Source organism: Pseudomonas sp. SR18 (assembly GCF_023701505.1).
Taxonomy (GTDB): domain Bacteria; phylum Pseudomonadota; class Gammaproteobacteria; order Pseudomonadales; family Pseudomonadaceae; genus Aquipseudomonas; species Aquipseudomonas cyclaminis.
The window spans coordinates 57,672-114,463 of the sequence record NZ_JAMQAU010000017.1; the positions used below are offsets into that span (position 1 = coordinate 57,672).

General features: G+C 61.6%; 53 protein-coding genes (2 of these 53 cut by a window edge). 16 read left to right on the forward strand and 37 right to left on the reverse strand.

Annotated features, from left to right (window positions below):
* Window positions 1-331, reverse strand: partial view of an urease accessory protein UreE gene (gene ureE, locus NDJ82_RS22210; protein WP_099583645.1) — the 5' portion only. It extends 170 nt beyond the left edge of the window; the window shows 331 of its 501 coding nt (coding positions 1-331); its start codon is at window positions 329-331; the stop codon falls past the left edge of the window.
* Window positions 332-607: 276 nt separating this feature from the next.
* On the opposite strand from ureE, the gene NDJ82_RS22215 reads away from it, so the two are divergent.
* A complete protein-coding gene (locus NDJ82_RS22215) occupies window positions 608-1,105 on the forward strand; it encodes a C40 family peptidase (protein WP_250926292.1) in 498 nt (165 codons plus the stop codon).
* A gap of 5 nt (window positions 1,106-1,110) precedes the next feature.
* On the opposite strand, the gene NDJ82_RS22220 is transcribed toward NDJ82_RS22215, so the two are convergent.
* Both NDJ82_RS22220 and NDJ82_RS22225 read right to left on the reverse strand, forming a co-directional pair.
* A complete protein-coding gene (locus NDJ82_RS22220; RefSeq protein ID WP_250926293.1) occupies window positions 1,111-1,743 on the reverse strand; it encodes a TetR family transcriptional regulator in 633 nt (210 codons plus the stop codon).
* 151 nt (window positions 1,744-1,894) lie between these two features.
* Window positions 1,895-2,266, reverse strand: a complete 372-nt coding sequence (locus NDJ82_RS22225; protein WP_099583642.1) for a hypothetical protein — start codon at window positions 2,264-2,266, stop codon at window positions 1,895-1,897.
* Between the two features lie 346 nt (window positions 2,267-2,612).
* Here NDJ82_RS22225 and NDJ82_RS22230 point away from each other — a divergent pair, with 346 nt between their 5' ends.
* The 3 genes from NDJ82_RS22230 (at window position 2,613) to NDJ82_RS22240 (ending at window position 5,928) form a co-directional block, all read left to right on the forward strand.
* Entirely contained in the window at window positions 2,613-4,682 is a 2,070-nt protein-coding gene (locus tag NDJ82_RS22230; RefSeq protein WP_099583641.1) for an AsmA family protein, read from the forward strand.
* 178 nt (window positions 4,683-4,860) lie between these two features.
* Complete coding sequence (locus tag NDJ82_RS22235; RefSeq protein WP_244643607.1) at window positions 4,861-5,520, forward strand: hypothetical protein; 660 nt, start codon at window positions 4,861-4,863, stop codon at window positions 5,518-5,520.
* Between the two features lie 51 nt (window positions 5,521-5,571).
* Entirely contained in the window at window positions 5,572-5,928 is a 357-nt protein-coding gene (locus tag NDJ82_RS22240; protein WP_250926294.1) for a hypothetical protein, read from the forward strand.
* A gap of 64 nt (window positions 5,929-5,992) precedes the next feature.
* Here NDJ82_RS22240 and NDJ82_RS22245 read toward each other — a convergent pair whose 3' ends face one another.
* Window positions 5,993-6,523 carry a ferritin-like domain-containing protein gene (locus NDJ82_RS22245; protein WP_099583639.1) on the reverse strand — a complete coding sequence of 177 codons (531 nt, stop codon included), beginning with the start codon at window positions 6,521-6,523 and terminating at the stop codon, window positions 5,993-5,995.
* A gap of 176 nt (window positions 6,524-6,699) precedes the next feature.
* Between NDJ82_RS22245 and NDJ82_RS22250 the strand changes: the two genes are divergently transcribed.
* Window positions 6,700-7,590: an esterase/lipase family protein gene (locus NDJ82_RS22250; protein ID WP_250926295.1), complete on the forward strand. Its 891-nt coding sequence runs from the start codon at window positions 6,700-6,702 to the stop codon at window positions 7,588-7,590.
* Here NDJ82_RS22250 and NDJ82_RS22255 read toward each other — a convergent pair.
* Window positions 7,587-8,465 carry a DMT family transporter gene (locus NDJ82_RS22255; RefSeq protein ID WP_250926296.1) on the reverse strand — a complete coding sequence of 293 codons (879 nt, stop codon included), beginning with the start codon at window positions 8,463-8,465 and terminating at the stop codon, window positions 7,587-7,589. The two genes, NDJ82_RS22250 and NDJ82_RS22255, sit on opposite strands and share 4 nt — an antisense overlap.
* Window positions 8,466-8,562: 97 nt before the next feature.
* Between NDJ82_RS22255 and NDJ82_RS22260 the strand changes: the two genes are divergently transcribed.
* The 3 genes from NDJ82_RS22260 to NDJ82_RS22270 all read left to right on the forward strand — a co-directional run bounded on the left by NDJ82_RS22260 (window position 8,563) and on the right by NDJ82_RS22270 (window position 10,872).
* Window positions 8,563-9,351: an AraC family transcriptional regulator gene (locus NDJ82_RS22260; protein WP_250926297.1), complete on the forward strand. Its 789-nt coding sequence runs from the start codon at window positions 8,563-8,565 to the stop codon at window positions 9,349-9,351.
* Between the two features lie 70 nt (window positions 9,352-9,421).
* On the forward strand, window positions 9,422-9,721 hold the full coding sequence (locus NDJ82_RS22265) for a PsiF family protein (RefSeq protein WP_250926298.1): 300 nt from the start codon (window positions 9,422-9,424) through the stop codon (window positions 9,719-9,721).
* Window positions 9,722-9,858: 137 nt separating this feature from the next.
* Complete coding sequence (locus NDJ82_RS22270) at window positions 9,859-10,872, forward strand: AI-2E family transporter (protein ID WP_049710256.1); 1,014 nt, start codon at window positions 9,859-9,861, stop codon at window positions 10,870-10,872.
* A 66-nt stretch (window positions 10,873-10,938) separates the two neighbouring features.
* On the opposite strand, the gene NDJ82_RS22275 is transcribed toward NDJ82_RS22270, so the two are convergent.
* Window positions 10,939-12,207: an Hsp70 family protein gene (locus tag NDJ82_RS22275; protein WP_099583635.1), complete on the reverse strand. Its 1,269-nt coding sequence runs from the start codon at window positions 12,205-12,207 to the stop codon at window positions 10,939-10,941.
* A gap of 166 nt (window positions 12,208-12,373) precedes the next feature.
* Between NDJ82_RS22275 and NDJ82_RS22280 the strand changes: the two genes are divergently transcribed.
* Both NDJ82_RS22280 and NDJ82_RS22285 read left to right on the forward strand, forming a co-directional pair.
* Window positions 12,374-19,030 (forward strand): dermonecrotic toxin domain-containing protein, encoded by a 6,657-nt coding sequence (locus tag NDJ82_RS22280; RefSeq protein WP_250926299.1) that lies wholly within the window; start codon window positions 12,374-12,376, stop codon window positions 19,028-19,030.
* Window positions 19,031-19,260: 230 nt separating this feature from the next.
* A complete protein-coding gene (locus NDJ82_RS22285) occupies window positions 19,261-20,199 on the forward strand; it encodes a DnaJ C-terminal domain-containing protein (RefSeq protein WP_099583634.1) in 939 nt (312 codons plus the stop codon).
* Between the two features lie 45 nt (window positions 20,200-20,244).
* Here the strand turns inward: NDJ82_RS22285 and ureC are convergent, their stop codons facing one another.
* From ureC to NDJ82_RS22375, 18 genes are all read right to left on the reverse strand, one after another.
* Complete coding sequence (ureC, locus tag NDJ82_RS22290; RefSeq protein ID WP_099583633.1) at window positions 20,245-21,945, reverse strand: urease subunit alpha; 1,701 nt, start codon at window positions 21,943-21,945, stop codon at window positions 20,245-20,247.
* A 134-nt stretch (window positions 21,946-22,079) separates the two neighbouring features.
* On the reverse strand, window positions 22,080-22,385 hold the full coding sequence (locus NDJ82_RS22295; RefSeq protein WP_065947146.1) for an urease subunit beta: 306 nt from the start codon (window positions 22,383-22,385) through the stop codon (window positions 22,080-22,082).
* Entirely contained in the window at window positions 22,382-22,915 is a 534-nt protein-coding gene (locus NDJ82_RS22300) for a GNAT family N-acetyltransferase (RefSeq protein ID WP_099583631.1), read from the reverse strand. Before NDJ82_RS22300 ends, NDJ82_RS22295 begins: the two co-directional genes overlap by 4 nt.
* A gap of 5 nt (window positions 22,916-22,920) precedes the next feature.
* Complete coding sequence (locus tag NDJ82_RS22305; RefSeq protein WP_099583630.1) at window positions 22,921-23,433, reverse strand: GNAT family N-acetyltransferase; 513 nt, start codon at window positions 23,431-23,433, stop codon at window positions 22,921-22,923.
* A gap of 9 nt (window positions 23,434-23,442) precedes the next feature.
* Entirely contained in the window at window positions 23,443-23,745 is a 303-nt protein-coding gene (locus tag NDJ82_RS22310; RefSeq protein ID WP_010213535.1) for an urease subunit gamma, read from the reverse strand.
* 145 nt (window positions 23,746-23,890) lie between these two features.
* Window positions 23,891-24,730, reverse strand: coding sequence for an urease accessory protein UreD (locus tag NDJ82_RS22315; RefSeq protein ID WP_250926300.1), 840 nt, complete (start codon window positions 24,728-24,730; stop codon window positions 23,891-23,893).
* 31 nt (window positions 24,731-24,761) lie between these two features.
* The gene (gene urtE, locus NDJ82_RS22320) at window positions 24,762-25,460 is read right to left on the reverse strand and encodes an urea ABC transporter ATP-binding subunit UrtE (protein ID WP_099583628.1); all 699 of its coding nucleotides are present in this window, start codon (window positions 25,458-25,460) and stop codon (window positions 24,762-24,764) included.
* A gap of 63 nt (window positions 25,461-25,523) precedes the next feature.
* Window positions 25,524-26,357, reverse strand: coding sequence for an urea ABC transporter ATP-binding protein UrtD (gene urtD / locus NDJ82_RS22325; RefSeq protein ID WP_099583627.1), 834 nt, complete (start codon window positions 26,355-26,357; stop codon window positions 25,524-25,526).
* On the reverse strand, window positions 26,354-27,421 hold the full coding sequence (gene urtC, locus NDJ82_RS22330; RefSeq protein ID WP_112193181.1) for an urea ABC transporter permease subunit UrtC: 1,068 nt from the start codon (window positions 27,419-27,421) through the stop codon (window positions 26,354-26,356). Before urtC ends, urtD begins: the two co-directional genes overlap by 4 nt.
* A complete protein-coding gene (gene urtB / locus NDJ82_RS22335; protein WP_158878509.1) occupies window positions 27,421-28,923 on the reverse strand; it encodes an urea ABC transporter permease subunit UrtB in 1,503 nt (500 codons plus the stop codon). The genes urtC and urtB overlap by 1 nt, the downstream gene beginning before the upstream one ends.
* A gap of 140 nt (window positions 28,924-29,063) precedes the next feature.
* Window positions 29,064-30,329 carry an urea ABC transporter substrate-binding protein gene (gene urtA / locus NDJ82_RS22340; RefSeq protein ID WP_099583624.1) on the reverse strand — a complete coding sequence of 422 codons (1,266 nt, stop codon included), beginning with the start codon at window positions 30,327-30,329 and terminating at the stop codon, window positions 29,064-29,066.
* Between the two features lie 200 nt (window positions 30,330-30,529).
* Window positions 30,530-31,912, reverse strand: a complete 1,383-nt coding sequence (locus NDJ82_RS22345; RefSeq protein WP_250926301.1) for a PepSY-associated TM helix domain-containing protein — start codon at window positions 31,910-31,912, stop codon at window positions 30,530-30,532.
* Between the two features lie 117 nt (window positions 31,913-32,029).
* The gene (locus NDJ82_RS22350) at window positions 32,030-34,072 is read right to left on the reverse strand and encodes a TonB-dependent copper receptor (RefSeq protein ID WP_250926302.1); all 2,043 of its coding nucleotides are present in this window, start codon (window positions 34,070-34,072) and stop codon (window positions 32,030-32,032) included.
* 93 nt (window positions 34,073-34,165) lie between these two features.
* A complete protein-coding gene (locus NDJ82_RS22355; protein WP_250926303.1) occupies window positions 34,166-34,579 on the reverse strand; it encodes a DUF2946 domain-containing protein in 414 nt (137 codons plus the stop codon).
* Between the two features lie 11 nt (window positions 34,580-34,590).
* Window positions 34,591-35,073, reverse strand: coding sequence for a copper chaperone PCu(A)C (locus NDJ82_RS22360; protein ID WP_099583620.1), 483 nt, complete (start codon window positions 35,071-35,073; stop codon window positions 34,591-34,593).
* Between the two features lie 47 nt (window positions 35,074-35,120).
* Entirely contained in the window at window positions 35,121-35,516 is a 396-nt protein-coding gene (locus NDJ82_RS22365; RefSeq protein ID WP_099583619.1) for a DUF2946 domain-containing protein, read from the reverse strand.
* Window positions 35,517-35,613: 97 nt separating this feature from the next.
* Window positions 35,614-35,901 (reverse strand): addiction module antidote protein, encoded by a 288-nt coding sequence (locus NDJ82_RS22370; protein ID WP_158878513.1) that lies wholly within the window; start codon window positions 35,899-35,901, stop codon window positions 35,614-35,616.
* 3 nt (window positions 35,902-35,904) lie between these two features.
* Window positions 35,905-36,207 (reverse strand): type II toxin-antitoxin system RelE/ParE family toxin, encoded by a 303-nt coding sequence (locus NDJ82_RS22375; RefSeq protein WP_099583617.1) that lies wholly within the window; start codon window positions 36,205-36,207, stop codon window positions 35,905-35,907.
* Between the two features lie 188 nt (window positions 36,208-36,395).
* Here NDJ82_RS22375 and NDJ82_RS27745 point away from each other — a divergent pair, with 188 nt between their 5' ends.
* Window positions 36,396-36,569: a DUF6124 family protein gene (locus NDJ82_RS27745; RefSeq protein ID WP_371929518.1), complete on the forward strand. Its 174-nt coding sequence runs from the start codon at window positions 36,396-36,398 to the stop codon at window positions 36,567-36,569.
* Window positions 36,570-36,688: 119 nt separating this feature from the next.
* Here the strand turns inward: NDJ82_RS27745 and NDJ82_RS22380 are convergent, their stop codons facing one another.
* Together NDJ82_RS22380 and cbiE are read right to left on the reverse strand one after the other, a co-directional pair.
* Window positions 36,689-37,408, reverse strand: coding sequence for a cobalt-precorrin-6A reductase (locus tag NDJ82_RS22380; RefSeq protein ID WP_250926304.1), 720 nt, complete (start codon window positions 37,406-37,408; stop codon window positions 36,689-36,691).
* Complete coding sequence (gene cbiE, locus NDJ82_RS22385) at window positions 37,405-38,610, reverse strand: precorrin-6y C5,15-methyltransferase (decarboxylating) subunit CbiE (RefSeq protein ID WP_250926305.1); 1,206 nt, start codon at window positions 38,608-38,610, stop codon at window positions 37,405-37,407. Before cbiE ends, NDJ82_RS22380 begins: the two co-directional genes overlap by 4 nt.
* A 38-nt stretch (window positions 38,611-38,648) precedes the next feature.
* Here cbiE and cobG point away from each other — a divergent pair, with 38 nt between their 5' ends.
* The 5 genes from cobG (at window position 38,649) to NDJ82_RS22410 (ending at window position 44,001) form a co-directional block, all read left to right on the forward strand.
* Window positions 38,649-39,995: a precorrin-3B synthase gene (gene cobG, locus NDJ82_RS22390; RefSeq protein ID WP_250926306.1), complete on the forward strand. Its 1,347-nt coding sequence runs from the start codon at window positions 38,649-38,651 to the stop codon at window positions 39,993-39,995.
* Window positions 39,988-40,614, forward strand: a complete 627-nt coding sequence (locus NDJ82_RS22395; RefSeq protein ID WP_099583613.1) for a precorrin-8X methylmutase — start codon at window positions 39,988-39,990, stop codon at window positions 40,612-40,614. The genes cobG and NDJ82_RS22395 overlap by 8 nt, the downstream gene beginning before the upstream one ends.
* Window positions 40,614-41,345, forward strand: a complete 732-nt coding sequence (locus NDJ82_RS22400; protein WP_099583612.1) for a precorrin-2 C(20)-methyltransferase — start codon at window positions 40,614-40,616, stop codon at window positions 41,343-41,345. The genes NDJ82_RS22395 and NDJ82_RS22400 overlap by 1 nt, the downstream gene beginning before the upstream one ends.
* Window positions 41,345-42,982, forward strand: coding sequence for a precorrin-3B C(17)-methyltransferase (gene cobJ / locus NDJ82_RS22405; RefSeq protein WP_250926307.1), 1,638 nt, complete (start codon window positions 41,345-41,347; stop codon window positions 42,980-42,982). The genes NDJ82_RS22400 and cobJ overlap by 1 nt, the downstream gene beginning before the upstream one ends.
* Before the next feature lie 236 nt (window positions 42,983-43,218).
* Window positions 43,219-44,001: a hypothetical protein gene (locus NDJ82_RS22410; protein WP_112193205.1), complete on the forward strand. Its 783-nt coding sequence runs from the start codon at window positions 43,219-43,221 to the stop codon at window positions 43,999-44,001.
* Here NDJ82_RS22410 and tspR read toward each other — a convergent pair.
* The 11 genes from tspR to aroQ form a co-directional block, all read right to left on the reverse strand.
* On the reverse strand, window positions 43,998-44,594 hold the full coding sequence (tspR, locus tag NDJ82_RS22415; RefSeq protein WP_003217330.1) for a type III secretion system genes modulator TspR: 597 nt from the start codon (window positions 44,592-44,594) through the stop codon (window positions 43,998-44,000). The two genes, NDJ82_RS22410 and tspR, sit on opposite strands and share 4 nt — an antisense overlap.
* Window positions 44,595-44,650: 56 nt before the next feature.
* Window positions 44,651-47,422, reverse strand: coding sequence for a hybrid sensor histidine kinase/response regulator (locus tag NDJ82_RS22420; RefSeq protein WP_099583609.1), 2,772 nt, complete (start codon window positions 47,420-47,422; stop codon window positions 44,651-44,653).
* Window positions 47,423-47,525: 103 nt separating this feature from the next.
* Window positions 47,526-48,818 (reverse strand): phosphoribosylamine--glycine ligase, encoded by a 1,293-nt coding sequence (gene purD / locus NDJ82_RS22425; protein WP_250926308.1) that lies wholly within the window; start codon window positions 48,816-48,818, stop codon window positions 47,526-47,528.
* Window positions 48,819-49,034: 216 nt separating this feature from the next.
* The gene (purH, locus tag NDJ82_RS22430) at window positions 49,035-50,642 is read right to left on the reverse strand and encodes a bifunctional phosphoribosylaminoimidazolecarboxamide formyltransferase/IMP cyclohydrolase (protein WP_099583607.1); all 1,608 of its coding nucleotides are present in this window, start codon (window positions 50,640-50,642) and stop codon (window positions 49,035-49,037) included.
* A gap of 81 nt (window positions 50,643-50,723) precedes the next feature.
* Complete coding sequence (gene fis / locus NDJ82_RS22435) at window positions 50,724-51,044, reverse strand: DNA-binding transcriptional regulator Fis (protein WP_032890623.1); 321 nt, start codon at window positions 51,042-51,044, stop codon at window positions 50,724-50,726.
* Complete coding sequence (gene dusB / locus NDJ82_RS22440) at window positions 51,041-52,054, reverse strand: tRNA dihydrouridine synthase DusB (protein WP_112193211.1); 1,014 nt, start codon at window positions 52,052-52,054, stop codon at window positions 51,041-51,043. Before dusB ends, fis begins: the two co-directional genes overlap by 4 nt.
* Window positions 52,055-52,239: 185 nt before the next feature.
* Complete coding sequence (locus NDJ82_RS22445) at window positions 52,240-53,472, reverse strand: DUF3426 domain-containing protein (RefSeq protein ID WP_099583604.1); 1,233 nt, start codon at window positions 53,470-53,472, stop codon at window positions 52,240-52,242.
* Between the two features lie 30 nt (window positions 53,473-53,502).
* Complete coding sequence (gene prmA / locus NDJ82_RS22450) at window positions 53,503-54,381, reverse strand: 50S ribosomal protein L11 methyltransferase (protein ID WP_250926309.1); 879 nt, start codon at window positions 54,379-54,381, stop codon at window positions 53,503-53,505.
* A gap of 276 nt (window positions 54,382-54,657) precedes the next feature.
* Window positions 54,658-56,019: an acetyl-CoA carboxylase biotin carboxylase subunit gene (accC, locus tag NDJ82_RS22455; RefSeq protein WP_112193217.1), complete on the reverse strand. Its 1,362-nt coding sequence runs from the start codon at window positions 56,017-56,019 to the stop codon at window positions 54,658-54,660.
* A gap of 17 nt (window positions 56,020-56,036) precedes the next feature.
* Window positions 56,037-56,501, reverse strand: a complete 465-nt coding sequence (gene accB, locus NDJ82_RS22460; protein WP_112193219.1) for an acetyl-CoA carboxylase biotin carboxyl carrier protein — start codon at window positions 56,499-56,501, stop codon at window positions 56,037-56,039.
* 24 nt (window positions 56,502-56,525) lie between these two features.
* Window positions 56,526-56,792 carry the 3' portion of a type II 3-dehydroquinate dehydratase gene (aroQ, locus tag NDJ82_RS22465; RefSeq protein WP_099583600.1) on the reverse strand. 189 nt of this gene lie beyond the right edge of the window, so only the last 267 of its 456 coding nucleotides appear in the window; its start codon lies off the right edge, out of view; it ends in the stop codon at window positions 56,526-56,528.

Here is a 56,792-nt window from a genome sequence, read left to right on the forward strand (position 1 = left end):
CATCAAGCAGGCGCAGCCAGCCATCACCAACCTGCAACGCCACGTGGCGGTTACCGAGGTGATAGGCGGCGCGGGTCAGTTCAAACGCGTTGGCGCAGGTGACGTGCAGCAGTTGTTCAGGCCGCGCGCAGACACGTACGACACGTCCGTCTTCCGCCTGTAGGCATTCGCCATCGTGCAACGGTGGCTGGCCACGCTCCAGAAACAAGCCGACGTCTTCACCGTCGGCACTGAAACAGCGCAAGCGGCTCTTGCTGCGTGCTTCGAAGTTCAGCAGCAACTCAGCGGCCCAGAGGGCTTGGGGGGCGATTCGGCGGTGGATCACCAGCATCAGGAAGCTTCCAGCTATGAGCGATGAAACAGCTAGAGCAAGGGGCTTGCCAACCCGGAGGGTGAGTAGGAATTGCTTGTAGGACGGCCCTTTGATGCCACTAAACAGGGCGTTTAAAGAGTCGAGAGCTGACCCAAAATGGTGCGCGCTATTGCTGGTCGCACCTGTTGTGAGCGTTTCGGATTTGTCCTACGTGATATGGGGATTCGGCGTTCATCGCGTTACGTAAGGAATCATTAGGCTTTGCGCCCTGTTTAATTCCCTGCGACGTTCATCATGTTCAAATCATTATGTTGTTTAGTCATTGTCAGCCTGTCTTTTGTTGTGTCATCCGCTTCGGCCAACTTTCAGCCTCGTCCTGCCTTCGCGTCGTCACTTAAAAGCGAAGCAATCGAGAACGTGATCGACCGCGCGCATGAGTTGCTGGGCACGCCCTACAAATGGGGCGGCACTTCCGCGAAGCAAGGGTTCGATTGCAGCAGTTTCCTGGTTTACCTGTTCAAGACCGAAGCCAATATCCAGATCCCGCGCACGACCGCGGCGATGCACCGATCGACGGCCGCTACCATCCAGCGCAGTGCGCTCAAGCCCGGCGATGCGGTGTTCTTCAAGGGTAATGTGCGCGGCCAGGTCAGCCATGTGGGTCTCTATATAGGCCAGGGCAAATTCATTCATTCGCCGCGCACCGGCAAGACCGTGCGTATCGATTCGCTGAGCAACAGCTACTGGAACAAGAACTACACCACCGCCAAGCGTTTCCATTCGGCGGGTTGATCGGCTTACTCGGTGCTGCCCAGGCCCTGCCAGTGCTTGAGGCCGATAAAGATAAAGCGCAGTTGCTGGGTGATTTTCGCCTGTGGCGTGAGATGGGCCGGCAAGGCATGCGCCGGTGGGTCGATGATGTCGGGGAGGGTGGCGAACACGCTTTTGACGATCAGGTCGGCCATCACGTGCAGGCCCTCGCTGTCCAGGTGCTGCAACTTGGGCATCAGGGTCAGGTCGGCCGCCAGGTCATGGGTGATGTCTTCGCGCAAAGCGCTGATGGCTTGGCGCACGGCGAGGCAGCCGCCATATTGCTCGCGGGCCAGGAACAGGAATTGCGAACGGTTGGCCGTGACCACATCGAGAAAGATCCGCACCGAGGCGTCGATGATGCCGCCCATCACGAACTCGTTGTGGCGCACCAGGCGAATGGTCGCGCGAAAGGTCTGGCCGACTTCACTCACCAGGACGAGCCCAAGCTGGTCCATATCGGCAAAATGGCGATAGAAACCGGTGGGCACAATGCCGGCCGTCTTGGCCACTTCCCGCAGACTCAGGCTGCCAAACCCACGGCCACACTCCATCAGATGGCGGGCAGCGTCCATCAGGGCAAGGCGGGTCTGTTGCTTCTGTTCGGCGCGGGGCAGCATGGGCGGGGGCTTTGTCGGCAAGTACAGCGACGCACTCTAGCAAAACAGCTCTGTTGGCGTCGAACTTGGCGGGGCAGGCGAGCGTGACAGGTTCTACAAAAGGTCAAAAGCCCGATCAGGTGATCGGGCTTTTTTCTGGGCTACCATAGGGTTAGCTCTGTGCTTGATTTTGTTCTTTCAGGCGATCCGAACCATCTTCGGCAACACCTTCAGCGTAGGCGCGCTTGCTGATTTGATCGGCACCATCTTCAACCAGACCATTCTCATGCAGGCGATCGCTGCCGTTTTCGGTCAGGCCTTCGGCGTGAGCGCGTTTGCTGATCTGATCCGAACCGTTTTCTGCAACAGCGCCTTTGGCGTAGTCACGGGCATCTTCTTCTTGCGAACCGCTACGGGCCAGGGTCTGGCTGAAGTGCACGGCGTCGGCTTTGACTTGAGGGGTGACTTGTTCAGCGGCTGGCAGGGCAAAAGCGCTGGAGGCCAGGATGGACAACAGGACGGTAGCGAGTACTTGGCGTTTCATGATGGTTGCTCCTTGGGAGGGCGATAAAGTGGGTACAGGACTAATGCTACTCTCGATATGTCGATATAAAAGTTCATAAACACAATGGTAATAATCAACAGAATTGATTGTTCCTTGCGGAGGCTCTAGACCGGACCTCTCAAGCACGCGGTTTTGCACCGTGGTGGGTATTTTCGACACGAACCTGGGTAACAATGGTGCGCCGTCGATGATCGGATTTGTCTGGTTGATCAGGAAAATGGCTTTTTGAGACTAAATCGGCCACTGGGTTAAACCCCCGGACGGTTTACCAGTCGTACCCTTATTGAGCTGTAGTTCAGCTAGTCGTGTTGAGGAGTCCTGTGCAATGACGCGCACTCGTAAAATCGTCGCCTGGAGCTGCGCCAGCTTCGTTCTGTTAATCGCCGTAGCGGTCCTGGTCCTGGTGTTTTTTGACTGGAACCGCATCAAGCCGCCCCTCAATGCCAAAGTTTCCGAAGAACTGCATCGCCCGTTTGCCATCAATGGCAACCTCGCCGTGGTGTGGCAGCGCGAGCCCGATGAAGGCGGTTGGCGTGCCTGGGTGCCATGGCCCCACGTGATCGCCGAAGACCTGACCTTGGGCAACCCCGATTGGTCGAAAAAACCGCAGATGGTCACGCTGAAAAAAGTCGAGCTGCGTATTTCGCCCCTGGCGCTGCTGGTGCAGCACGTGGTGATTCCGCGTATCGACCTCACCGAACCGAGCGCCGCGTTGCAGCGCCTGGCCGATGGCCGGGCCAATTGGACCTTCACGTTCGACCCTAAGGACCCGAATGCCGAACCCTCCAACTGGGTGGTGGACATCGGCGCCATCGGTTTCGATAAAGGCCACGTGACCCTCGACGACCAGACCCTCAAGACCCAGCTCGACGTGATCATCGACCCCCTGGGCAAACCGATCCCGTTTGGTGAAATCGTCGGTGATGCCGATGCCAGGAAGGCCCTGGAAAAAGGCTCCGCGCCCCAGGACTATGCGTTCGCCCTCAAGGTCAAAGGCCAGTACCACGGCCAGAAGCTGGATGGCACCGGCAAAATCGGCGGCCTGCTGGCCCTGCAGGACGCGGCCAAGCCGTTCCCGCTGCAGGCCCAGGTCAAGATCGCCGACACCAGCATCGCCCTGGCCGGGACCTTGACCGACCCGCTCAACCTCGGCGCCCTCGACCTGCGCCTGAAACTGTCCGGCAGCAGCCTGGGCAACCTGTACCCGCTGACCGGCGTCACCCTGCCGGACTCGCCGGCCTACGCCACCGACGGCCACTTGATCGCCAAGCTGCACGAGGCCAGCGGCGCGTCCTTTCGTTACGAAAACTTCAACGGCAAGATCGGCAACAGCGATATCCACGGCAACCTCGGCTACGTCGCCAGCCAGCCACGGCCCAAGCTCAGCGGCGCGCTGGTGTCCAACCAGTTGCTGATGACTGACTTGGCCCCCTTGATTGGCGCCGACTCCAACGCCAAGCAAAAGGCCCGTGGCGGCGAAAGCAAGCAGCCGGCGACCAAAGTGCTGCCAGTGGAAGAGTTCCGCACCGAACGCTGGCGCGACATGGACGCCGACGTGGAATTCACCGGCAAACGCATTGTGCACAGTGCCGAGTTGCCCTTCACTGACCTCTACACCCACGTTGTGCTCAATGACGGCGAGCTAAGCCTGGAACCCCTGCGTTTCGGCGTTGCCGGCGGCAAGCTCGATGCGCAGATCCGCCTGAATGGGCGCATCACGCCGATGGAAGGTCGCGCCAGGCTGACCGCACGTAACTTCAAGCTCAAGCAACTGTTCCCGACCTTCGAGCCGATGAAAACCAGCTTCGGTGAACTCAACGGCGATGCCGATATTGCTGGGCGCGGCAACTCCGTGGCGGCGCTGTTGGGCAGTTCCAACGGTGACCTGAAGATGCTGATCAACGACGGCGCCATCAGCCGTGGCCTGATGGAAATTGCCGGGCTCAACGTCGGCAACTATGTGGTGGGCCGTTTGTTCGGCGACAAGGAAGTGAAGATCAACTGTGCGGCGGCGGACTTCGGCATCAAGACCGGCCTGGCGACCACGCGGCTGTTTGTGTTCGATACCGAGAACGCCATCATCTACGTCGACGGCACCGCGAACATGGCCACCGAACAGTTGGACCTGACCGTCACGCCGGAATCCAAAGGCTTCCGCCTCTTCTCCCTGCGCTCGCCGCTTTACGTGAACGGGCCGTTCATCAAGCCCAATGCCGGCGTGAAGGCTATTCCACTGGCCTTGCGCGGCGCCGGCATGGTGGCACTGGGTGTGATCGCCGGTCCTGCCGCCGGGTTGCTTGCGCTGGTCGCCCCAAGTGGCGGCGAGCCCAACGAATGTGCACCGCTGTTGCAGCAGATGAAAGAAGGCAAGGCGCCAAAGACGGTGAAAGGCTGATCGTCGAAATTGTCGGAAAAGGCGACCGTTGGGTCGCCTTTTTTATGGCCGTGCCGTAAGCATGATCCTGGTTTTGTGTAGCCCATTTCTGAAGTGCTGAAACCGCCTCTGATTCCCCTTACGCCTCCTGGCTTGCCTTCCTATAGTCGGCCGCGACTGTTAATAGGAGATGTAATCCATGCAGGGACCCTACGCATTTATCAATGAGCGACCCCAGCCTTATCCATTGCTCAAACTCAGTCTTTCTCTAGGCTTTCATACACAAGCGAAGTTCGACATCGTCAACCAACATATCCGCAATGTCGTGGTATTGCCTGGGCAGTTGGTGATCATTCCAGATGCGCGTACGGCATCTTGTACCGCTGAAGAAGCACAGCTGATGCGCTCCGCGCAGAACATAAAACAGGCGTTGATGGCGCACTCTGCAAGCGATCAGTTTCTGATCAAAAACTACGATCAGCTACAGGCAATCATGTCCCATGCCTCACTCGCCATCGGGAGCGCCAGCAGCACCTGGAGCAAGCACTTGGCGCAAATCGAAAAGACCCTCAGGGAAATTGATGATTTGCATAAACAGTACTTGAGGCGCGGGACCATGGAGGCGAGGAATGAGTTTCTGGTCAAGCGCAGGGCGCTGTTCGCGACGCTGGATCTTCAGCTCTCTGGTATGGCGCGTTTGGGGACGGGGTTGAAAAATGACGGCTCTATTAAAAAGATAACAGAGGCGTGTTCCAGCGGGCGCGAGCAGGAATGTACGCGGGCGAAGTTTGTCGAGGGAGGAAAACTTGCGTTCGGGTGGGGTAATCGGAGGTGCAACCGCAGGGCCGCTGGGAAATGAGTATGGAGAGCAGGTTGGTACGAGTCTTTATGAGGCTTTCAGGGGGAGCAAATGACACTTGAGTCCATGGGTATGATATCGGCCATTATTATGATGCTGTGTTTCCCCATATGCATTTATGCCATCTATACAAAACTCGAAAAAGCCGAAGAGCACTTAAAGTTCAGCTCATTCATCGTGACGTTTAAATACAGATTCGGATTCGGGCTGTTTGGTGGGAGGCTTAAGCGTCTTTTCGTTATCGCCATTGTTATCCTCATGCCAAAGGTTTTTCAATGGCGCCACTTGGTGTTCGTTGAGGATGTAAGGCGAATCCCGAAGAGCCTGAAACTCTGGATGGTCATTCCCTTTTTGCTGACTATCTCTTCCATCGTTGGAATGGCCGTATCTTGGTTTCTGACAGGGTGACGTCATCGCAGAAGCAGTGGGGGGGAACTGAGCAATCAGTTCCCCCCTTTTTCTGCGCCGCTATTTACAGACTTTCAAGAATATCCGCCATATCGTCCGCATGCTCTTCTTCCTGGGCGAGGATCTCCTCAAATAGGCGGCGCGTGGTCGGGTCTTTGTCGCCGATGTATTGGATGATCTCGCGGTAGCTGTCCACCGCGATGCGCTCGGCCACCAGGTCTTCGTAGACCATTTCCTTCAAGGTATTGCCGGCCACGTATTGCGCATGGGAGTTCTTCGACAGCAGGTCGGGGTTGAACTCCGGCTCGCCGCCCAGTTGCACGATGCGTTCGGCGAGTTTGTCGGCGTGCTCGGCTTCCTGGGTGGCGTGCTCCAGGAATTCGTCTGCGGCGACGGCGGCTTTTACGCCGCTGGCCATGAAGTAGTGGCGCTTGTAGCGCAGCACGCAGACCAATTCGGTGGCCAGCGACTCGTTGAGCAGGCGGATGATTTCTTCGCGATCGGCGTCGTAGCCTTCGGTCACGGCGCCGTTTTCGACGTTCTGGCGGGCGCGGCTGCGCAGGGTCGCAACGTCGGTCAAATGTGCTTCAGTCATCTCAATCTCCTGGTGCTAATCCGGTTTTGCGCCACGCTCTGCTGGCGTGATCGCTCCAAGTTGTGAGTCCCAGGCAACGCAAAAAGTTTTATCGGATTCATCCCCGGCGTCATCAGCCCGACTTGAGGTTGCGCTAGGCTGCACGGCAGGACTTCAGTTTCGAGGACGTTCGCGTCATGCCGCAGTCGTTAGCCACGCGTTACCCCCTGGTGCTGGTGCCCGGCATGCTCGGGTTTGTGCGCCTCGGGTTCTTCCCGTATTGGTACGGCATTGTTCCGACCTTGCGCGCGGGCGGGGCGCAGGTGTTCCCGGTGCAGGTGGCGCCGCTGGACTCCAGCGAAGTGCGCGGCGAGCAGTTGCTGGTGCAGATCGAACGTATTCGCCGTGAGACCGGCCTGGATAAGGTCAACCTGATCGGCCATAGCCAAGGCTCGCTGACCGCGCGTTATGCAGCGGCCAAGCGCCCGGAATGGGTGGCGTCGGTGACCTCGGTGGCCGGGCCCAACCATGGTTCCGAGCTGGCAGACCATATCCACCGCCATTACCCGGCCGACGGCGCCAAGGGCCGGATCATGAGCGCGCTGTTTCACCTGGTCGCCTGGGTGATGGGCGTGCTGGAAACCGGCTATCGCGGGCCGCGCTTCAAGCCGGACTTGCAGGCATCGCACCATTCCCTGACCAGTGAAGGGGTAGCACTGTTCAATCGCCAGTATCCCCAAGGCTTGCCCGAGACGTGGGGCGGGCAGGGCGCGGAGGTGGTCAACGGCGTGCGCTATTACTCGTGGTCCGGCACGTTGCAGCCGGGTATCACCGACCGTGGTCGCAACCTGTTCGACGGTACGAGTCGCAGCTGTCGCTTGTTCGCCCGCAGCTTTGTGCGGGAAAAGGGCCAGTGCGACGGCATGGTCGGGCGCTACAGCTCGCACTTGGGCACGGTAATCGGCGATGACTTTGCCCTGGACCACTTTGATATCGTCAACCAGTCACTGGGGCTGGTGGGCAAGGGCGCCGAGCCGATCCGATTGTTTGTGGAGCATGCCCGGCGCTTGAAAGCCGCGGGTGTTTAAGCCCGGCGGCGCACCGGCGTGGTCCAGCGCTCCGACAAGATCACCCCGCCCAGGGTCAGCAAACCACCCACCAGGTGATACATCGCCAACTGCTCCTTCAGCACCACCGCCGCAATCAACGCAGTAATCAACGGCAGCAGGTTGAAAAACAGCGTGGTACGACTTGGCCCCAAGGTCTTCACCGAATGCATCCACGCCAATGGCGCGAGCATCGATGCCAGCAAGCAGGCGTACAGCACCAGCGGGATATTCGCCCAGCCAAGGCCGGCTTTGGCCGAGAACAGGAACAGCGGAAACAACACCAGCACGGCCACCAGTATCTGCAAATACAGCAACACCAGCGGCGGCAGGCGCAGCTGCCATTTTTTCAGCAGTGTGCTGTAGACCGCGTAGGCCAATGTGGCGACCAGCATCATGGCGTCGCCCAGGTTGACGCCGTGCTGCAACAGCGCGCCCAGGCTGCCGGACGACACCACCACGACCACGCCGGCAAACGACAGCACCGCGCCGGTGAGCGCGCCGAAGGTCAGGCGCTGGCCGAGGCTGATGATCGCCGCCGTCAGCGCCATCAATGGCATCAGCGACAGGATGATGCCCATGTTGGTGGCGGTGGTCAGGGACGCGGCGTAATACGCCAGGCTTTGGTATACGGCCATGCCCAGCACGCCGAGGATGACGATCTTGCCCAGGTTCGGGCGAATCTGCGCCCAATGGGCGATCACTGGCTTAAGCATAAATGGCGTGAACAGCAGCGCCGCCAGCAGCCAGCGATAAAAGCCGATCTCCGACGGGAAGATCGCACCCACGGCCAGTTTGTTGACCACGGTGTTGCCGGCCCAGATAAAAATGGCCAGCAGGGGATACGCGTATTGCATCGAAAGAAACCAAGTGTGTTGATGAGGCGGGATTATCCCTTGTCTGGATCGAAGCCTATACTTCGATCCAGACAAATCACCTTTGCATCCAGACAATATGGCCAGACATACCGTACGCCTTGCGGATTTTCGCAGCCTGCCGAGCCCGGTGTACTTCCGGTATTCCGACTTCGCCCCCGACACCGAATGCACGCCGCATAAGCATTTCTGGGGATCGCTGGATTACTCCGCCAGCGGTGTGATGCGCATGGAAGTGGCGGGCAACCGGTTTATGTCGCCGCCGCAGTACGCGGTGTGGATCCCACCCAATACTGAGCACAGTTCCTACACCGCCCAGGCGATTGTCTATCACTCCGTGGGCCTGGCCCCCGCGCTCTGCGAGCAACTGCCGCCCCAGCCTTGCACCCTGGCCATCAGCGATATTCTCAAGGCGATCCTGCGCGACTTCGCCCGGCGTGATGTGAATATCCCGCACACCGAAGCCGACATCCGCCTGGCCCAGGTACTGGTGGATCAACTACGGCAGGCACCGATCCACGACGGTTTCCTGCCCTACGCCCGTCATTCAGGGTTGCTCGGCGTACTGGAAGGCATGCAGGCCGACCCTGGCGACAACCGCCCGCTGGCGCAATGGGCTGAGCAGGTGCACGTGAGCGAACGCACCCTGGCGCGCCAGTTTGTGCGCGAGTTGGGCATGAGCTTCGGTGAATGGCGCCAGCGCCTGCGCTACCTCGCGGCCATTGAAGCCCTCGACAGCGAGCGCAGCGTGCAACAGGTGGCGTTCGACCTCGGCTACAGCACCGCCTCGGCATTTATCGCGATGTTCCAGCGCCACGCCGGCTGCACGCCGGAGCAGTATCGCCGGACGAATATTCGCCGTGGATGAAGATGTAACAGGCTTTGACTACACTGCGCATAGGCCGCGCCCCTCGGCGTGGTAACCGGGAGAAAACTCCATGAAGATGCTGCGTATTCCGTTGTTGATGATGGGCCTGTTGCTGTGTTCCCAAGGCTTTGCCGCCACCGCCCAGCAAAACAAGATGACCACCTGCAATGCCGAAGCCACCACCAAGACGCTCAAGGGCGACGACCGCAAGGCCTTCATGAAAACCTGCCTGTCGGCCCCGGCGGCCAATGACGCCAAGGCCCTGACGCCGCAGCAGCAGAAGATGAAGGATTGCAATGCGTCGGCGAAAACCAAAGCGCTGACCGGCGATGCGCGCAAGACGTTCATGAGCACCTGCCTCAAAGGTTGATCACGATTTCGCAGGCGCCGACGATCAAATGTGGGAGCCCCTCCCACACTTGATCGCATTCACCACCTATCCACTCGCTTGATTCCTTCAAGGCTGGCAGACTGCCCATCCTTTAACGTCGTTCGTTTTGAGGCTGTATGCCAACGTTTTCTCAGCGTCATGTCTTGTTGCTGGCCAGCTACATCATCATCTTCGGCGGATTGCTCCTCGTATTGCCGCTGAAATTGCTGCCCAGCTTGCTGGCCGGCCTGTTGGTCTATGAACTGGTCAACATGCTCACCCCCCAACTGCAACGGCTGATCGAAGGCCGTCGCGCCCGCTGGCTGGCGGTGGCGTTGCTTGGCACCCTGATCGTCAGCGTGCTGGCCCTGATCTTCGCCGGCGCCATCAGCTTCCTGCTCCACGAAGCAGAAAACCCCGGAGCGTCCCTCGACAAATTCATGGGCGTGGTCGACCGCGCACGCGGCCAACTGCCGCCGTTCCTCGACGCCTACCTGCCGGCCAGCGCCGCCGAATTTCGCGTGGCCATCGGCGAGTGGCTGAGCAAGCACCTGAGCGAACTGCAACTGGTCGGCAAAGACGCCGCGCACATGTTCGTCACCCTGCTGATCGGCATGGTGCTCGGCGCGATCATCGCCCTGCAGCGCGTGCCCGACCTGACCAAACGCAAACCCCTGGCCGCTGCACTGTTCGACCGCCTGCACCTGCTGGTCCAGGCCTTTCGCAACATCGTCTTCGCCCAGATCAAGATCGCTGCGCTCAACACCGCCTTCACCGCCGTGTTCCTCGCCGTGGTGCTGCCGCTGTGCGGCATTCACCTGCCGCTGACCAAAACCCTGATCGTACTGACCTTCCTGCTCGGCCTGTTGCCAGTGATCGGCAACCTGATGTCCAACACCCTGATCACCATCGTCGCGCTGTCGCTGTCGATCTGGGTGGCGGTGGCGGCGTTGGGCTATCTGATCGTGATCCACAAGGTCGAGTACTTCCTCAACGCGCGGATCGTCGGTGGGCAAATCAGCGCCAAATCGTGGGAATTGCTGCTGGCGATGCTGGTGTTCGAAGCCGCATTCGGGCTGCCGGGCGTGGTGGCGGGGCCGATTTACTATGCGTACCTGAAGAGTGAGCTGAAGCTCGGCGGGATGGTCTGATGTAACTGTGGGAGGGGGCTTGCCCCTCCCACATTGGATTTGCAGCATCAGTGAAATCAGGTCCTATCAGATGCCGTAGCGCTTACTCGCCTCAATCGCCAACCCGCTACCAATGCTGCCAAAGATATTCCCTTCTACATGCCGCGCATTCGGCAGCATCGCCGAGATGCTGTGGCGCAGGGCCGGGATGCCGCTGGAACCGCCGGTGAAGAACACCGTGTCGACCTGCGCTACATCCACCGAAGCATCGGTCAGCAACTGAGTCACGCTGTTACGCACGCGCTCCAGCAGCCCGTCGATGGCCGACTCGAACAGTGCGCGGCTCAGGTCCACGCTCAACCCAGGCTCAACCCGATCCAGCGCCACGTGGCGGCTGTCTTCATGGGTGAGTTGGATCTTGGTCTCTTCCACTTCCATGGCCAGCCAGTGCCCGGCGCGCTGTTCGATCAGCTTGAACAGGCGGTCGATGCCGCCGGTGTCTTCGATGTCGTAGCGCATGCTGCCCAGGGCCAGCTGGGATTTTTGTGAGTACACCGAGTTGATGGTGTGCCAGGTGGCCAGGTTCATGTGGTGGCTGGTAGGCATGTAGGCGCCGCTTTTCATGCGGCTGCCGTAGCCGAACAGCGGCATCATGCCGGCCAGCGAGAGCTGTTTGTCGAAGTCGGTACCGCCGATGTGCACGCCGCCGGTGGCGAGGATGTCGTCCTGGCGGTTGTCGTTGTGGCGGCGGTCCGGGGAAAGGCGTACCAGCGAGAAGTCGGACGTACCACCGCCGATGTCGACGATCAGTACCAGCTCTTCTTTCTCGATGGTGGACTCATAGTCGAAGGCCGCGGCGATCGGTTCGTATTGGAACGAGATGTCCTTGAAGCCGATCTTGCGCGCCACGTCCACCAAGGTGTTTTCCGCTTCCTGGTCGGCCATCGGGTCGTCATCGACAAAAAACACCGGGCGGCCCAGCACCACTTCTTCGAACTCGCGGCCGGCGGTGGCTTCGGCGCGGCTCTTGAGCTGGCCGATAAACAGCGCCAGCAGGTCGGTAAACGGCATCGCCGTGCCCAATACGCTGGTGTCGTGCTTGATCAGCTTGGAACCCAGCAGGCTCTTGAGCGAGCGCATCAGGCGGCCTTCGTAGTTCTCCAGGTATTCGTGCAGCGCCAGGCGACCGTATACCGGGCGGCGCTCCTCGAAGTTGAAAAAGACCACTGACGGCAATGTGATCTTGTCGTCCTCCAGCGCGATCAGCGTCTCCTCGCCGGGGCGGATCCAGCCGACGGTGGAGTTGGACGTGCCGAAGTCGATGCCGCAGGCACGGGCTGGGGATGCGTTTTTCATGTCTCACAGGTTCCGGGCAAAAAACGGCCGCGCAGTGTATGCCACTGGCGCGCGGATGCGTAGACCGGTGATCCGTAAATCCACCGGCATTCGCGCTACATAGCTACGTCTTGAACCTGCCGGGGTTTGGCTAGGCTGCGGTTTTACCGCTCACGGATGAACCGCTATGCCTGATGCAACCTTTACCGCCGACCTGCGCGGCGTGCACTACGACTTCCTCAAACAACGCGTGCCAAGCTGGTTCCTGGATGGCACGCCCCAGCGCCAAGAAGAGCTGGGCCAGCACGAGATGGACATTCCTTCCTGGTACCTGGCCGCGACTCACCAAGACAAAACCACCCTGGCCGAGCAGCACACACGTTTTCGCGAAACCCTCAATTCAATCGAAGAGCATCTTGGCCAGATCGACGACATCCTGGCGTTCGCCGAGCAGCCGCTCAAGGACGCAATCAAAAAGCAGTTCAACCTGGAGTTGGATGTACGCAATGTGTTCCTTGTGCGCAAATACGCCTACAAAGGTGCTCGCGACGATTTCTACGGGGCCTTTGTGCTTGAGCAGCAAAACGACCCCAGCCTGACCTACACCTACCGTGGTACATCCCTGCTGGAAGCGGCCCTGGCCAATTTCGAGGCCGATGAAGAACAGCCATCGCCGTGCAACGATTGCCAACTCATTACCCGCTGGAATCCCGATAACCCCCACATCATTGCGACATTCGCCGCCGTCAGCGCCGACGCGGTGGCGATCAAGCCCCATGAATTTGCCAAGCTGTGCCGCTCCCTGGACCTCGGCGCGCAATACCAGAAGCACATCAAGGCGGTGGTCGAACCCGACGCCGCCCAAGAGCGCGAGGCGCTGGAGCAATTGCTTGAGGAGCATCAACGCCAGCAACTGGCGCTGAGCATCGAGATCGCCCGGTTGCAGTTAAACGGCGCGTTGAGCGCCGATGCCTACCAGATGCTCAAACAGGTGGTGGCCGGTTCCGGCACGCCGAAGCTGACGGGCAAGCCGGTCACCTACGCCGCGCTCAAGGTACTGGACAGTGTGCTGGTGGGGCCGCTGCTGATCGGGCCAGACCGTGAACGTTCGGACCGTACCGAGCGCCTGGTGGTTTACCTACCCGGCGACCCGCAACAGCCGGTCAAGGAGTACGCCTCGAGTGGCGAGTTCATGGTCGACCTGCGCATGCGCTTGCACAGCGCATCCTATCGACGCTTTTTCAGCCGCTTTGTGCCAGTGCGCGAGCAAGGCGGTTTTTTCGCGCGTTTCAACCGGTTGTACCAGCCTGCCGATAATGGCAACGGCGGGACGGATTATCCGCTGCGTACGCCGTTGGTGCATTTGCCCATGGACGGCTTCCTGCTCAGTGGTGACCTCTGGCAGCTCAGTCGCCAGGCACATATCAGCAAGATCTTGAGTGATGCGCGGGCCGTGGCCGTACCCACCGAGGACGAGGGCCGTAAGGCGCGGCTGGAGCGTCTGGAAAGCTTTTTCGACGCCGCTGTCAGCGTGTTCAACCTGGCGGCCTTCGTGGTGCCAGGGTTGGGGCCGATCATGTTGGCCGTGGGCGCGTCGCAGATGTGCTACGAAGTCTTTGAAGGGATAGAGGCCTATGGGCAAGGCGAGCCGCGGCAAATGTGGGCGCATTTTGCATCGGTGGCGTTGAACGTGGCGTTTATTGCCACCGGCGCCAAGGTGTTGCCAGCCGTCAAATGGCAAAGCGCGGTGGAGCATCTCAAACCTGTGACGATGCCGTCCGGCAAGCAGGTGCTGTGGAACCCTGACCTGGCGCCCTACGAATCGCCTGTCAAACCGGCGCCCGAGGCCAAGGCCAGCGCGCTGGGCCTGTACGAGCATGACGGGCAGCAACTGGTGGCATTCGAGGACGCCCATTATCAGGTCAAGCAAGACCCCCTCACCGGCGATTACCGCATCCAGCACCCGACCCGCTCCGGCGCTTATACCCCAGAGCTGGAGCACAACCACAACGGGGTATGGAGCCATGAGCTGGAAGAACCGCTGACCTGGGATGAACCGACCTTGCTCAAGCGCCTCGGGCTTGGCGATCAGGCGGACCCGTTGCGCATCAGCGGTGTCGACGCCGACGTGCTGCGCCAGGCCGCAGTCCATCACGAGCCGTTGCCGTGGTTACTGGAAGACACGCTCAAACGCTTCGAACTGCACCAGCAGCTCACCACCTTTGCCGAGCGCATCAGAAGCAGTGACCCCTTGGTGTACTCGAAAGCCGAACCCAAGCTGCAATTTGACCTGCTTCAACGCTTCGGCCTGTTGCCTGACAACGTGGCGCTGAAAGTCATCGGCCCCCGGGGCGAGGTGCTCTGGGAGACACCCGATGCCCCGGCTTCAGCCAGCAAGCGCGTGATGGTGGTGACCGAAAGCGCCATGGCCCGGGGCGGTTTGCTACGGGAGTTGTTGTATACGTTGCAGGGTGTCGACCCGCTGCTCAAGGCGTTTCCCGGCAGCCCCGAGGAGTCGCTGGAGGTGCGCGCCGGCAAGCTGCGCCACTATCTCGGCGATGCCGTTGACAGCCTCAAGGGGCCGTTGCTGGAGCAACGCTACCAAGCGCTGAACCCGGCGCCCGATGCCGATGTACAACGTCTGCTGGATACCTACCCGGCCTTGCCTGCACCGGTCGCTGAGCGTGTGCTGCAAGGGGCGACGACCGATCAGTTGCAGGCCTTTCGCAGCACCCGTCGCTTGCCCGAGCCCCTGGCCACGCAAGCCCGATGGTGTGCCCAGGAAACCCGGGTGGCCCGTGCCTACGAAGGGTTGCACCTGGACACCCAGACGCACCTCGATAGCCAGCGCCTGGCCTTGCGCACCCTGGAAACCCTGCCGGGCTGGCACCGCGGTTCGCGCATCGAGCTGCGTCAGTATTCGGCTGAAGGCACGGTGCTGGATGCCATCGGCTCGCCTGACTTTGCGCATAAACGCACACTGGTGCTGCTGGAAAGCGGCGACTTCCAAGCCTCCATGCCCGGCGATTTCTACAGCGCTATCTGGAAACAATTGGCGCTCGCTGAACGCCAGCGCCTGGGCTTGAGCAGTGCCGTTGAGCTCAAGCAGGCGATCCAACGCAGCCCGTTACCGCGAGAACCGTTGCGCACGGTGCTGGAGGAGAATCCGTTGCGCAAGCCTGACTACGACCCGATGGCCAGGCTGTTGGGCGGCGCGCCTGGGGTGCGCCAGTTGTTAAGGACGGCGGGGAATGTGCTTCGCTTCCCGGCGGAGCGGGTACGGCGGTTGTTTCCGACCTTCAGCGACGAGCAGGTCACGGCGTTCATCGAATCGCTGGGTGAAGACGTGCGGGGCGAGTTGAGCCGCCGTGAGTTGGAGTACCGCACCCTGAAGAAAACCTTGAAGGTCTGGGCGCAAGCAAGAGGGCCGCAGGCCCTGAACCCTCATAGCGTTGAGTGGCGTGTGAGCGAAGAGATCAAACGATGCTGGCGCCGTGAGACCGGGAGCCAGTTGCACATTCGCGTGCCCAGGGACAGCTTCTATCGGGTGGATATACCCGCCATAAAAGCAAGCTTCGACCATGTCCGGGAATTGGTGTTGTCGAATGTTACATGGGGTGGAGATTCCACTGCGTTGTTCCTCGAAAACTTTACCGAGTTGAACAGCTTGAGCATCACCGGGGCCGAAATGACCGAGCTGCCTGCGGTGATTGGCGACATGAAGCAGCTCACGTCGTTGAAGCTGAACGCCAATGGCTTGCAGTTGACCGAACACAGCGCTGGACTGTTAAGCGATCTCAATGCGCTGCAAGTGCTCGACCTTTCGAGTAACCCATTGGGCGTAACGCCAGACTTCAGTGGCATGCCCCATTTGAGAGAGCTGAATCTGTATTGGACGCGCATCGAGCGTTGGCCCTCGGGGTTGAGAGAACAGGCCGGGCTGGAGCGTCTCGACCTGCGTCAAAACCGTCTGCAACAGGTACCGCAGGACAACCTGGTGCCGCCCGCGGATCAATTGGAAACCGTGGCACGGATCAACAACGTCACCTTGCTTGAGAATAATCGCTTCCCCCCCGATTACTGGAAAACCTTCGATAAGTACTGGCAGGACCTGGCCCGGTCTCGACCCGACCTGTTGCAAGGGGCACTGGAGGGCGCTTTCGATAGTAAAAATCCGCGTATCGATAAGGTGCAGTACATGTACCCCGAGTACTCCGTGCAGAAGGCCAGGGCGCTTATCTGGTCCTGGGGTGAAGGGGCCGAGGCGCAGCTGAACCGCCTCTGGCAAGAGCATTCTGTGCTGCTCAAGCAGTTGAACGAATGGGCATTTTCAGGCGGTGGTGAGCGCCAGCGCTATGTGCGTGTCGGCGAGCGTGCCAATGACGCAGGGTCTTTGCGTGACCGCCGCCAGGCCTGGGACCGCATCTTGCGCTGCTGGAGGCAAGAAACACCGCAACAGCTCACCAATGATGGCGAACCTTTCGGCCTGGAGTTGAACCTCAGTGATCTGAACCTGCCGAGCCTGCCTGACCTGGACGCGGATTTCAGCCATGTGGGTTCGCTCAACCTGAGCAATATGAATCTTCGAACCTCGCCGGAAGGGTTCCTCGCGCGTTTTCGCGGGGTGCGCTGGCTCGACTTGTCGAATAACCAGTTGCGTGAGTTACCGCCGGCGGTCGGGCAGATGCATGGCTTGACCCGCTTGTCCCTGCAAAACAACCGGATCCGCCTGACTGCCGACTCGGCGGCAATACTCTCGTCACGCATCAGCGCCTACGGCGACCGGCTCACCGCCACCGAGCAAGCAGCCAATCGATTGGTCGCCAGCGTGACGAGTGCGGTGGATGGCCCGGTGGTGTTGCATGGCGCGGATGCTCCGTTTCGGCGCTGGTCCACGGGCTTTTCCACTGAGCAGTTGGCGCAGCGCCGGCTCCAGTGGTCCACCCTGCGTGCGTTGCCGGGTTCGGACGGCTTCTTTGAAGTGCTCCGGGACCTGGAAATAGCGCCTGCAGGGCGTGAGGACTTGCAGCGCCGGATCTGGGAGGTGATCGATGGCATCACGCAAAACAGCAATGAGTCCGAGCAGTTGCGCAAGGAGATGTTCGAGTGGGCGGGGCGGGCGGCCTGCTGTGACCGGGCGGCCTTGACCTTCAGCAACCTGGAGATCCTGCTGACGACCTACAACGCCGAGGCACTTGCCTTGGACTCGACCCAGGGTGCGGCCCTGCTGAAGCTGTCCAAGGGGCTGTTCCGTCTCGATGAGCTGGAAAAGATCGCCTTGGAGGATATCGACCAGCGCAGGGCCGCGATCAACGTGCGTGAAGGCTTGACCCCCGCCCAACGAGAGAGCGCCTTGAGGGCCGTGGAAGAGGTGGAGGTGCGCATGGCGTATCGCCACGGGCTCAAGGATCGCCTTGAATTGCCCGGCCAACCGCAGCAGGCCCGGTTTGTCCAGTTCGGCAATGTGAGCCAGGCCATGCTTGATGCGGCCTGCCAACGGGTGCTCAGCCTGGATAACTCCGCCCAGGAGTTGCAAGCCATGCTCGCCAGAGACTTCTGGAAAGACTATGTGGCGAATAAATACCGTGCGCAGTTTGAAGCACAGAACGCACCCCATCACGAACAAATGGAAGCCTTGCAGCGCGACTTCGATGCCGGGACGCTGCCCCGTGCAACCTACGACACCAAGGTCAAGGCATTGCAGGCGCAGTTCGAGATTGAGGAAGCACAATTGATCGAACGCTTGAGCCGCGATGAAGTGGTGCAGGCGCTGGTGCCGACAGCGAGCCTTGAAGTGTTGGTGGACAGCGATGGCAACGGCTTGCAACTGTCCCAGGCACAAGCCGTCGACTTCAATGGCAAGCGCTACTTCGTGGCAAGCATGCCCGATGCGGGTGATGGCGAGCATTACGTGTTATGGGTACAAGCGGCGGATAACCCGTTGCGGTTGACCAGCAGCGCAATCGTCGCCAAGCCTGACGTCAATGGTGTGTGGCGGCGTCGAGGCCTGGCGGGCGGAATGGTGCAGCCGGGGTCTGACGATGAGTTTGTCGACGCGTCGGAATCCATGCCGGTCAAGCCCTATACAGCGGCAGAACTCAGTTACATGCGCCGGGAAGTGCACTTTGCGGCCAACCCGAATCCGGTCGGCAGTTACATCCGCGCCAACAACGGCAAGTACCCACTCCGGGATTACCAGGGCAGGCCGATCCGTATCCGAACTCTGGAGAGGCGAGTGGCCTTGGAATCCGACACGCAATACACCTCCGCGCAGGTCAAACCCTACATCCAGTTCGAAGGGTATGAGCACGTCGGTGCACGCTATGAAGCGCAACTGCAACTGCGCACGTTCACGGCGCAGGATGTGAAAGTGCCTGGTGAAAAGGCGTTGATCGGCCAGTCCATGGTGGTGGCCAACCGGCGTATCGCCAAAGGGGAAATCGTCGGTGTATACGGCGGCACCGTACTGCCGTCGGGGATCTTCGGCCAGGGCGGCCAGACCTACACCATGAAGGTGGGCAGCCAGAGGGTCGCCGAGGGTAACGTTTTGAAGGAGGTGCCGATTCATTTATCGGGGGACAATATTCTGTCGCGAATAAACACCCACTTTGAATATGACGAAAACGGCAAGCCGCTGCGCCAGGCGCCAGGTGGCTATAACATCGAGACAGTGGGGTTTGATGTTGAGGCCGACATGTGGCTGGGCGTGGGGCCAGGGGCGCAGATAAAGCGCAAGCCGTTCATCCTCAACACCCTTTTCGCCACTGAAGATATCGCCGCGGGCACCGAACTGCGAATGGACTACCAATACACCGAGGGGATGATAAAAAAGCTGTTCGCTTGATCCTACTCAGGTCGGTAACCCGTCCGTCGTCGAAAATAGCGGTATTGCATCTTGAAAGACCGCGTTTTGCCCCAATCTTGTGGGCATATCCAGGCGGTACACAGCCATTGCATTGAACCTGTGTGCCGCCGCTCAACTTATGACGCGCCCTGACATCAATTCCCAGGCTGCCAGCCATGGTGTGCCGTGTGGCGGGCTGCGCGATATCGATAACGGATGGTGATGCCCCCATGGATTTCAAAGACTATTACAAGATTCTCGGTGTCGAGCCGACGGCTGACGACAAGGAGATCAAGTCGGCTTATCGCAAGCTGGCGCGTAAATATCACCCGGACGTCAGCAAGGAAAAGGATGCCGAATCCAAGTTCAAAGATGCGTCCGAGGCCTATGAAGCCCTGAAAAGTGCCGACAAACGCGCCGAATACGATGAACTGCGCAAATACGGCCAGCATGGCCAGCCGTTCCAGGGGCCGCCGGGCTGGCAGAGCCGTGGCGGCTTTGGTGGCGGCCAGGACGCGGGCGACTTTTCGGACTTTTTCAGTTCGATCTTCGGCTCGCGCGGCGATGCGTTTGGCGGCGGCCAGCGCCGACCCACAGGGCGTAAAGGCCAGGACGTGGAGATGCAACTGTCGGTGTTCCTGGAAGAGACGCTGTCCACCGAGTCCAAGCAGGTCACCTTCCAGGTGCCGCAATATGACGCTTCGGGCCGGCACGTCAGCAACACCACCAAGAGCCTGAACGTGAAGATCCCTGCCGGCGTGGCCGACGGTGAGCGCATCCGCCTCAAAGGCCAGGGCGCGCCGGGGATTGGCGGCGGGGCCAATGGCGACCTGTACTTGATCATCAAGTTTGCGCCGCACCCCAAGTTTGAAGTGGAAGGCGAAAACCTGGTGATCACCTTGCCCCTGGCTCCATGGGAGTTGGCGTTGGGGGCGGAAGTGACCGTGCCGACCCTCACCGGCAAGATCAACCTCAAGGTGCCGGCCGGCAGCCAGAACGGCCAGCGCATGCGCGCCAGGGGTCATGGCTTGCTGAACAAGGCCGGCGAACGTGGCTTCCTGTACGTGCAGCTCAAGGCCGTGATGCCCAAGCAGGCTGACAACGAGACCATCGCGCTGTGGCAGGCGCTGGCCAAGCAAGCCAACTTCAACCCACGCGAGAACTTCTGAATCACTGTGGTGAGGGAGCAAGTTCCCTCACCACAGCAGGTCGAGTCAGAACAAGAAGTAACGCTGCGCCATCGGCAGTACGTCAGCCGGTTCACACCACAGCAACACCCCATCGGCCTTGACCTGATACGTCTGCGGGTCCACTTCGATGTCCGGCAGGTAATCGTTGTGGATCAGGTCGGTTTTCTGCACCTCGCGACACCCCTTGACCACCGCAATCTGCTTTTTCAAACCCAAGGCTTCCGGTAACCCGGCTTCCAATGCTGCCTGGCTGATAAAGGTCAGGCTGGTGGCGTGCAGTGAGCTGCCGAAACTGGCGAACATCGGGCGGTAGTGCACCGGCTGCGGGGTCGGGATTGACGCATTGGCGTCGCCCATCAGGCTCGACGCAATCGCGCCGCCCTTGAGGATCAGCGTCGGCTTGATGCCGAAAAACGCCGGGCGCCACAGCACCAGGTCAGCCCATTTACCCACCTCGATGGAACCGACGATATGGCTGATGCCATGGGTGATCGCCGGGTTGATGGTGTACTTGGCGATGTACCTTTTGGCGCGGAAGTTGTCGTTGCCGGGGCCATCGCCGGGCAAGGCGCCGCGCTGTTTTTTCATCTTGTCGGCGGTCTGCCAGGTGCGCGTGATCACTTCGCCGACGCGGCCCATGGCCTGGCTGTCGGAGCTGATCATCGAGAACGCGCCGAGGTCGTGCAGGATGTCTTCGGCGGCGATGGTCTCGCGGCGGATGCGGCTTTCGGCGAAGGCCACGTCTTCGGCAATGCTCGGGTCCAGGTGATGGCAGACCATCAACATGTCCAGGTGTTCGTCGATGGTGTTACGGGTGAATGGCCGCGTCGGGTTGGTGGAGCTGGGCAGCACGTTGGGGAAACCGCAGGCCTTGATGATGTCCGGCGCGTGACCACCTCCGGCACCCTCGGTGTGGTAGGTGTGAATGGTGCGGCCTTTGAGTGCGGCGAGGGTGGTTTCGACGAAGCCGGACTCGTTGAGGGTGTCGCTGTGGATGGCTACCTGAACGTCATATTGGTCAGCGACGCTCAGGCAGTTGTCGATGCTGGCAGGCGTGGTGCCCCAGTCTTCGTGCAGCTTCAAGCCGATGGCGCCGGCCTTGACCTGCTCGATCAACGGCTCCGGCAGGCTCGCGTTGCCCTTGCCGGTAAAGCCGATGTTCATCGGGAACGAATCGCTGGCTTGCAGCATGCGCGCCAGGTGCCACGGGCCCGACGTGCAGGTGGTGGCGTTGGTGCCGGTGGCCGGCCCGGTGCCGCCGCCGATCATGGTGGTGACGCCGCTGGTCAGCGCTTCTTCGATCTGTTGCGGGCAAATGAAGTGCACATGGCTGTCGATGCCGCCCGCAGTAAGGATCATGCCTTCACCTGCGATCACTTCGGTGCTGGCGCCGATGGCCATGGTCACGCCGGGCTGGATGTCCGGGTTGCCGGCTTTGCCAATCGCGTGGATGCGGCCATTCTTCAAGCCGACGTCGGCCTTGACGATGCCCCAGTGATCGATGATCAGTGCGTTGGTGATCAGCGTGTCGACCACTTCATGGGCGAGCAATTGGCTCTGGCCCTGGCCGTCACGGATCACTTTGCCGCCGCCGAATTTGACCTCTTCGCCGTAGACGGTGAAGTCCTGCTCGACTTCGACGAACAGCTCGGTGTCGGCCAGGCGGACCTTGTCGCCGACGGTGGGGCCGTACATGTCGGCGTAGGCTTGGCGGCTGATTTTCATGTGTGGTTGCCCTGGAAAAATTATGTTGAATGTGACACCGCTATCGGGGGCAAGCCCCCTCCCACATTTGAATGCGTTCACAAATCAAAGGTGGGAGGGGCGGTGCGACGATTCGACTTGTCCCCGATGAGGCCCTAAAGGTCGCCCATGATCCGCCCGGCAAACCCAAATACCCGCCGCCCGCCGCTCAAATCCACCAGCTCCACCTCACGGCTTTGCCCCGGCTCAAAGCGCACCGCAGTCCCCGCCGGAATATTCAGGCGCATGCCTCGGCTCAACGCACGGTCAAACGTCAGCGCGTCGTTGGTCTCGAAAAAATGATAATGCGAGCCCACCTGGATCGGCCGGTCGCCGCTGTTGGCCACGCTCAGGGTGACGGTGCGGCGGCCGACGTTGAGTTCGATCTCGCCGGGCTGGATCTGATATTCACCAGGAATCATGCAGGTTGCCCCAGGGTCTTGAAGTAGATGGCGGTCGGGCTGTAGCGCCCGTCCGGGCTTTGGCAGTAATCGGGCAGTTCACCGATCTTGGTGTAGCGCAACGCCTGGTAGAAGGCTTCGGCCCCGGAGCCGGCTTCGGTGTCCAGGTACAGCAGGCCACGCTTGTGCTGGCGTGCGGCAAGTTCCAGGGTTTGCATCAGTTGCTGGCCCAGGCCATGGCGCCGCGCGCGGCTGTGTACCAGCAGTTTTTGCACCTCGGCGCGGTTCAGGCCGTTGGCTTTCTGGCATAGCGCCAACTGCACGCTGGCCTGCACCTGTTCGTCGCGCACCACCACCCACAGCAACAGGCTGGCGTCTTCGATGCTCGCCTGAACGCCGTGCAGATATTCGCGGGCCTGGGCCTCATCGAAGTCGGCCATGAAGCCCACCGACGCGCCGTGCTTGACCGCATCCAGCAACAGCTCAATCAGGCCCTCGCGGTAATGGGCAAAACTTTCTGCATTGACTCGACGCAGTTGCGCAGCGCTCATCGATCTCACTCCTTGGGCGGCTCGGCGCCCGGGTTCAAGGCCAGTTGCATAAAGGTCAGGTCGAGCCAACGCCCGAACTTGATACCCACCTGCGGCATCTGCCCGGTGGTGACGAACCCCAGGCGTTCATGCAGACGGATCGAGGCCTGGTTGCCGCTTTCGATGGCGGCGACCATCACGTACTTGCCGCCGCTGCGCGCACGTTCGATCAAGGCTTCCATCAGGCGCGGGCCAAGGCCTTTGCCGCGCTGGTCGTTACGCACATACACCGAGTGCTCGACGCTGTAGCGAAAGCCTTCGAACGGTCGCCAGTCGCCGAACGAGGCGTAGCCGGTGACTTCATCATGTTCGACCGACACCAGGATCGGGTACGCCTGGGCCTGGCGTGCGTTAAACCACGCCAAGCGGTTGGCCAGGTCGACCGGTTGTTCGTTCCAGATCGCCGTGGTGTTGCGCACCGCGTCGTTGTAGATAGCGCGGATCGCTGGCAGGTCGCTTTCAATCGCATCACGAATCATGGCCGCGCCTCACGCGATGGGTTGGTGGACGGTGACCAGCTTGGTGCCGTCGGGGAAGGTGGCTTCCACCTGGATATCCGGAATCATCTCCGGGATGCCTTCCATCACCTGTTCACGGCTGAGCAGTGTGGTGCCGAAGTGCATCAGGTCGGCCACGGTGCGGCCATCGCGGGCGCCTTCCATCAGCGCCGCCGAGATGTAGGCGATGGTTTCCGGGTAATTGAGCTTCACCCCGCGCGCCAGGCGGCGTTCGGCAACCAAGCCTGCGGTGAAGATCAGCAGTTTGTCTTTTTCCCGTGGGGTCAGGTCCATGGTTCAAGGTCCTTCAAACAACATTCATAAAAAACACTGGAGATCCCTATGGGTGGGGGCTTGCCCCCGATAGGGGAGCGTCAGGCAAGACATCTGTCACTGACCCACTGCCATCGGGGGCAAGCCCCCTCCCACATGTTGATCTTCATGTGCTCCAGATTCGCGGTGAAACGGCTTCGCGGCCCAGCATCGCCGGGCGCAACAGCCGCCATAAATCAATCAACCAACCCCGTGCCAACAGCGCCTCGCTGGCCAGGCAGCGAGCGACCAGCAAGCCGGGCAGTTGGGTCAGGTCGCCGCGCACGGCATGTGGCAGGGCGCGGCAGGTTTCGAGTAATTCGGGGGCGATCTCGCCCGTCACCAAGAACGTGGCAAACACCGGTTGCCCATCGAGACCGATAGGTGAGTCGAGCAACCCATCGGCGCCGACAATGCGCTGGCGTTCGTGCCAGAGCAACTGGCCGTCGCGGCGGATATCCAGGTGCGATTGAAAGTGCCCAAGGTCGAAACGCTCGCCACTGGCCGGGCGGCCCAGGGCGACCACGTCCCAGTAGAACAGCCGCGCATCGCCGTGCAGGTCGATGCGCGTAGTGAGTTCGGCCTGGGCGGCACTGAATACGATGGTCTCCTGGGGCAGCCATTCCAGCGTCGCGCCGGCTTCGACCGTCAGTTCGAGTTGCTGGAACGCCGGGCCGCTGGCGCGGTACCACTTGGCCGCGCCGGGGCTGGTCAATTGGGCCCAGGCCCCTTCGGCGACATGGGCGCTGATGTCCAGGCGATCCCCACCGGCAATCCCGCCGGGCGGGTGCACGATGATGTGCTGGCACACCTCGGGGCCTTCGGCGTACAGGTGTTTTTGCACCCGCAGCGGGCCGAGGTGGCGGCGCATCACCGGGCGCGTGGTGTCGCCGAAACGCGCGTAGCCGAGTTCCAGCTCGGCGTGCCAGCTGGGGGTGAACAGGGCAGGGGTAACGGGCAGGTTCATGTCTTTATGCTTATCGTTAGGACGCTACAGATTAGATGGTTACGAGACCACGTACACCCTCGCTTTCCATATTTTCTCCACGGCCCTGCTGCACGATTTCACCACGGGACATCACCAGGTATTGGTCGGCCAATTCAGCGGCGAAGTCGTAGAACTGCTCCACCAACAGAATCGCCATATCGCCCTGGGCGGCGAGCTTTTTGATCACCGCGCCGATCTCCTTGATCACCGAGGGTTGGATGCCTTCGGTGGGCTCATCCAGGATCAACAGGCGCGGGCGGCTGGCCAGGGCTCTGCCGATCGCAAGCTGTTGCTGCTGGCCGCCGGACAAGTCACCGCCGCGTCGATGTTTCATTTGCAGCAACACCGGGAACAGTTCGTAGATAAACGCCGGCACTTGCTTGGCCTCGGAGCCGGGAAAGCGGGAAAGCCCCATCAACAGGTTTTCTTCCACCGTCAGCCGCCCGAAAATTTCGCGGCCCTGGGGCACGTAGGCGATACCGGCGTGCACGCGCTGATGGGGTTTGAAACCGGTGATGGCCTTGCCTTCCCAGTTCACCGCGCCTTCCTTGGCCGGCAGCAAGCCCATCAGGCACTTGAGCAGGGTGGTCTTGCCCACGCCGTTACGCCCGAGCAGGCAGGTGACTTCGCCGATCTTCACGTCAAACGAAAGCCCGCGCAGGATGTGGCTACCACCGTAATACTGGTGCAGTTTGTCGACTTGCAGCATGTTCACACTCTCCTCAAATCCTGCAGGTGCCTGGCTCTTGTTTCGTAGCCCTTCCACACCTATTCAGCGACCGAGATAAACCTCGATCACCCGCTCGTTTTCCTGCACCTGTTCCAGCGACCCTTCGGCCAGCACACTGCCCTGGTGCAACACGGTCACGTGGTCGGCAATCGAGCCGACAAAACCCATGTCGTGTTCCACCACCATCAGCGAATGTTTGCCTGCCAGGCGCTTGAACAGTTCGGCGGTGAATTCGGTTTCGGCGTCGGTCATGCCCGCCACCGGTTCATCCAGCAGCAACAGTTGCGGGTCTTGCATCAGCAGCATGCCGATTTCCAGGAACTGCTTCTGGCCGTGGGACAGCAACCCGGCCGGGCGATGCACCGAGGCGGTGAGGCGGATGGTGTCGAGCACTTCATCAATCCGGTCTTTCTGCTCGCCGCTCAGGCGGGCACGCAGGCTGGCCCATACGGACTTGTCGGTCTTCTGCGCCAGTTCCAGGTTTTCGAAAACGCTGAGGGCTTCGAACACCGTGGGCTTCTGGAACTTGCGGCCGATGCCGGCCTGGGCGATCTGCACTTCGCTCATGCTGGTCAGGTCCAGGGTTTCGCCGAACCAGGCGTTGCCGTGGCTGGGTCGGGTCTTGCCGGTGATCACGTCCATCAGCGTGGTCTTGCCTGCGCCGTTGGGGCCGATGATGCAGCGCAGTTCGCCAACGCCGATGTAGAGATTGAGGTCGTTGAGTGCCTTGAAGCCGTCGAAGCTGACGCTGATGTCTTCGAGGGTCAGGATGGTGCCGTGGCGGGTATTCAGGCCCTTGCCCGCAGCCTGGCCAATGCCGATGGCATCGCGGCCACTGCCGGCATCAAAAATAGGTTCGAGCATGACGTTCCTCATTTCTTCAGCAGGCCGATAACGCCCTTGGGCAAATACAGGGTGACGATGATGAACAGCGCCCCGAGGAAGAACAGCCAGTATTCCGGGAAAGCCACGGTGAACCAGCTCTTCATGCCATTGACCACGCCCGCGCCGAGCAACGGGCCGATCAAGGTGCCGCGCCCGCCCAAGGCGACCCACACAGCGGCTTCGATGGAGTTGGTCGGCGACATTTCACTCGGGTTGATGATGCCCACTTGCGGCACGTACAACGCACCGGCCAAGCCGCACAACACCGCGCTCAACACCCACACGAACAGCTTGAAGCCGCGTGGGTCGTAGCCGCAGAACATCAGGCGGTTCTCGGCATCGCGCAGGGCCGTCAGCACCCGGCCGAACTTGCTCAGCGCCAGGCGCCAGCCGATGTACAGACTGGCGACCAACAGCAGCACCGTGGCCAGGAACAACACCGCCCGCGTGCCCGGCTCGGTAATGCCGAAACCGAGGATGCTGCGGAAATTGGTAAAGCCGTTGTTGCCGCCGAACCCGGTCTCGTTGCGAAAGAACAGCAGCATCCCGGCGAACGTCAGTGCCTGGGTCATGATCGAGAAATACACGCCCTTGATCCGCGAACGGAAGGCAAAGAAACCGAACACCAACGCCAGCAAACCCGGCGCCAGCACCACCAGGCACAAGGCCCAGAGGAAGTGGTCGGTGCCGGCCCAGTACCAGGGCATTTCGGTCCACGACAAAAAGGTCATGAACGCCGGCAGGTCGTCGCCGGACGCCTGGCGCATCAGGTACATGCCCATCGCATAACCGCCGAGGGCGAAGAACAAACCGTGACCGAGGGACAGCATCCCGGCGTAACCCCACACCAGGTCCAGGGCCAGGGCGACGATGGCGTAGCAGAGGATCTTGCCCACCAGCGTCAGGGTGTACGCCGACACATGCAGCGGGTTTTCCGGCGAGAGCAGAGAGCACAACGGCAAGGCCAGCAGCAGGATCAGGATGATCACACCGGTGGCAATCGTCGCCTTGGGGCCGGCCTTTTGTGCGGCTGTAAGCATCAATGGCTGGTTCATCAGTCGATCACCCGTCCTTTCAGTGCGAAGAGTCCTTGCGGGCGTTTCTGGATAAACAGAATGATCAGCGCGAGGATCAGGATCTTGCCGAGCACGGCGCCGATCTGCGGTTCCAGAATCTTGTTGGCGATGCCCAGGCCGAAGGCCGCCGTGACGCTGCCGGCCAATTGGCCGACGCCGCCCAACACCACCACCAGGAACGAATCGATGATGTAGCTCTGGCCCAGGTCCGGGCCGACGTTGCCGATCTGGCTCAGCGCCACGCCGCCCAAGCCGGCGATGCCGGAGCCGAGGCCAAAGGCGAGCATGTCCACGCGCCCGGTGGGCACGCCGCAGCAGGCCGCCATGTTGCGGTTCTGGGTGACGGCGCGCACGTTGAGGCCCAGGCGCGTCTTGTTCAGCAGCAGCCAGGTGAGCACCACCACGAACAAGGCGAAGGCGATAATCACGATGCGGTTGTACGGCAGCACCAGATTGGGCAGCACCTGGATACCGCCGGACAACCATTCAGGGTTGGCCACTTCGACGTTCTGCGCGCCGAACACCAGGCGCACGGCCTGGATCAGCATCAGGCTGATGCCCCAGGTGGCGAGCAGGGTTTCCAATGGCCGGCCGTAGAGGTGACGAATCACCGTGCGCTCCAGCGCCATGCCGATGGCGGCGGTGACGAAAAACGCCACCGGTAGCGCGATCAGCGGGTAGAACTCGATGGCTTGCGGCACGTAGCGCTGCATCAGCAACTGCACCACATAGGTGGAATAGGCGCCGAGCATCAGCATCTCGCCGTGGGCCATGTTGATCACGCCGAGCAGGCCGAAGGTGATCGCCAGGCCCAGCGCGGCCAGCAGCAGGATCGAACCGAGGGACATGCCGCTGAAGGCCTGGCCGAGGATCTCGCCCACCATCAGTTTGCGTTTGACCTGGGCCAGGCTGGTTTCGGCGGCGGTGTGCACGGCGGCATCGGTTTCGACGCCGGGCGCGAGCAGCGCTTCAAGGCGGGTGCGGGCGAGCGGGTCGCCGGTGCTGCCGAGCAAACGCACAGCGGCCAGGCGCACCACCGGGTCGGGGTCGACCAGTTGCAGGTTGGCCAGGGCCAGGCTCAGGGCGGTGTGCACACCTTCATCGGTTTCGGCGGCAACGCGCTGGTCGAGAAACTTGAGCTGCGCAGGTTGCGCGCTTTTTTGCAGGGTAACCGCTGCGGCCAGACGCACCTTGGGGTCGGCGGCGAGCAGTTGTTGGCTGGCTTGCACGTTGTCGATCAAGCCGCGCAGGCGGTTGTTCAGGCGCACGGTCCTGGTCTCGCCGTTGAGCGTGAGCTGGCCTTGTTGCAGGCCGTCCACCAGCTCGATGCGTGCCGGGTCAGGCGTTGCGGCCCAGTCCTGGAGCAGCTTGGCTTGTTGGGTCGGGTTGGCGGCGAGGAAGTCTTCGGCGTCGCCGGCATGTGCGGCGAAAGGCAGCAACAGCAGCAAGGCCAGGAAATAGCGATGGAGGGCAGTGGGCATAAACAAATGTCCTAGTCATGCGCGGTCAAAACTGTGGGAGGGGGCTTGCCCCCGATAGCAGTGGTTCAGTGATAAATGCATAGCCTGATACACCGCCATCGGGGGTAAGCCCCCTCCCACATTTGGCCTGTGGTGGGGCTTTAGTTGCTCTTCACCGCATAGTCCGGCTTCTTGTCATTGCCAGGAATGTACGGGCTCCACGGCTGCGCGCGGATCGGCTCCTGGGTCTGCCATACCACCGAGAACTGCCCGTCGGCCTGGATCTCACCGATCATCACCGGCTTGTGCAGGTGGTGGTTGGTCTTGTCCATGGTCAAGGTAAAGCCCGACGGCGCGGCGAAGGTCTGGCCGGCCAGGGCTTCACGCACTTTGTCGACGTCGGTGGACTTGGCTTTCTCGGCCGCTTGGGCCCACATGTGGATGCCCACGTAGGTGGCTTCCATCGGGTCGTTGGTCACGGCTTTGTCCGCGCCCGGCAGGTTGTGTTTCTTGGCGTAGGCTTTCCAGTCGGCGACGAATTTCTGGTTGACCGGGTTCTCCACCGACTGGAAGTAGTTCCAGGCGGCCAGGTTGCCCACCAGCGGCTTGGTGTCGATGCCGCGCAGTTCTTCTTCACCCACGGAGAACGCCACCACCGGCACGTCGGTCGCCTTCAAACCCTGGTTGGCCAGTTCTTTGTAGAACGGCACGTTGGAGTCGCCGTTCACGGTGGAGATCACCGCTGTCTTGCCACCGGCAGAGAATTTTTTGATGTTGGCGACGATGGTCTGGTAGTCCGCATGGCCGAACGGGGTGTAGACCTCTTCGATGTCTTTATCTGCCACGCCTTTGGAATGCAGGAACGAACGCAGGATTTTGTTGGTGGTGCGCGGATACACGTAGTCGGTGCCGAGCAGGAAGAAGCGCTTGGCGCTGCCACCTTCTTCGCTCATCAGGTATTCCACCGCCGGGATCGCCTGCTGGTTCGGCGCCGCACCGGTGTAGAACACGTTCGGCGACATCTCTTCGCCTTCGTACTGCACCGGGTAGAACAGCAGGCCGTTGAGTTCTTCGAACACCGGCAATACCGATTTGCGCGACACCGAGGTCCAGCAGCCAAACACCACGGCGACCTTGTCCTGGGTCAGCAGCTGCCGACCTTTTTCGGCGAACAACGGCCAGTTGGAGGCAGGGTCAACGACCACCGGTTCAAGCATTTTGCCGTTCACCCCGCCCTTGGCGTTGATCTCGTCAATGGTCATCAGCGCCATGTCTTTGAGCGACGTTTCGGAGATGGCCATGGTGCCGGACAGCGAATGCAGGATGCCGACCTTGATGGTCTCGGCGGCCTGGAGGGTCCAGGTCATGCCCATCGCGGCAATGGATGCCGACAAAGTGAAAGCCTTGATCAAGCTGCGACGCTTCATTGTGCAATCTCCAGAACTCAACATTGTTATGGGCGTAGGTTGGGGAACTGAAGGGGGCTCTGCAAAGGCTGTGCCTGCTATTACGAACGGGCCGGCTGCGCGGGTTGTAGGAGGCTTCTGCGAGCACGGACGCACCAAGTAGGCGCTTGTTTTCCGGGAGGGTGCACAGCGCGCGCTGTAAGGGTGCGTGGCCCGGTGGCTCATGAGGCGGTTGGCGGCCATCCGGTTGCTCGGTTGAACCGCGCCAGTACCAGCCGATCCAGCAGCCACACCAGCACCAGCGAAGCCCCCACCAGCGGGAAGACCAGCGCCAGGCCGAGCATGATGACCACGCCGGTTTTCCACCTCGGCAGGTCATGGCGCAACGGCGGAACGCCCAGGACGCCCTGGGGCTTGCGCTTCCACCAGATCACCACGCCACTGATGGCGCTGAGCAGAATCATCAGGCAGATCACCAGCACGATCAGTTGGTTGACCCAGCCGAACATCTTGCCCTCGTGCAGCATCACCCCGGTCTCGGTGGCCCGCGCCACGTTGCTGTAGTGCTCCCAGCGCACATCGGCGAGGACCTTGCCGGTGTACTGGTCCACGTGCAGGGTGGCGTCGTTGCGTGGGTCGTTGGCGAATACGGCGACGGTGAACACGCCTTCGGCGGTGGTGGGGAAGGTGATGCTGTAGCCGGGCTCGACTTTGCGTGCAGTGGCCAGATCCACCACCTGTTGCAGGCGTACCGTGGGCGCGGCGGGAGCGGCGTGCATGGCGCCGTGGTTCATGTGTTCGGCGTGGTCGCCGGACATCGGCATCGGTGTGTTTTCCATGGCCCAGGGCACGGTCTGTTGCGTCGCGGTGTTGAGCACGCGTGCCTGCTGATCGGACTGCGGCACTGTGTTCCACATCGCCGCCGGGAAGGTGTTCCACAGGTCGGCGTATTGCTTGCCCCAGAAGCCGGTCCAGGTCATGCCGCTGAGCAGCATCACCAGTAAAAACGCCGCGCCCCAGAAGCCGGCTACCGCGTGCAGATCGCGCCAGAACACCCGGCCGCGGCTGTTAAAGCGTGGCCATAACACCCCGGCCGACGACTTGCCGCGCGGCCACCACAGGTACAGGCCCGACACCACCAGCACCACGCCCCAACCGGCGGCGAGTTCGATCAGGCGATCTCCGACGGTGCCGATCATCAGCTCGCCGTGCAGGGCGCGGGCGATGGCTTGCAGGTTGTTTTTTGCATCCTGTTCACCGAGTACGGTGCCGCGATAGGGGTCGACGAAGACGGTGACTTCGCGCCCGCCGTCGTGCATCACGAATTGCGCGCTGCTGGTGGTGTCGGCCGGCGGCAGGTACTTGGTGATCTTGCCCTGGGGAAAGGCCGCCTGGGCACGTTGCAACTGCTCGTCGGCGCTCAGTGCGTGCTCGGCGCTTTGCACTTTGAGCAGGTCGCCGTACATCAGCGGGTCGAGTTGGGGTTTGAACAGGTAGATGATGCCGGTCAGGGCCAGCAGCACCATGAAAGGGGCGACGAAGAGGCCGGCGTAGAAATGCCAGCGCCAGGCCAGGTTGTAGAAGGAAACGTTTTGAGTGGTCATCAGGGATGCTCCGCAAAGCTAAAATTTTTGTCGTTGGTCAGGCCGCCATCGGGGGCAAGCCCCCTCCCACATGTGGAATGCATTCCAACTGTGGGAAGGGGGCTTGCCCCGATGCTTTTAGAAGCTCATGTCGACTTTGGTCCAGAGGGTGCGCCCCGGCTCCTTGATGGCCTGCGGGTCGCTGGCCGGGTAGCCGAAGCCGGCATTGCCCGCCAGGTTCAAATGCTCTGCGTAGGCCTTGCCGAACAGGTTGTCGACGCCGGTGCTGACCTTGAAGTTTTTGTTGATGCGATACGCGCCATTCAACGAGAACACGCCAAAGCCACCGCTTTTGTCGTAGTCCTTGCCGACCACGTTGCCCTTGTTCTGATCGATACGGTTTTGTGCGGCGACCACCCGCCACAGCGCGCCGGCGCTCCAGTCGTCTGCGCTGTAGGTCAGGCCGAAACGTGCATCCAGCGGCGGCATTTGCGGCAGGGCCTTGCCGTCGCTGCTGTTCTTGCCCCAGGCGTAGGCGAGGGTGGCGTCCGCCTTCCAGTTTGGCGTCAGCTTGTACGCCGCGCCGAGTTCACCGCCCATGATGCGAGCGTCGACGTTGCGGGCCTGCGAGGTAGTGCCCATCATGCCTGGCCGGTAGTCGAACAGGATGAAGTCACGCACCTGGCCGATGTAGCCCGAGGCCCAGGCTTCAAGGTTGTCGGCTTTGTATTGCGCGCCGAAATCGAGTTGGGTGGTCTTCTCCGGTTTCACGCCGTCGAAGGCATTCACCGAACCGACCGCGCCGGTGTTGGGGGAGAACAACTCCCAGTAATCCGGGAAGCGCTGCGTGTGGCCCAAGCCTGCGTAGAGGGTGGTGGGGCTGTTGGCCAGGTCGTGTTCGTAGCGCATGAAGCCCGACGGCAACGTGTCGGCGCGGGTTTCATTGGCGGTGGCGCTGGTCTGGCGAAAGTCCTTGGCCGAGGCGCGGTCCAGGCGTGCGCCGGTGATCAGGCGATCACGCTCGGCGGCGTACCAGGTGAGCTCGCCGAACACGCCGTAGTTGTGGAAGTTGGCGTCCTTGACCTTGGGCAAATCCTTGTAGGTGTCGATGCCCATGCTGCTGCGTTGGCGGTGTTCGTTGGTCTGCGCATCCAGGCCGCTGATCAACTGCACATCGGCCCAGCGCCAGGTGGCTTTGATGCGCGCGCCGAGGGTACGACGGTCGACGTTGGAGGCCATAGGCCCGGCCATCATCCCGGTCCCCGACGGCGTGCGCAGGCTGTAGTTGTCCATCACGTGGTCGGCGTAGTTGTAGTAGACCTGGGCCTCGACCTTATCCAGCACCTCGCCAATATTCGATTTCTCGAAGCGCAGCCCGAGGCTTTCGCGCAGGAACTGCGAACCGTCCATGCCACGCCCGGCGTAACGCGCTTCGCCGTCGCCACGGCCGGCGGTGAGTTCCAGCAGGGTGTCGGCATCCGGGGTGAAGCCAACGGCCACGTCGCCATTCCATTTGTCGTAGCGCGAGGCGACGGTGTCGTTGTTGCCGTCTTTGTAGTCGTCGGCGTGGGCCTGGTTGCCGATCACTCGCACATAGCCCAGCGGCCCGCCAGCGGCGGCATCGATGACCTTGTCGAAGCGCCCGTTGGAGCCGGCCAGCACGCTCGCGTTGAGCCGTGTGCCCAACTCACCGAAGTGTTCGGGCTCGCGATCAAACAGGATCGTACCGGCCGAAGCACCTGGGCCCCAGAGCACGGTTTGCGGGCCTTTGATCACGGTAAGCGTGTCGTAGGTCTCCGGGGAAATATACGACGTGGGCGCATCCATGCGGCCGGGGCAGGCGCCGAGCACCATGCTGCCGTTGGTGAGGATATTCAGGCGCGAGCCGAACATGCCACGCAGTACCGGGTCGCCATTGGTGCCGCCGTTGCGCACCAGGGCGAAGCCGGGGATGGTCTTGAGGTAGTCGCCGCCGTCGCTGGCGGGCACCGGTTGGCGCGGGTCTTTGGGGTTGGTGACCACGGTCAGCGGCGAGCTGGGCGCGATGGCGGTGATCACCGTGGGCGTCAGCTCATGCTCGGCGTGCTCATCGGCCTGAGCGTGGGGGGCGAGCAGGGCGCCGCATAGGGCAGCGAGCACAGAAGTACTTCCCAAACGGGAGTCAGCAGTAAACCTGGACATGACAAATTCCATCAATCAATCGTAAACAACACGGCCAGCAGCCTGCGGCTGTCTGTCTAAAGTCGGCCGGGGTGAAGTAACGGTGCTTGGTGTTTACGAGGCGATGGGCGGCGCACGGCTGCGGGCGCCGGGGAAGATGCTCTGCCGGGCATGGCCCAGGCGCGTGGCGGGGGTGAGGGCATTGGCCGGCGGCGGGGTACCGAGGGCCACGAATGAAAGGCTGCCGGGCAGGGCAGGGCAACTGAACAGCAGGTCGCAATAACCGCACTTGGCCCAGAGCGCGTGATGGTCGTTGGGGGCTTTGGGGTGATGGGATTCGCCGTGGTCGCCCGACATGTCCATATCCATGGACATGCTCATCGGCATCGACATACCGGCGTGATGATCCATCGGCATCGCTTGGGAAATCAGCGGACCGATAAAGATCATCAGCATGGCGAACAGGCTGATCCAACTGCCGCGCTTCACGCGGTGATGTGGAGAGAGCCTGGCGCGGGGGGCGCCCATCGAGTGTTGGCCTATTGGGCGTGCTTATGCGCGTGGGCGGCCATCGGCGGCACTTTTTGGACCGACACTTGCACCTCGACCTTGCCGGATTTTTCAAAGGTCAGGGTGAGTGGGAATTGCTTGCCATCGGCCAGCAGGCTGCGGTCTTTGAGGCCCAGCAGCATCACGTGGTAGGCCATGGGCGCGAAGGTCAGATCGCCCTTGGCCGGTACGGCAACGCTGGGCACTTGCTGCATCTTCATCAGATCGCCCTGCATCACATGCTCGTGCAGCTCGGCTTTGTCGGCCACGGGCGTGTCGACGCTGAGCAGGCGATCCGGGGTCGCCCCGGTGTTGTGAATCACAAAGTACGCCGCGACGGTGGGCGCATTGGGCGGCAACTCCTGGGACCAGGGATCGCTGACCAGCAGGTCGCCGGCCTTGTAGTCTTCGGCATTGGCGGCACTGAACACCGGCAGCAGCAACGCGGCCAGAAGCAGGGAAGATTTGAGCATGGCAGTTCTCCAGAACGGTTCTAAACGCAGTTCACTTGCGAAGAAGATCAGACCGTTGGAGAGGCGCGGGGGTTGAGGCTCGGCCATTGCTGGCGCGGGGTAGGGGTTTGCAGTGGGGGTTGTGGCTGACGCGGTACGGCTTCAAATCGCGTGAGATACAACTGCGGCACATGCCCCGGCAACGCCACCAAAGGCGCCGAGCCCGAGCAACACCAGCAATGCTGCATGGTGGAATGATCGTCCTGTTGCGGCGCCGGAATGTCCAGCTTGCCCAGGGCAATCGTCTTCAGGCTTGCGCCATTGGAAGAACAGAACCCGCCCCACATCAGTTGCTTGACCGGGTCGTCGGCCTGCTGCATCGCAGCGGCCATTGGCATGGCAAACGCGTTGAACAGCACTGCAAGGCAGGCGATCCAGGCAATTGCAAAGCGTTGACGGGCCATGGCGGACAATCCGTAGGGTTAAACGATCAGGCGGGTATTTAGCCTGATCGGGGGGGATAAGTAAAAAGCGGCGGTGTGGTTTGGTGTCGCAGCAGAATCACACCGCCGTGACGTGAAGCTTGAGGCCCAACGCTTTCATCACTTTCATGATAGTCGCGAACTCGGGATTGCCAGTGCTGGAGAGGGCTTTATATAAGCTTTCGCGTCCGAGGCCGGCGTCGCGAGCAATTTGGGTCATGCCTTGGGCGCGGGCGATATTGTTGAGCGCTGAACGAATCAGCATTCCGTCACCGGCGTCCTCTTCGAAAGAGGCTTCGAGATACTCCGCCATGTCCTCAGGAGTCGTCAGATGCTCGGCTATGTCGAAATCTTTAAATTGAGTCATGGGTCACTCCTTTTTATCAAATTCTTCGGCAATTTCTTTAGCTCGCTCGATGTCGCGTTTTTGCGTTGATTTATCGCCACCTATCAACAGTAGATAAATCACCTCACCTACACGTTTGAAGTACACCCGATATCCAGGACCATAGTGGATGCGCATTTCGGATACGCCATTTCCGACGTTTTCGCAGTCTCCAAAATTGCCCATTCTTGCGTTATCCAATCTTGTAAGTACGCGTCCATGGGCGGGTTTACTGCGTAGCGAATAAAGCCATTCCTGAAACTCATCAGATCTCTTGAAGTGGATCATCTCAGATCGTATTCCTTGGGATACATGTTGGCAAGGTGCGACGCGCTGCAAAAGCAGGCATCCCCATCGCGGATGGCTGACGCGAAACCGCGAGCGGGGAGGTTAGGTCGGGGGCTTTTGGCTGAGCCAGCCAGCCTGTTCGGAAGTGTTTGTAGGGGGATTCGACTTTTGGTGGTGCAGCCTGATAGCTGGCTGTTCACCTAGCCGACGTATTCAGTACCGAAGACCTGCTGGTCAACCTTAGCGAAACACGGGCATCGGCCAGCGCGCTGAGCTGCGACTTGGCTTTTGACCTGGGAGAGGAATTGCTTGCAGATCGCGTGCACGGCGGCGTTGGGCAGGCGACAGCCACGAGCCGCTAGCACCACAGAAAACAAGGTGGGAGGGGGCTTGCCCCCGATAGCGCTATGTCAGTCGCTGATTTGCTGGCTGAACCACCGCCATCGGGGGCAAGCCCCCTCCCACATTTGAACTGTGTTGTTCAGGGAGAATGGATTGCCTGTAGTACCGCTGCGACCGTTGGGAACTCCAGATCCACCGCCGCCAACACCGGCCGCTTCAACACCAGCACCGGCACCCCGCGCTCGCGCGCCACTTCCAGCTTCGGCTCGGTAGCCGTGCTGCCGCTGTTCTTGCTGATCAGCACATCAATCCCGCGCCGTTCAAACAACTCTCGCTCGTTTTCGATCAAAAACGGCCCACGTGCGCCGATCACTTCACAGCGCTCATTGCCCGGATACACATCCAGTGCCCGCAACGTCCAGAACTGGTCGGAGGGGATTTCATCGAGGTGCTGCAACGGCTCTCGGCCCAACGTGAACAGCGGGCGCTTGAAGGGTTTCAAGGCTTCAATCAGCTCGGCCCAATCACCGACCTCTCGCCAATCATCCCCGGCCTGGGGCTGCCATGCCGGGCGTCGCAATGCCCAGCACGGTACACCGCTCAACTGTGCTGCCTCGGCGGCATTGCGGCTGATCTGCGCGGCATACGGATGGGTTGCGTCGAGCATCAGGCTGATCCCCTCATCCCGGACAAACCGCGCCAGGCCCTCTGCGCCACCATAACCACCGACCCGCACTTGGCAGGTCAGATCGGTCGGCACCCGCCCGACACCGGCCAGGCTGTAGATATGTTCCGGGCCCAATGTACGGGCGATGGCCAGCGCTTCGGTCACGCCGCCCAGCAGCAAGATGCGTTTCATAGCGGCTTGACCACTTCCAGCAGCGTAATCGGCAACGCCTGGCGCCACGTATCAAACTCCCCCAACGGCTGGGCCTGGGCTACGTGAATGCGCGTCAGCTCACCGCCATGTTGAGCGCGCCAGTTCATCAAGGTCATTTCACTTTGCAGGGTCACGGCGTTGGCCACCAATCGCCCACCGGGCCGCAGGTGCTGCCAGCAGGTGTCGAGTACGCCCTCACGGGTGACGCCGCCGCCGATAAAGATAGCGTCGGGTGCGGTAAGGCCATGCAACGCCTCAGGGGCTTTGCCACGAATCAACTGCAAACCGGGCACGCCGAGGGCATCGCGGTTGTGTTCGATCAGGCCTTGGCGGCCTTCGTCTGCTTCAATCGCCAAGGCGCGGCAGCTTGGGTGCGCACGCATCCATTCGATACCGATTGAGCCACTGCCCGCGCCCACGTCCCACAGCAGTTCGCCGGGCATAGGGGCGAGGCGGGCGAGGGTCATGGCGCGTACATCACGTTTGGTCAGTTGGCCGTCGTGCTGGAAGGCGCAATCGGGCAAGCCCGCGAGGCGCGACAGACGCGGTGTGTCGCTGGAGGCCAGGCAGTCGATGGCGACCAGGTTCAAGTCGGCAACCGAGGCGTGTTGCCAATCTTCAGCCAAACCGTCAATGCGCCGTTCATCCGCGCCGCCCAAGTGTTCAAATACCGTCAATCGGCTGGGCCCGAACCCGGATTCGGCCAACAACGAAGCAATCAACGCAGGGCTGCCGCCGTCATTACTCAGCACCAATAAGCGCACGCCCGTGGCCAGATGTGCATTGATCGCCGCCACTGGCCGGGCGACCACGGACAGTGTCACCACCTCCTGCAACGGCCAGCCCAACCGCGCTGCCGCCAACGACACCGACGACGGTGCCGGCAAAATCAGCAGTTCTTCAGCCGCCACCTGCCGCGCCAGACTGGCTCCCACGCCGTAGAACATCGGGTCGCCGCTGGCCAGCACACACACTGGCGTGCCGCGTTGTGCCAGCGCCGGCTCCAGGGAAAACGGGCTCGGCCACACCTGGCGTTCCCCCCGAATACACACCGGCAGCAGGTCCAACTGGCGCTGAGCACCTATAATCCGCGTGGCGCGCAACAGGGCATGCCGGGCATTTCTGCCCAGGCCCTTGAAGCCGTCTTCACCGATGCCTACAACCGTCAGCCAGGGCGACATATCAATTCCTTGAACGACATCCGACGGGCAGGCTTTTCATGCCGCCGGACAAAGCAGGCATAATACCGCGCCTTTACCTGTCAACCGGTAGCCCCGTGAACCCAACGCCCACTCTGAATACCTTGCGCCCCTCGGCTTGTCCGGGGTTGCTGCGTATTGTCCAGGCGTTGGATGGCGGTATCTGTCGGATCAAATTGGCCGGTGGCTCGATCACCAGTGCGCAAGCCGACGCCGTGGCCGAAGCCGCCCAGGCCTATGCCGGCGGGGTGATCGAGGCGACCAACCGCGCCAATCTGCAAATACGTGGGATCGGCGCCGGGCAGGATGCGCTGATTGCCAGGCTGCTGGCCGCAGGCCTCGGCCCGAGCAACGCTGGCGGTGACGATGTGCGCAACCTGATGCTCAGCCCCAGCGCCGGTATTGACCCGCAGATGCTGTTCGACACCCGCCCGTTGGCCGTGCAGATCCTCGCCACCCTGCAAAACCACCCGCGTTTCCATGCGCTGTCGGCCAAGTTTGCCGTGCAGTTGGATGGCGGCGAGGATCTGGCGATGCTCGAACATCATCACGATCTGTGGCTCTCGGCGTTCGTGCGCAATGGCGAGACGCTGCTCGCGTTCGGTCTGGCCGGCTGTCCTGGGCTGGATGCGCCCCTGGCAGCGGTGCCATTGGAGCAGGGCCACGCACTGGTGGTGGCGGTGCTGGACGCCTTTCTCGACCTCGCCACCCCAGAACAAACGCGCATGCGCCATTTGCCTGTGGATAACTTGCTGAGCCAACTGCGCCTGCCGCTGCTGCCGGTCGACGGCTTCAAACGCCCGCCCAGTGGCGCCTTGCTGCACCTCGGGACTTATCCACAGGCGCAGAAGAATCAATTCTATGTCGCGGCCATCGCCCCCTTGGGTCGCCTGGATCCGACGATGCTCAGGGGCGCCGCACAACTCGCTCGCGACTACGGTGACGCCACCTTGCGCTTCACTCCCTGGCAAGGCGTGCTGCTGCCCAACGTCGAAAAACCTCACGCCGTGAGTGAACGCCTGGCGCAACTGGGCTTTCTCTGTTCCATCGACCAACCCCTGGCGCGCCTGACCGCCTGCACCGGCTCCAGCGGCTGCGCCAAGGCACTGGCTGACACCAAGGCCGACGCCCTGCAACTGGCCGCGCTGCAAGCCGGGCATGACGTGCATCTGACAGGCTGCCCACGTTCCTGCGCCGCCGCGCACACCGCGCCAGTCACCCTGCTGGCGGTGAGCCCAGGCCACTACGACCTCTATTTTCGCGATGCAGCCCAGCCGGGTTTTGGCCGGCTGCACGCGCGCACTCTTTCCATTGAAGCGGCGGGCGCCCTGTTGCGCGCTTGTCCACGGAGCAACACCGATGATTGATTACATCCGCGACGGTCAGGAGATCTATCGCAACTCCTTCGCCATTATTCGAGCGGAAGCCAAGTTGGACCGCATCCCGGCCGATCTGGAAAAACTCGCGGTGCGGGTGATTCATGCCTGCGGCATGGTCGATGCCATCGACGGCCTGCAATTTTCCGAAGGTGCGGGCAAGGCCGGGCGCGATGCGCTGGCCGCTGGCGCGCCGATTCTGTGTGATGCGCGGATGGTCTCCGAAGGCGTGACCCGCACGCGCCTGCCGGCCAACAACGCGGTGATCTGCACCCTGCGCGACGACAGCGTGCCGGAACTGGCGCGGGAGCTGGGCAATACCCGCTCCGCTGCCGCCCTGGAGCTGTGGCGCCCGCACCTGGAAGGCAGTGTGGTGGTGATCGGCAACGCGCCGACCGCGTTGTTCTACCTGCTGGAAATGCTCGATGCGGGCGCGCCGAAACCGGCGTTGATCCTCGGTTTCCCGGTGGGTTTTGTCGGCGCCGCTGAATCCAAGGCGATGCTGGCCGCCGACAGCCGCGGCGTGCCGTTCGTGATCATGCAAGGCCGCCTGGGCGGCAGTGCCATGGCCGCCGCAGCGGTCAATGCGCTCGCCACGGAGGTGGAATAATGCCGGCACGCGGACGTTTGATCGGTCTGGGCGTGGGCCCCGGCGACCCGGAACTGATCACCCTCAAGGCCCTGCGCCTGCTGCGTGAATCGCCGGTGGTGGCGTACTTCGTGGCCAAGGGCAAGAAGGGCAACGCCTTCGGCATCATCGAGGACCACCTCGTGGCGCAACAGACCCTGATGCCGCTGGTGTACCCGGTGACCACTGAGGCACTTCCGGCGCCGCTGTCCTACGAGCAAGTGATCAGCGATTTTTATGACACCGCCAGCGTCGACGTGGCCGCGCATCTGGACGCCGGTCGCGATGTGGCGGTGATCTGCGAAGGTGATCCGTTTTTCTACGGTTCCTACATGTACCTGCATGACCGTTTGGCCGAGCGCTACGAAGCCCAGGTTGTTCCGGGTGTGTGCTCGATGCTCGGCGGCGCTTCGGTGCTTGGCGCACCGTTGGTGTATCGCAACCAGAGCCTTTCGGTGCTGTCAGGCGTGTTGCCTCACGATGACCTCAAGCGCCGCCTGGCGGATGCCGACGCGGCGGTGATCATGAAGCTGGGTCGCAACTTCCCCAAGGTGCGCCAGGTGTTGGAAGAACTCGGCCTGGCCGAGCGCGCGCTGTATGTGGAGCGCGCCACCATGGCCAACCAGAAGATCGTGCCGCTGGATCAGGTCGACCCGTCGTCGTCACCGTACTTCTCGCTGATCATCGTGCCCGGTGAACGGTGGCAAGGGTGATGAGTCCGGCGATTGTCATCCTCGGCCAGGGCAGCCTGGCGACCGCGCGCAGGATCCAGCAGGTTTACCCTGGCGCCGTGATCCACGGCTTGGCCGGGCGGGTTGACGGTGCGGACCAGGCTTACAGCGACTTCGGCGCCACCCTGCGTCAGTTGTATCAGCACGGCACGCCGCTGATTGCGCTGTGCGCGGCCGGTATCGTCATCCGCACCTTGGCTGCGCTGCTGCTGGAAAAAGGCGAAGAGCCGGCCGTGCTGGCCGTTGCCGAAGACGGCAGTGCCGTGGTGCCGCTGCTCGGCGGCCTGGGTGGCGTGAACGTGATGGCGCGGGACATTGCGGCCGCACTTGATGTGGCCGCTGCGATCACCACCAGTGGCGAACTGCGCTTCGGCACCTGCCTGCTCAACCCGCCGGCCGGTTATGAGTTGGCGGATCTGGAGCTTGGCAAGCGCTTCGTCTCCGACCTGCTGGCCGGCGAAAGCGTAAGTATCGAAGGCGCGGCGCCGTGGCTGGATCAAGCTAATTTGCCCCAGGACCAGCAAGCGCGCCTGGCGATTCACGTAGGCAGCGCCGAGCGCGTGCCGGCTGCCAATGAATTGCTGATCTATCCGAAGACGGTGTCAGTCACCTGCAAACCGGGTGTGGAGTTGGCTGCGCGGGTGCGAGCGGCGTTGCATGACGCAGGCATCGCCGTGCAATCCCTGGCGTGCCTGCTGGCCAGCGACACGCAGATGGCCGAGGCGTCGCTGCATGAAGCCGCATCGGCATTGGCGGTGCCGCTGCGTTTCGCCAGCGTTACCCAGGATGCCGACATCGTGATTGACGTCGCCGAGCAGCCGTTGGACCTGTCGCAGGTGGGCCGCCCGCGTGGCCGCCTCGCCGTGATCGGCCTCGGCCCCGGCGCCGCCGAGTTGATGGTGCCGGCGGTAAAGGCCGAACTGGCGCGCTGCACCGATGTGTTGGGCTATGAAACCTACGTGCGCATGGCCGGGCCATTTCGCGACGATCAGATTCAGCACTGCACCGACAACCGCGAAGAAATGCAACGTGCACGCCATGCCTTCGAACTGGCCGCTCAGGGCCGTTCGGTGGTAGTGGTGTCGTCCGGTGACCCTGGCGTGTTCGCCATGGCGGCGGCGGTGATCGAGGCGTTGCACGAGTCCAGCGATCCGGCCTGGCATCAGGTCGACCTGGAAATCCTGCCAGGTGTCTCGGCCTCCCTGGCCACCGCTGCCCAGGCGGGCGCGCCGCTGGGGCATGACTTCTGCGTGATGTCGCTGTCGGACAACCTCAAGCCGTGGTCGATCATCGAAAAACGCCTGGACCTCGCGTCCCAGGCCGACCTGGCCCTGGCGTTCTATAACCCGATTTCGCGGTCACGGCCGTGGCAACTGGGCCGTGCCCTGGAAGTCGTCGCGTTGCACCGCACGCCGCAAACACCGGTGGTGCTGGGCCGCGATATCGGCCGACCGGGTCAGACCTTGCGTGTCACTACCCTGGGGCAACTCACTCCGGACCAGGTGGACATGCGCACCATGGTGCTGATCGGCTCGTCCACCACTTGCACATTCGCGCGAGCCGGTGGTGGTGAGTGGGTCTATACGCCACGCTGGTATGGTGAGAAACCCATCTCCTGAAAATGGCCTGCTGGCTGTCAGAAAGCTCCGAATAACACAGGGATTACTCTGCTGTTGTTCGGGGCTTTTTCTTTTTTGTGCGACGAAAAAACGAAGGCTCGCAGGTGTCCCGTGTGATTGCTGGGCGCTGGTTTCAGGTGTGTCTTGCCAAGGGATGTTTGTCGTCTGGAACGCGCATCGGCCACTGGACTAGTGTGCAGGTAAGCCCCATGTGGGGTGCTTGTGGAGAACCGAAAATGGAGCAACATCACAGAAGGATCAACAACACAAAACGGCGCAAGTTGATTGCCGCCTACACATTACCGAGGGCGCCTGGCGCGCAACCCTCATTGCCGCTGCTCGACACGGGGGACGACTGCAACGCGGCAGTGGTCAACAACAGTGTGATGTCGTTCGCCGAGGGGCTGTCGGGCCTGAACCGGGAATACATCCGCAAAAGCTACCTGTTGGCCAGCAGTTACGTCAGTGATGTCTTGAAGACCCCGCGAGGTACCGAGGCCTGGTACGACGAATTTATCAAGGTGATGATCAGCCTGGGCTGGCTGCCGGTGCGCAGCCGTTTCGAGCGGGTTTCACATTCGGGTAAGGGCCTGTCGGTGCAATTGGCGGCCCTGAACATCATCGCCACGATGCTGGCGTCGATGTCGGTTTCGGGGCCATTGGTCGCGGCGCTGCCGAAACTGGCAGCCGATGCGTTGGAAGCCATGAAGCAGCAACCGGCGTCCTTCGAGTTGTTCAGGCGCAACAGTACGCTGCACCAGGGCGGTGATTTCGGCCTGGCGTCCTGTGTCGAAGCGGGCGGCGAATTGACGATGGTGCTGGTGACCTACAGCACCCAGAGCGTAAGCAAACAGGTGGGATTGCCGTTCCTTGAGTGGGACAGCGCTTCGGTAGAGGCCTTCAGCGGGCAGACCTGCCTGGTGCTGAGCACCTCGGTGGTCAACGAAAAAACCATCCAATTGATGCGCGAGAGTGCGGGCGACAAGGTGCAGTCGGCGATTGCCAAGTACCGGATCTAAGGCACCAGATAACCGCGCACGCCGGTAAAGATAATCTGCGCGGCGAGGGCGCACACAAACAGGCCCATCAACCTGCTGACAATCTGCAGGCCCTGGTCACCGAGAATCCGTTCGATACGGTTGGACAGATACAGCACCACGCCAACCGTGAGGCTGGCCAGGGCGATGCTGAGGATGGCGGTGATCTTGTCATCCCAGTGCGGCTGGCTGACGCCCATCACCAACAACGCACCGATGGTGCCGGGGCCGACGGTGAGGGGAATGGTCAGCGGTACGATGGTCACGTCCTGCTGCACATTGTCGGTCTGCACCGCTGACTTGCCTTGGGCCATGCCAAGGGCCGAGATAAACAACACACTGCCGGCGCCGATGCGAAACGCATCCACGGTGATGCCGAACACACTGAAAATCACCCGGCCGAACAGGTAGAGCAGCACACTCGACACCAGGGTCGCCAACGCTACCTTCCAGGCCAGTCGCCGGCGTTCTTTGCTGGAGTAGCCACGGGTCAGGCTGATAAAGCAGGACAGCACGAAGAACGGGCTGTAGAGCACCAGCATTTTCAGGTAGACGCTGAATAACACGTGGAGCATGGAGGTAGCTCGCGGCAGGAAAAGTGTGGAGAGTCTATCAGGCGGTACGCTCCAGGTCAGGAAGGCGCGTGCTCCGCCCGCTGTTGACGCTGCGCGACCCAGAATTCCACCAGCTCACGCAACTGCGACAACTCCACCGGTTTGGCCATATGCCCATCCATCCCAGCCTGGCGCGCGCGTTCTTTGTGTTCCGAAAGGATATGCGCCGTGAGCGCCACCACCGGTGTGCGAATGCGCTGGTGGCTGACTTCCCACGCCCGCAGCTGCTGGGTGGCCGAGAAGCCATCGAGGATCGGCATTTCACAGTCCATCAATACCAGGTCATAACGCTGGGCCTTCATCGCCTCCAGCGCTTCTTCGCCGTTGCTGGCGGTGTCCGGATTGAGGTTGAGCTTGCCGAGCATGCCGCGAATCACTTTGGTGGAGATGCTGTTGTCTTCGGCGACCAGGATCTTGAAATCGCTGGGTACGGTAATCGCCGCTGGGGCGTTGAGTGAGACGCGCAGCGCCACGCCGCCTTTGCTGCGCTGGTTCAGCTCATCGGCCAGGGTGGTCTTGAGGGTGTAACCGGCGACCGGCTTGGCGAGGATGCGTTTGATCCCACAGTTGCGCGCGATGATCTTGCTTGGCGCGTTGCTGATGCCGGTGAGCATGATCAGCAGGATGTCGTGGTTCAGGCTCGGGTCTTCCTTGATCTTTGCCGCCAGTTGCATGCCGGTCATGCCGGGCATGTTCTGGTCCAGCAGCACCACGTCGAAGTAGTCGCGCAGGTGCGCCTTGGTGCGCAGCAAGGCCAGGGCTTCCTTGCCTGAGGGCACCGCGCTGACGTTCAAGCCCCAGGCGGTGCATTGCTGCACCAGCACTTTGCGGCAGGTGTCGTTGTCGTCCACCACCAGCACGCGGGCGTCCTTGAGCGGGCCATCGAGGTCGGAGGTGGGGTGCTCCAGGCGTTCCGGGTCCAGTGGCAGGGTCAGCCACAAGGTACTGCCCTGGTGACTGCCGCTCTTGATACCGAATTCGCCGTTCATCAACAGGATCAGTTGGCGGGCGATCACCAGGCCCAGGTGGCCGCTCAGACGGGTGGCCGAGAGGAAATTCTTGCTGTGCAGTTCGCTGTGCAGGAGTGCGTCGCGCTCGGCGGCTTCCATCGGCAGGCCGCTGTCCTGCACGGCAATGCGCAGGCGTGGCTTGGTGCTGCGGTCGTCCAGGGCGACCACGATCAGGACTTCGCCTTCATCGGTTTTGTGCAGGGCGTTTTCCAGCAGGCTCAGCATCGCCTGGCGCAGGCGCGTCGGGTCCCCGCTGATGACGCGCGGCACCTGGGGCTGGATAAAACTGATCAGCTCGACATTCTGCTGCTCGGCCTTGGCGCGGAAGATGCTCAGGCAGTCTTCGATCAGGGCATTGAGGTCGAACTGCACGTCATCCAGTTCGATCTGCCCGGATTCAAGCTTGGAAATATCGAGGATTTCATTGATCAGTGTGAGCAGCTCGTTGCCGGCGCTGTGGATAGTCTGCACGTAGTCGCGCTGCTTCACCGACAGCGGCGTGCCCAGCAGCAACTCGGTCATGCCCAGCACGCCGTTCATGGGGGTACGTATTTCGTGGCTGATCTTGGCCAGGAACTCGGCCTTGGCGGCGATCTCGGCATTGCTGGCGGCCAGGTCGCGGCTGAGGCTGAAACGGGCCTCGACAATCGCACGCTGGCGTTCGCCCAGGGCCAGGCTCATCAACAAGCCACTGAGGCAGATAAACGCCAGCAGCGTGATGATCAACCCCTGCGGCGACACCATCGTCAGGCCCAGCAGGGCCGGGAGGATGATCAGCGTGCCAATGTTGAACACCACCATGCCCGCCACGAACAAGCGCGCCGGGCGGTAGCCTTTCTGCCAGTGGTAAGCCGAGACAAACAGCATGCTCAGGCCGGCCAGGGCCACCAGGGCGTAGGTGATAATGTTCAGCGGCAGGGTGTTGACGAACAACAGCAGCAGGCCGCACAGCACGATAAACAGGATGTCGGCCATCAACACTTTGTTCAGCGGGTGCGGGCCCAGGGGCATGAAGAAACGATAGGCGAACATCAGCCCGCACGGCGCGGTCAGCAGCAAGGCCAGGTAGGCGCCGGGGGTCTGGATCGCATGCCAGTTCGGTAGCCATGGGCCTACCAGGTTGAGCAGCAGCGCCAGGCTGAGCATCAACAGCAGTTCACAGGCCGCCAGCCACAGGCTGCTGCGCGAGCGGTGGTAAGCGAAGCGCGAGAGGTTGTGCAGGATCAGCATCAGCAGGCAGCCGAACAGCAGGCCGTAGATCAGCGTCTGGGTCTGGTCGGCGGCCGCCAGCACGGCCGGTTCCAGGGTGATATAGGGGCGCAGTTCGTGTTCCGAGACCAGGCGCAGGTAGACATCGAGAGGCTTCTGGCTCTGGGGCATCGGCAGCATGAAATCGCTGCTGGGTAGTGGGCGTTCCGCCTGGGGCTGGCGGGCGCCGGTGCTTTGTTGCTCGACCAGGCTGTCGCCGTCCAATACATACAGGCTCAGGTGCGACAGGTCCGGGGCGAATACCCGCAGCACTTGCTCGTGCTTGCCGGGCTGCAGCTTGAAACGTACCCACAACGCACCGTCGGGCTGCGCAGCGGTCACGCGGTCCAGTTCGATGGGGCTGAATTGATTGGTGTAGCGCGGGGAACGGATGTCGCTCAGTTGCAGGTCGGCCTGTTCATCAAGCAATACTGCCCAACCACTGCCTTGTGCAGCGGCCTGGGCCGGGAACAAGCAGAGCAGTGTCAGCAGGCTGACAGTGAAACCTATGGCGATCCTGAGCCAGCGCACGGCGAAATCCCTTCGTAGGTTGATGCACGGGTTAACTATGCGCGGGGAGGCCTGTAGACGGCAAGGGCCAGAGGCCCTTGCCTAACCGAACGGATAGCTAGTGTTACTGAGTTTCGCCACGTTCACGGGCAATGGCGCGGTAGCCGATGTCCTTGCGGTAGAAGCAGCCTTTCCAGTCGATCTTCTTGGCCAGTGCATAAGCCTGTTGCTGCGCAGCGTCGACACTGGCGCCCATTGCGGTAGCGCACAGTACACGACCGCCGGCCGTCACAACCTTGCCATCCTTGAGCGCGGTGCCCGCATGGAACACCTTGCCTTCCAGCGTTGCGGCAGCATCGAGGCCTTCGATCACATCGCCTTTGGCGTAGTCGGCAGGGTAACCACCGGCCGCCAGCACAATGCCGACGCTCGGGCGTGGATCCCATTGTGCTTCAACCTTGTCCAGGGCTTGCGCCAGGGCGGCTTCCACCAGCAGGACCAGGCTCGATTGCAGGCGCAGCATCACCGGTTGGGTTTCCGGGTCGCCGAAGCGGCAGTTGAACTCGATGACTTTCGGGTTACCGGCCTTGTCGATCATCAGGCCGGCGTACAGGAAACCGGTGTACACATTGCCTTCGTCGGCCATGCCGCGCACGGTCGGCCAGATCACCAGGTCCATCACACGCTTGTGCACGTCTGCGGTGACCACCGGGGCAGGGGAGTAGGCACCCATGCCGCCGGTGTTCGGGCCAGTGTCGGCGTCGCCGACGCGTTTGTGGTCCTGGCTGGTGGCCATCGGCAGCACATTCTTGCCGTCGACCATCACGATAAAACTGGCTTCTTCGCCGTCGAGGAATTCCTCGATGACCACACGCGAACCGGCTTCACCAAAGGCATTGCCGGCGAGCATGTCGCGCACGGCGTCTTCGGCTTCCTGCAAGGTCATGGCAACGATCACGCCTTTGCCGGCGGCCAGGCCGTCGGCCTTGATCACGATCGGTGCACCTTTTTCACGCAGATAGGCCAGGGCCGGCTCGATCTCGGTGAAGTTCTGGTAGTCGGCAGTCGGGATCTTGTGGCGCGCCAGGAAATCCTTGGTGAAAGCCTTGGAGCCTTCCAGTTGTGCAGCGCCAGCGGTCGGGCCGAAGCAGTCCAGGCCACGGCTGCGGAACAGGTCCACAACGCCAGCGACCAGAGGGACTTCCGGGCCGACGATGGTCAGGGACACATTCTTTTCAGCAAAGTCGGCCAGTTGTTCAAGGGCCAATACGTCGATGGCGACGTTTTCGCACTTGGCTTCAATGGCGGTACCGGCGTTGCCGGGAGCGACGAAAACTTTCTGGACGCGCGGGTCCTGGGCAACTTTCCAGGCCAGGGCGTGTTCACGGCCACCGCTGCCAATGATCAATACATTCATTTCAAAAACCTCAAATTCTGTAAGGCGCTGCACGAGCGCTTCAGTGTGGAGCTGAACTTATGTAGTGAGCGGGCTTGCCCCGCGCTGGGCTGCGAAGCAGCCCCAATCAACAAGAACGCAGGGCATCAGATACGGCGCGGATTGCTGTTTTGGGGCCGCTTCGCAGCCCCGCGCGGGGCAAGCCCGCTCACCACAAAGCCCTTTCCCACATTTGGATCAGTGACGGAAGTGGCGCATGCCGGTGAAGACCATGGCAATGCCGGCTTCATCAGCAGCGGCAATCACTTCAGCATCACGCATCGAGCCGCCCGGTTGGATCACGGCGGTCACGCCGGCCTTGGCGGCATTGTCCAAACCATCACGGAACGGGAAGAACGCATCGGATGCCATCACCGAACCTACAACCTGCAGGCCGGCGTGCTCAGCCTTGATCGCGGCGATACGCGCCGAGTTCACGCGGCTCATCTGGCCGGCGCCGACGCCGATGGTCTGGCGGTTCTTGGCGTAGACGATGGCGTTGGATTTAACGTATTTGGCCACTTTCCAGGCGAAGATCAGGTCGTTGATCTCTTGCTCGGTCGGGGCGCGCTTGGTCACGACTTTCAGGTCTTCGCTGCCGATCATGCCAATGTCGCGGCTCTGTACCAGCAAGCCGCCATTGACGCGCTTGTAGTCCCAGGCTGCAGCGCGGTCAGCCGACCATTCGCCACAGGCCAGCAGGCGCACGTTGGCTTTTGCGGCAACAATGGCGCGCGCTTCTTCGCTTACCGAAGGGGCGATGATCACTTCAACGAACTGACGCTCGACGATGGCCTTGGCGGTCTCGGCGTCCAGTTCACGGTTGAAGGCGATGATGCCGCCGAACGCCGACTCGGTGTCGGTGGCGTAGGCCAATTCGTACGCCTGGCGGATGCCGCCTTCAGCGTCCGGGCTCACGGCCACGCCGCACGGGTTGGCGTGCTTGACGATCACGCAGGCCGGCTTGACGAAGCTCTTCACGCATTCCAGTGCGGCATCGGTGTCGGCCACGTTGTTGTAGGAAAGTTCTTTGCCTTGCAGCTGGGTCGCGGTGGCGATGCCCACTTCGGCAGGCTTGGCTTCCACGTAGAACGCCGCGCTCTGGTGCGGGTTCTCGCCGTAGCGCATTTCCTGGGCCTTGATGAACTGGCTGTTGAAGGTACGCGGGAACTGGCTGCGGCCTTCTGTGCTGAGGGTTTCGGCGGCCTGGTTCACGGTGCCCATGTAGTTGGCGATCATGCCGTCGTAGGCGGCGGTGTGTTCGAACGCCTTGAGCATCAGGTCAAAGCGCTGGGCGTAGGTCAGGCCGCCGGCTTTCAGGCTTTCGAGCACTTGGGTGTAGTCGCTGGCGTTGACCACGATGGCCACGTCTTTGTGGTTCTTGGCGGCCGAGCGCACCATGGTCGGGCCGCCGATATCGATGTTTTCGATAGCGGTCGGCAGGTCGCAGCCTGGCTTGTTGATGGTGGCTTCGAACGGGTACAGGTTGACGGCCACCAGGTCGATCGGCTTGATGCCGTGCTCGGTCATGATGGCGTCGTCGATACCGCGACGGCCAAGGATGCCGCCGTGGATTTTCGGGTGCAGGGTCTTGACCCGACCGTCCATCATTTCTGCGAAACCGGTGTAGTCCGCGACTTCTACTGCGGCCACGCCGTTGTCCTGCAGCAGTTTGAAGGTCCCGCCCGTGGAGAGGATTTCCACGCCCAGGGCTTCCAGCTCCCGGGCAAATTCGAGGATCCCGGTCTTGTCGGAGACACTGATCAAGGCGCGGCGGATCGGCAGGCGGGTAGTCTGGTCGGTCATTTCAATTTCCATCAAAAGCAAAGGAGTCAGCAAAAAAGGCGACCGGTTTTACGCGGGCGCCTTTCTGGTTTGATTGAATGCTTACAGCAAATCGTATTGCTTGAGCTTTTTGCGCAAGGTGCCACGGTTGAGGCCCAGCAGCTCACTGGCTTTGGTCTGGTTGCCCTTGACGTAGTTCATCACGCATTCGAGCAAGGGCGCCTCGACTTCGGAGAGCACCAGGTTGTACACGTCCGTGACGGAAGCGCCCTCAAGGTGGGCGAAATAATTATGCAGCGCCTTCTCGACACTCCCGCGAAGGGTCTGGCCTTCTTCGCTCGGCGTGTTGAGGTGCTGTTTCAAATTGACGTTGTCGCTCACGGGTGTTGTTCCACTCACTAAAGTCTCGGTCATCATCGTCATGCGGCCACCCCTTCTCCGTCCCCTGCTCTCAGGCTCTTGTCTCGCTCGGCAAAAAACTCACGAACGGCGGTGACCTGTGCTTGCGTTTCATCCAAACGATTGAATCCGGCGCGAAACTCCCTGGCGCCCGGCAGGGTTGCGAGATACCAACCCACATGCTTGCGAGCAATGCGCACGCCCATCACATCCCCATAGAAGGTGTGAAGTGCAGCCAGATGCTCAAGCAGAATACGTTCCACTTCGACCAATTCCGGCGCCGGCAAGACTTCACCGGTACGCAGGAAATACTCGATCTCACGAAAAATCCACGGGCGCCCTTGGGCGGCCCGGCCAATCAACAAGCCATCGGCACCGGTTGCGTGCAGTACGCGCCGGGCTTTTTCGGCTGAGTCGATGTCGCCATTGGCAAACACCGGCATCGACACCGCCTGCTTGATCGCGGCGATGGTGTCGTACTCGGCTTCACCGGTATACAGATCGGCGCGTGTGCGGCCATGGACCGCCAGCGCTGTAATACCTGCCTGTTCGGCGATCTTCGCCACCGTCAGGCCGTTCTTGTTGTCCCGGTCCCAGCCGGTACGGATCTTCAGGGTTACCGGCACATCCACTGCGGCGACAACGGCCTGCAGGATCTCGGCAACCAATTGCTCATCTTTCAATAGCGCGGAACCGGCGGCCTTGTTGCAGACCTTCTTGGCCGGGCAGCCCATGTTGATGTCGATGATCTGTGCGCCCAACTCCACGTTGGCTCGGGCCGCATCCGCCAGCATCTGCGCATCACCGCCGGCGATCTGTACCGAGCGGGGCTCGGGATCACCTTCGTGGATCATGCGCATCCGCGATTTGCGGGTGTTCCACAAGCTCATGTCGCTGGTGACCATTTCCGAGACTACAAGACCCGCGCCCAAACGTTTGCACAGCTGACGAAAGGGCTGGTCGGTGACACCCGCCATCGGGGCGAGGATCAAGCCGTTCTGCAATGTGTATGGGCCGATGCGTACCGCCGACATAGGACTTCCCTGTTGTGGGGCCGGATCATTAGAGTTCGAAAAAGGGTTGGCATGATACCCGCTCTCGATGACTGGATAAAGGCTGGATTGGATAAAATCTGAACAGTTATTTCTTTATCGCCGCCGGTTTGGATGCGCGGCGCCAAGTCAATAATCCACCGTCAAGCTTCGGTGAGTGGGTCGGTTCACTCGGGCGAGTGGAAGCTCAGGCTGTAATTCACGGCTTTGTTGCCCGGATCCAGGATGTCCAGGGAGATATGGATCGGGGTCTGCGATGGCATTTCGCTCACGCCGGCCAACTCGCCGCTGAGGTATTCGGCGGGTTTGAAGCGACGACTGGCAATCAGGCCGCCATTGAGGTCGGCAAAACGCAGCTCCAGCAGGGGGAAGGGCTGGGAGAACGTCGCGCGGTTGTAGATGATTGCATCCACCACCAGCGCCCCGGCGAATTCCGGGTGGCTGCGCACTACCAGGTTGCTGCTCTTGATGTGGGCGATATCGACCCGTGATGGCACCTTGCAGCCCAGTGTGGGGCACAGTTGCTGGAACCACGGGCGGTAAGCGTCCTGGCGCGCCAGGTCGTCGAACTGGTAGGCGATGTATTGGCCTGCCAACCCCGCGGCGGCGATCAGCACCAGCAGTATCCAGATTAAGCGGCGGCCCCAGCCCTGTGGGCGCTTTTGCGCGTACAGGTGCAGCGGGTCGTCTTCGAGGTCCTGGAGCAGTTCGTCGTGAACGCCGGCGTCGGGGCGCGGGCGCTTGCGACGCAACTGGGGGCGCTCCTCGGGTTCCGGCTCGTCCGCCGCCTGGGTGAGCGGGGTGAACGGTGGGTCGAGGTCTTCATCCTCGGGGGCTGCACGCAGTGGCGGCTCGTCGTCGATATCGTCGATGTGCTGCGACATGGACGGCTCGGTGCGCTGCTTTGTCGCAGGGGCGTTGCTCGGTTCCGACTCGTCTTCCGGGGCTTTGGTGCGCTCTTCAGGCGGATCGCTGAACAGGCTGGCCGCCCATTTTTCTTCTTCGGCCTTGACGGTCTCGCGGCTGGCGCTGAGGGCGTCTTCCTTCTGGCGGCGCTCTGCACCCGGTTGGCGACGTTCCGCGCCCACGGGCAGCGTGTGCTGAATCTCGCGGCGCTCCAGCTTGGCCAGTTCTTCGTCCAGGTCCAGGTTGTCGAGGTCCAGCTCTTCGGCGGTCCACTGTTTCTGGCTGATGGCGCGGGGCGCCTCAGGGGGCATCGCGATTTCCGGTTGTTCAGGCGCCACGGCCTGGGCGCGCTGCTCCAGCAGCTGGCGAGCGGCGTTGAACACTTGCAGGCACGAGCCGCAGCGCACCACGCCACGGGCCACGCTCAATTGAGCGTGGTTGACGCGAAAGCGTGTTTGGCAATGCGGGCACTGGGTGACGAAACTGTCGGTCATGCGGCCATCCGATTCAGGCAAGCGCTCATTCTAGCGCCGACGCCCGCTGATGCGTACCCAGCCATCGCGGTTGGCGATCGGATCCAGCTCGAAATCCTGGGCATACGCGGCAGCAACGTCTTCGCCTTGCTCGGCGAGGATGCCCGACAGCGCCAGGCGCCCGCCCGGCTTGACCAGGCTCGACAGTTGCGGCGCCAGGGAAACCAGCGGCCCGGCGAGGATATTCGCCACCAGCACATCGGCCTGGACCTGCGGCAGGTCTTCAGGCAGGTAGAGTGGGAATTTACCTTCAGGAATATGGTTGCGCCCGGCGTTATCGCGCGAGGCTTCCAGGGCCTGCACATCGATGTCGGTGCCCACGGCTTGCTTGGCGCCCAGCAACAGCGCGGCAATCGCCAGGATCCCCGAGCCGCAGCCGAAATCCAGCACGTTGCTGTCGGTCAGGTCCTGGCCGTCGAGCCATTCCAGGCACAGTGCGGTGGTGGGGTGGGTGCCGGTGCCGAACGCCAGGCCTGGGTCCAGCAGCAGGTTCACCGCATCAGGCTCTGGTGCGGCATGCCAGCTCGGTACGATCCACAGGCGCTGGCCGAAACGCATCGGCTGGAAGTTATCCATCCAGCTGCGTTCCCAGTCCTGGTCTTCGATCACTTCGCTGTGATGCTCGGGCAGCGGGCCACCGGTGAGCAGCTCCATATGGGCCAGCACGGCGGCAGCATCGGTGCCGTCTTCGAACAGGGCCAGCAGGTGGGTGTGGGACCACAGCGGAGTGGTGTTGAGTTCCGGCTCGAAAATCGGCTGGTCTTCGGCGTCCATGAAGGTCACCGAGACGGCGCCCACTTCGAGGAACGCGTCTTCGTAGGTTTCGGCTTGTTCTGGGCTGATGGCGAGACGGACTTGCAGCCAAGGCATGGCGGGCACCTTTGAAAAAAATGAATGTGCGACGGCAGGGTCGCGAAAGGGCGCAAGTTTACGCGAGAGCAGGGCATAAGACGACTGTACTGACTGAACACAAATCAAATGTGGGAGGGGGCTTGCCCCCGATTGCAGTGTGTCAGTATCAATATCTGTAACTGATCCACCGCTATCGGGGGCAAGCCCCCTCCCACATTTGTACTGCGTATGGCCTGAAAGTTGGGGCCCGGAAACAACAAAGCCGCCCGAAGGCGGCTTTGTTAGGTGGAGCACTTACTGGTCGGCCAGTTTGTGTTCCAGGTAGTGAATGTTCACACCACCTTCGCAGAAGCCTTCATCACGAACCAGGTCCCGGTGCAGTGGGATGTTGGTCTTGATGCCGTCGACCACGATTTCGTCCAGGGCGTTACGCATACGGGCCATGGCCTCGTCGCGGGTCGCGCCCCAGGTGATCAGCTTGCCGATCAGGGAATCGTAGTTGGACGGAACCTTGTAGCCGCTGTACAGGTGCGAATCCACACGTACGCCGTTGCCGCCGGGCGCGTGGAAATGCTTGACCAGGCCAGGACTCGGCATAAAGGTTTTCGGGTCTTCGGCGTTGATCCGGCACTCCAGGGAGTGGCCATGGATCTTCACGTCGGCCTGGGTGAACGACAGCACGTTGCCAGCGGCGATGCTCAGCATCTCCTTGACGATGTCGATACCGGTGACCATCTCCGAAACCGGGTGCTCTACCTGCACGCGAGTGTTCATCTCGATGAAGTAGAAGCGGCCGTTTTCGTAGAGGAACTCGAAGGTGCCGGCGCCACGATAGTTGATATCGATGCATGCCTTGACGCAGCGAGCCAGCACTTCTTCGCGGGCTTGCTCATCGAGGCCCGGTGCCGGTGCTTCTTCCAGTACCTTCTGGTGACGACGTTGCAGCGAGCAATCGCGGTCGCCCAGGTGGATGGCGTGGCCCTGGCCGTCGGACAGTACCTGGACTTCCACGTGACGTGGGTTGGTCAGGTACTTCTCCAGGTAGACCATCGGGTTGCCGAACCAGGCGCCCGCTTCGGAGCGGGTCTGCTTGGCGGCTTCGATCAGGTCTTCTTCCTTGTGCACCACACGCATGCCGCGACCACCACCGCCACCGGCGGCCTTGATGATCACCGGGTACCCGACTTCGCGACCAATGCGCAGCGCGGTTTCCTCGTCTTCCGGCAGTGGGCCGTCGGAGCCAGGAACGGTTGGCACGCCGGCCGCGATCATGGCGTCCTTGGCCGAGACCTTGTCGCCCATCAGGCGAATGGTTTCGGCTTTCGGGCCGATGAAGGCAAACCCGGATTTTTCCACCTGTTCGGCGAAATCGGCGTTTTCCGCGAGGAAGCCGTAGCCCGGGTGGATGCCATCAGCGCCGGTCACTTCAGCAGCGGCGATGATGTTCGACACTTTCAGGTACGAGTTCGTGGCCAGTGGCGGGCCGATGCAGATGCTTTCGTCCGCCAGTTTCACGTGCATCAATTCGGTATCGGCCGTCGAGTAAACAGCGACGGTCTTGATGCCCTCTTCCTTACAGGCGCGCAGGATCCGCAGCGCGATCTCGCCGCGGTTGGCGATCAGGACTTTTTGCAGTTTCTTCGCAGGTTTCAACATCGAAGGCGCTCCGCGGTTCAAACGATGGTGAACAGCGGCTGGTCGTACTCAACCGGCTGACCGTTTTCTACCAGGATGGATTCGATGACGCCGGCTTTTTCAGCGGTGATGTGGTTCATCATTTTCATCGCTTCAACGATGCAAATGGTGTCGCCCACTTTCACGGTCTTGCCGACTTCAACGAAGGCTGGCGAGGTCGGAGCCGGGGTGCGGTAGAAAGTACCGACCATTGGCGACTTGACCACGAAGCCGTTCAGAACAGGCGCGGCCGGGGCAGCAGGTGCAGCAGCGGCAGCGGCTGGCGCGGCGGCAGGTGCAGCAGCCGGAGCCGGTGCTTGCATCTGTGGCGCGTAGAACTGTTGAGCCGGGGTCTTGCTGTGGCGGCTGATCCGTACGGACTCTTCGCCTTCCTTGATTTCCAGCTCGTCGATGCCGGACTCTTCCAGCAGTTCGATCAATTTCTTAACTTTACGGATATCCATGAATCATCAACTCCCAAGGGTCGGTCAGGGGCGCTTGGCCGGTTGTTCAAGTTGTTCCAGGGCGGCCTCCAGGGCCAGTCGGTAACCGCTGGCGCCAAGGCCGCAGATCACACCTACCGCTACGTCGGAGAAGTAAGAGTGATGGCGGAAAGCTTCGCGTTTATGCACGTTCGATAAATGCACTTCGATGAATGGGATGCTCACCGCCAGCAGCGCGTCACGTAATGCAACACTTGTATGCGTAAAAGCGGCGGGATTGATCAGGATAAAGTCCACGCCTTCGCCGCGCGC

Coding starts and splice junctions, on each gene's coding strand:
- NDJ82_RS22225 (WP_099583642.1), bottom strand. CDS start 2,266: ATGAAACGCCAAGTACTCGCTACCGTCCTGTTGTCCATCCTGGCCTCC.
- NDJ82_RS22370 (WP_158878513.1), bottom strand. CDS start 35,901: ATGACTCAATTTAAAGATTTCGACATAGCCGAGCATCTGACGACTCCT.
- NDJ82_RS22250 (WP_250926295.1), top strand. CDS start 6,700: ATGCCGCAGTCGTTAGCCACGCGTTACCCCCTGGTGCTGGTGCCCGGC.
- NDJ82_RS22315 (WP_250926300.1), bottom strand. CDS start 24,730: ATGAACCTGCCCGTTACCCCTGCCCTGTTCACCCCCAGCTGGCACGCC.
- accC (WP_112193217.1), bottom strand. CDS start 56,019: ATGTTGAAACCTGCGAAGAAACTGCAAAAAGTCCTGATCGCCAACCGC.
- NDJ82_RS22245 (WP_099583639.1), bottom strand. CDS start 6,523: ATGACTGAAGCACATTTGACCGACGTTGCGACCCTGCGCAGCCGCGCC.
- cbiE (WP_250926305.1), bottom strand. CDS start 38,610: ATGTCGCCCTGGCTGACGGTTGTAGGCATCGGTGAAGACGGCTTCAAG.
- NDJ82_RS22350 (WP_250926302.1), bottom strand. CDS start 34,072: ATGTCCAGGTTTACTGCTGACTCCCGTTTGGGAAGTACTTCTGTGCTC.
- NDJ82_RS22235 (WP_244643607.1), top strand. CDS start 4,861: ATGCAGGGACCCTACGCATTTATCAATGAGCGACCCCAGCCTTATCCA.
- NDJ82_RS22400 (WP_099583612.1), top strand. CDS start 40,614: ATGCCGGCACGCGGACGTTTGATCGGTCTGGGCGTGGGCCCCGGCGAC.
- NDJ82_RS22215 (WP_250926292.1), top strand. CDS start 608: ATGTTCAAATCATTATGTTGTTTAGTCATTGTCAGCCTGTCTTTTGTT.
- NDJ82_RS22275 (WP_099583635.1), bottom strand. CDS start 12,207: ATGAAAAACGCATCCCCAGCCCGTGCCTGCGGCATCGACTTCGGCACG.
- NDJ82_RS22255 (WP_250926296.1), bottom strand. CDS start 8,465: ATGCAATACGCGTATCCCCTGCTGGCCATTTTTATCTGGGCCGGCAAC.
- NDJ82_RS22265 (WP_250926298.1), top strand. CDS start 9,422: ATGAAGATGCTGCGTATTCCGTTGTTGATGATGGGCCTGTTGCTGTGT.
- NDJ82_RS22360 (WP_099583620.1), bottom strand. CDS start 35,073: ATGCTCAAATCTTCCCTGCTTCTGGCCGCGTTGCTGCTGCCGGTGTTC.
- urtE (WP_099583628.1), bottom strand. CDS start 25,460: ATGCTGCAAGTCGACAAACTGCACCAGTATTACGGTGGTAGCCACATC.
- purH (WP_099583607.1), bottom strand. CDS start 50,642: ATGACCGACCAGACTACCCGCCTGCCGATCCGCCGCGCCTTGATCAGT.
- dusB (WP_112193211.1), bottom strand. CDS start 52,054: ATGTCGGCGGTACGCATCGGCCCATACACATTGCAGAACGGCTTGATC.
- cobJ (WP_250926307.1), top strand. CDS start 41,345: ATGAGTCCGGCGATTGTCATCCTCGGCCAGGGCAGCCTGGCGACCGCG.
- NDJ82_RS22295 (WP_065947146.1), bottom strand. CDS start 22,385: ATGATTCCTGGTGAATATCAGATCCAGCCCGGCGAGATCGAACTCAAC.
- tspR (WP_003217330.1), bottom strand. CDS start 44,594: ATGCTCCACGTGTTATTCAGCGTCTACCTGAAAATGCTGGTGCTCTAC.
- NDJ82_RS22230 (WP_099583641.1), top strand. CDS start 2,613: ATGACGCGCACTCGTAAAATCGTCGCCTGGAGCTGCGCCAGCTTCGTT.
- ureC (WP_099583633.1), bottom strand. CDS start 21,945: ATGAAAATCAGCCGCCAAGCCTACGCCGACATGTACGGCCCCACCGTC.
- NDJ82_RS22380 (WP_250926304.1), bottom strand. CDS start 37,408: ATGAAACGCATCTTGCTGCTGGGCGGCGTGACCGAAGCGCTGGCCATC.
- prmA (WP_250926309.1), bottom strand. CDS start 54,381: ATGCCTTGGCTGCAAGTCCGTCTCGCCATCAGCCCAGAACAAGCCGAA.
- NDJ82_RS22345 (WP_250926301.1), bottom strand. CDS start 31,912: ATGACCACTCAAAACGTTTCCTTCTACAACCTGGCCTGGCGCTGGCAT.
- NDJ82_RS22410 (WP_112193205.1), top strand. CDS start 43,219: ATGGAGCAACATCACAGAAGGATCAACAACACAAAACGGCGCAAGTTG.
- cobG (WP_250926306.1), top strand. CDS start 38,649: ATGCCGCCGGACAAAGCAGGCATAATACCGCGCCTTTACCTGTCAACC.
- NDJ82_RS22270 (WP_049710256.1), top strand. CDS start 9,859: ATGCCAACGTTTTCTCAGCGTCATGTCTTGTTGCTGGCCAGCTACATC.
- accB (WP_112193219.1), bottom strand. CDS start 56,501: ATGGATATCCGTAAAGTTAAGAAATTGATCGAACTGCTGGAAGAGTCC.
- purD (WP_250926308.1), bottom strand. CDS start 48,818: ATGAATGTATTGATCATTGGCAGCGGTGGCCGTGAACACGCCCTGGCC.
- NDJ82_RS22285 (WP_099583634.1), top strand. CDS start 19,261: ATGGATTTCAAAGACTATTACAAGATTCTCGGTGTCGAGCCGACGGCT.
- NDJ82_RS22355 (WP_250926303.1), bottom strand. CDS start 34,579: ATGGGCGCCCCCCGCGCCAGGCTCTCTCCACATCACCGCGTGAAGCGC.
- NDJ82_RS22220 (WP_250926293.1), bottom strand. CDS start 1,743: ATGCTGCCCCGCGCCGAACAGAAGCAACAGACCCGCCTTGCCCTGATG.
- NDJ82_RS22305 (WP_099583630.1), bottom strand. CDS start 23,433: ATGATTCGTGATGCGATTGAAAGCGACCTGCCAGCGATCCGCGCTATC.
- NDJ82_RS22280 (WP_250926299.1), top strand. CDS start 12,374: ATGCCTGATGCAACCTTTACCGCCGACCTGCGCGGCGTGCACTACGAC.
- NDJ82_RS22445 (WP_099583604.1), bottom strand. CDS start 53,472: ATGACCGACAGTTTCGTCACCCAGTGCCCGCATTGCCAAACACGCTTT.
- fis (WP_032890623.1), bottom strand. CDS start 51,044: ATGACGATGATGACCGAGACTTTAGTGAGTGGAACAACACCCGTGAGC.
- NDJ82_RS22300 (WP_099583631.1), bottom strand. CDS start 22,915: ATGAGCGCTGCGCAACTGCGTCGAGTCAATGCAGAAAGTTTTGCCCAT.
- NDJ82_RS22365 (WP_099583619.1), bottom strand. CDS start 35,516: ATGGCCCGTCAACGCTTTGCAATTGCCTGGATCGCCTGCCTTGCAGTG.
- NDJ82_RS22240 (WP_250926294.1), top strand. CDS start 5,572: ATGACACTTGAGTCCATGGGTATGATATCGGCCATTATTATGATGCTG.
- urtA (WP_099583624.1), bottom strand. CDS start 30,329: ATGAAGCGTCGCAGCTTGATCAAGGCTTTCACTTTGTCGGCATCCATT.
- urtB (WP_158878509.1), bottom strand. CDS start 28,923: ATGCCCACTGCCCTCCATCGCTATTTCCTGGCCTTGCTGCTGTTGCTG.
- NDJ82_RS22310 (WP_010213535.1), bottom strand. CDS start 23,745: ATGGACCTGACCCCACGGGAAAAAGACAAACTGCTGATCTTCACCGCA.
- NDJ82_RS22375 (WP_099583617.1), bottom strand. CDS start 36,207: ATGATCCACTTCAAGAGATCTGATGAGTTTCAGGAATGGCTTTATTCG.
- NDJ82_RS22395 (WP_099583613.1), top strand. CDS start 39,988: ATGATTGATTACATCCGCGACGGTCAGGAGATCTATCGCAACTCCTTC.
- urtD (WP_099583627.1), bottom strand. CDS start 26,357: ATGAGGAACGTCATGCTCGAACCTATTTTTGATGCCGGCAGTGGCCGC.
- NDJ82_RS22260 (WP_250926297.1), top strand. CDS start 8,563: ATGGCCAGACATACCGTACGCCTTGCGGATTTTCGCAGCCTGCCGAGC.
- urtC (WP_112193181.1), bottom strand. CDS start 27,421: ATGAACCAGCCATTGATGCTTACAGCCGCACAAAAGGCCGGCCCCAAG.